This window comes from Nocardia sp. NPDC004573 (genome assembly GCF_053602135.1).
This window is the reverse complement of record NZ_JBSGDA010000001.1, coordinates 622084-679754: the sequence shown is the minus strand read 5'-3', so window position 1 is coordinate 679754 and position 57671 is coordinate 622084. Positions and strand designations below refer to the sequence as shown.

At 69.3% G+C, this 57671-nt stretch carries 49 protein-coding genes and 1 pseudogene (2 of these 50 only partly in view); 14 read left to right on the top strand and 36 right to left on the bottom strand.

The annotated features are described in order from the left end of the window. The 3 genes and pseudogenes from aroC to aroB form a co-directional block, all read left to right on the top strand. Window positions 1-167, top strand: the 3' end of a protein-coding gene (aroC, locus tag ACWEKR_RS03345) for a chorismate synthase (protein WP_159838239.1). Its footprint begins 1042 nt before the window's first position; 167 of the gene's 1209 nt are visible here — the last part of the coding sequence; the start codon falls outside the window, past its left edge; its stop codon occupies window positions 165-167. Next, a pseudogene (locus ACWEKR_RS03340) lies at window positions 164-682 on the top strand (shikimate kinase); the annotation flags it as partial. The gene aroC and the pseudogene ACWEKR_RS03340, both read left to right, overlap by 4 nt. 359 nt (window positions 683-1041) lie before the next feature. Beyond that, window positions 1042-2163, top strand: a complete 1122-nt coding sequence (aroB, locus tag ACWEKR_RS03335; protein ID WP_452353040.1) for a 3-dehydroquinate synthase — start codon at window positions 1042-1044, stop codon at window positions 2161-2163. 64 nt (window positions 2164-2227) lie between these two features. Here aroB and ACWEKR_RS03330 read toward each other — a convergent pair whose 3' ends face one another. The 6 genes from ACWEKR_RS03330 to ACWEKR_RS03305 form a co-directional block, all read right to left on the bottom strand. After that, window positions 2228-2707, bottom strand: coding sequence for a B-4DMT family transporter (locus ACWEKR_RS03330; protein ID WP_452353039.1), 480 nt, complete (start codon window positions 2705-2707; stop codon window positions 2228-2230). 584 nt (window positions 2708-3291) lie between these two features. Further along, window positions 3292-4116 carry a shikimate dehydrogenase gene (locus ACWEKR_RS03325; protein WP_452353038.1) on the bottom strand — a complete coding sequence of 275 codons (825 nt, stop codon included), beginning with the start codon at window positions 4114-4116 and terminating at the stop codon, window positions 3292-3294. After that, window positions 4106-5614: an endolytic transglycosylase MltG gene (locus ACWEKR_RS03320; protein ID WP_452353037.1), complete on the bottom strand. Its 1509-nt coding sequence runs from the start codon at window positions 5612-5614 to the stop codon at window positions 4106-4108. The genes ACWEKR_RS03325 and ACWEKR_RS03320 overlap by 11 nt, the downstream gene beginning before the upstream one ends. Continuing rightward, entirely contained in the window at window positions 5611-6174 is a 564-nt protein-coding gene (gene ruvX, locus ACWEKR_RS03315; RefSeq protein WP_452353036.1) for a Holliday junction resolvase RuvX, read from the bottom strand. Before ruvX ends, ACWEKR_RS03320 begins: the two co-directional genes overlap by 4 nt. After that, window positions 6174-8843: an alanine--tRNA ligase gene (gene alaS / locus ACWEKR_RS03310; RefSeq protein ID WP_452353035.1), complete on the bottom strand. Its 2670-nt coding sequence runs from the start codon at window positions 8841-8843 to the stop codon at window positions 6174-6176. The genes ruvX and alaS overlap by 1 nt, the downstream gene beginning before the upstream one ends. Window positions 8844-8928: 85 nt before the next feature. Further along, window positions 8929-10272 (bottom strand): replication-associated recombination protein A, encoded by a 1344-nt coding sequence (locus ACWEKR_RS03305; protein WP_452353034.1) that lies wholly within the window; start codon window positions 10270-10272, stop codon window positions 8929-8931. Between the two features lie 139 nt (window positions 10273-10411). On the opposite strand from ACWEKR_RS03305, the gene ACWEKR_RS03300 reads away from it, so the two are divergent. Beyond that, on the top strand, window positions 10412-12067 hold the full coding sequence (locus ACWEKR_RS03300) for an alkaline phosphatase D family protein (RefSeq protein WP_452353033.1): 1656 nt from the start codon (window positions 10412-10414) through the stop codon (window positions 12065-12067). 12 nt (window positions 12068-12079) lie between these two features. Here ACWEKR_RS03300 and ACWEKR_RS03295 read toward each other — a convergent pair whose 3' ends face one another. After that, the gene (locus ACWEKR_RS03295; RefSeq protein ID WP_452353032.1) at window positions 12080-12331 is read right to left on the bottom strand and encodes a hypothetical protein; all 252 of its coding nucleotides are present in this window, start codon (window positions 12329-12331) and stop codon (window positions 12080-12082) included. Between the two features lie 567 nt (window positions 12332-12898). Further along, on the bottom strand, window positions 12899-14068 hold the full coding sequence (locus tag ACWEKR_RS03290) for a phosphotransferase family protein (RefSeq protein ID WP_195083594.1): 1170 nt from the start codon (window positions 14066-14068) through the stop codon (window positions 12899-12901). Between the two features lie 190 nt (window positions 14069-14258). On the opposite strand from ACWEKR_RS03290, the gene ACWEKR_RS03285 reads away from it, so the two are divergent. Then, window positions 14259-15230 (top strand): hypothetical protein, encoded by a 972-nt coding sequence (locus ACWEKR_RS03285; RefSeq protein ID WP_452353031.1) that lies wholly within the window; start codon window positions 14259-14261, stop codon window positions 15228-15230. A gap of 9 nt (window positions 15231-15239) precedes the next feature. On the opposite strand, the gene ACWEKR_RS03280 is transcribed toward ACWEKR_RS03285, so the two are convergent. Continuing rightward, entirely contained in the window at window positions 15240-16208 is a 969-nt protein-coding gene (locus ACWEKR_RS03280; protein WP_452353030.1) for a DUF389 domain-containing protein, read from the bottom strand. 70 nt (window positions 16209-16278) lie between these two features. Further along, window positions 16279-18072, bottom strand: coding sequence for an aspartate--tRNA ligase (gene aspS, locus ACWEKR_RS03275; RefSeq protein ID WP_195083596.1), 1794 nt, complete (start codon window positions 18070-18072; stop codon window positions 16279-16281). Window positions 18073-19208: 1136 nt separating this feature from the next. Between aspS and ypfJ the strand changes: the two genes are divergently transcribed. Next, window positions 19209-20123, top strand: a complete 915-nt coding sequence (gene ypfJ, locus ACWEKR_RS03270; RefSeq protein ID WP_452353029.1) for a KPN_02809 family neutral zinc metallopeptidase — start codon at window positions 19209-19211, stop codon at window positions 20121-20123. 117 nt (window positions 20124-20240) lie between these two features. Continuing rightward, a complete protein-coding gene (locus ACWEKR_RS03265) occupies window positions 20241-20774 on the top strand; it encodes a hypothetical protein (protein WP_452353028.1) in 534 nt (177 codons plus the stop codon). A gap of 69 nt (window positions 20775-20843) precedes the next feature. Here ACWEKR_RS03265 and ACWEKR_RS03260 read toward each other — a convergent pair whose 3' ends face one another. Both ACWEKR_RS03260 and ACWEKR_RS03255 read right to left on the bottom strand, forming a co-directional pair. Further along, window positions 20844-22454, bottom strand: a complete 1611-nt coding sequence (locus ACWEKR_RS03260; RefSeq protein WP_452353027.1) for a hypothetical protein — start codon at window positions 22452-22454, stop codon at window positions 20844-20846. Then, window positions 22451-22780 (bottom strand): type VII secretion target, encoded by a 330-nt coding sequence (locus tag ACWEKR_RS03255; protein WP_452353026.1) that lies wholly within the window; start codon window positions 22778-22780, stop codon window positions 22451-22453. The genes ACWEKR_RS03260 and ACWEKR_RS03255 overlap by 4 nt, the downstream gene beginning before the upstream one ends. A 208-nt stretch (window positions 22781-22988) precedes the next feature. Here ACWEKR_RS03255 and ACWEKR_RS03250 point away from each other — a divergent pair, with 208 nt between their 5' ends. From ACWEKR_RS03250 to ACWEKR_RS03235, 4 genes are all read left to right on the top strand, one after another. Next, on the top strand, window positions 22989-23993 hold the full coding sequence (locus ACWEKR_RS03250; protein WP_452353025.1) for an NAD-dependent epimerase/dehydratase family protein: 1005 nt from the start codon (window positions 22989-22991) through the stop codon (window positions 23991-23993). Between the two features lie 31 nt (window positions 23994-24024). Further along, entirely contained in the window at window positions 24025-25041 is a 1017-nt protein-coding gene (locus ACWEKR_RS03245; RefSeq protein ID WP_452353024.1) for an Rv2578c family radical SAM protein, read from the top strand. Window positions 25042-25151: 110 nt separating this feature from the next. Continuing rightward, window positions 25152-27122, top strand: coding sequence for a 2-oxoacid:acceptor oxidoreductase subunit alpha (locus tag ACWEKR_RS03240; RefSeq protein ID WP_452353023.1), 1971 nt, complete (start codon window positions 25152-25154; stop codon window positions 27120-27122). Continuing rightward, the gene (locus tag ACWEKR_RS03235; protein ID WP_452353022.1) at window positions 27119-28198 is read left to right on the top strand and encodes a 2-oxoacid:ferredoxin oxidoreductase subunit beta; all 1080 of its coding nucleotides are present in this window, start codon (window positions 27119-27121) and stop codon (window positions 28196-28198) included. Before ACWEKR_RS03240 ends, ACWEKR_RS03235 begins: the two co-directional genes overlap by 4 nt. Window positions 28199-28244: 46 nt before the next feature. Here the strand turns inward: ACWEKR_RS03235 and ACWEKR_RS03230 are convergent, their stop codons facing one another. The 3 genes from ACWEKR_RS03230 to hisS all read right to left on the bottom strand — a co-directional run bounded on the left by ACWEKR_RS03230 (window position 28245) and on the right by hisS (window position 31454). After that, a complete protein-coding gene (locus tag ACWEKR_RS03230; RefSeq protein ID WP_452353021.1) occupies window positions 28245-29252 on the bottom strand; it encodes a malate dehydrogenase in 1008 nt (335 codons plus the stop codon). Window positions 29253-29381: 129 nt separating this feature from the next. Beyond that, the gene (locus ACWEKR_RS03225; RefSeq protein ID WP_452353020.1) at window positions 29382-30029 is read right to left on the bottom strand and encodes a hypothetical protein; all 648 of its coding nucleotides are present in this window, start codon (window positions 30027-30029) and stop codon (window positions 29382-29384) included. 153 nt (window positions 30030-30182) lie between these two features. Beyond that, window positions 30183-31454 carry a histidine--tRNA ligase gene (gene hisS / locus ACWEKR_RS03220; protein ID WP_452353019.1) on the bottom strand — a complete coding sequence of 424 codons (1272 nt, stop codon included), beginning with the start codon at window positions 31452-31454 and terminating at the stop codon, window positions 30183-30185. Between the two features lie 139 nt (window positions 31455-31593). Between hisS and ACWEKR_RS03215 the strand changes: the two genes are divergently transcribed. Beyond that, window positions 31594-32472, top strand: a complete 879-nt coding sequence (locus tag ACWEKR_RS03215) for a peptidylprolyl isomerase (protein ID WP_452353018.1) — start codon at window positions 31594-31596, stop codon at window positions 32470-32472. A gap of 410 nt (window positions 32473-32882) precedes the next feature. Further along, window positions 32883-33425, top strand: a complete 543-nt coding sequence (locus tag ACWEKR_RS03210; protein WP_063017590.1) for a hypothetical protein — start codon at window positions 32883-32885, stop codon at window positions 33423-33425. Window positions 33426-33503: 78 nt separating this feature from the next. Here the strand turns inward: ACWEKR_RS03210 and ACWEKR_RS03205 are convergent, their stop codons facing one another. The 19 genes from ACWEKR_RS03205 to ACWEKR_RS03115 form a co-directional block, all read right to left on the bottom strand. Continuing rightward, a complete protein-coding gene (locus tag ACWEKR_RS03205) occupies window positions 33504-33890 on the bottom strand; it encodes a DUF4913 domain-containing protein (RefSeq protein WP_236565231.1) in 387 nt (128 codons plus the stop codon). Next, complete coding sequence (locus tag ACWEKR_RS03200) at window positions 33887-35722, bottom strand: type IV secretory system conjugative DNA transfer family protein (RefSeq protein WP_195083605.1); 1836 nt, start codon at window positions 35720-35722, stop codon at window positions 33887-33889. The genes ACWEKR_RS03205 and ACWEKR_RS03200 overlap by 4 nt, the downstream gene beginning before the upstream one ends. 42 nt (window positions 35723-35764) lie before the next feature. After that, entirely contained in the window at window positions 35765-36319 is a 555-nt protein-coding gene (locus tag ACWEKR_RS03195) for a hypothetical protein (RefSeq protein ID WP_195083606.1), read from the bottom strand. Window positions 36320-36384: 65 nt separating this feature from the next. After that, window positions 36385-38049: a peptidoglycan DD-metalloendopeptidase family protein gene (locus ACWEKR_RS03190; protein ID WP_452353017.1), complete on the bottom strand. Its 1665-nt coding sequence runs from the start codon at window positions 38047-38049 to the stop codon at window positions 36385-36387. A gap of 37 nt (window positions 38050-38086) precedes the next feature. Then, window positions 38087-38395, bottom strand: a complete 309-nt coding sequence (locus tag ACWEKR_RS03185; protein WP_040867646.1) for a transposase — start codon at window positions 38393-38395, stop codon at window positions 38087-38089. Then, window positions 38392-40536: a hypothetical protein gene (locus ACWEKR_RS03180; RefSeq protein WP_195083608.1), complete on the bottom strand. Its 2145-nt coding sequence runs from the start codon at window positions 40534-40536 to the stop codon at window positions 38392-38394. Before ACWEKR_RS03180 ends, ACWEKR_RS03185 begins: the two co-directional genes overlap by 4 nt. A 7-nt stretch (window positions 40537-40543) precedes the next feature. Then, window positions 40544-42034, bottom strand: coding sequence for an SCO6880 family protein (locus tag ACWEKR_RS03175; RefSeq protein WP_452353016.1), 1491 nt, complete (start codon window positions 42032-42034; stop codon window positions 40544-40546). Continuing rightward, window positions 42031-43458, bottom strand: coding sequence for a conjugal transfer protein TraG N-terminal domain-containing protein (locus ACWEKR_RS03170; protein ID WP_228829051.1), 1428 nt, complete (start codon window positions 43456-43458; stop codon window positions 42031-42033). The genes ACWEKR_RS03175 and ACWEKR_RS03170 overlap by 4 nt, the downstream gene beginning before the upstream one ends. A gap of 38 nt (window positions 43459-43496) precedes the next feature. Then, window positions 43497-44342, bottom strand: a complete 846-nt coding sequence (locus ACWEKR_RS03165) for a hypothetical protein (RefSeq protein ID WP_452353015.1) — start codon at window positions 44340-44342, stop codon at window positions 43497-43499. Then, window positions 44327-45139, bottom strand: coding sequence for a hypothetical protein (locus ACWEKR_RS03160; RefSeq protein ID WP_452353014.1), 813 nt, complete (start codon window positions 45137-45139; stop codon window positions 44327-44329). Before ACWEKR_RS03160 ends, ACWEKR_RS03165 begins: the two co-directional genes overlap by 16 nt. Next, window positions 45136-45792: a hypothetical protein gene (locus ACWEKR_RS03155; RefSeq protein ID WP_452353013.1), complete on the bottom strand. Its 657-nt coding sequence runs from the start codon at window positions 45790-45792 to the stop codon at window positions 45136-45138. Before ACWEKR_RS03155 ends, ACWEKR_RS03160 begins: the two co-directional genes overlap by 4 nt. A gap of 31 nt (window positions 45793-45823) precedes the next feature. Beyond that, window positions 45824-46084: a hypothetical protein gene (locus tag ACWEKR_RS03150; protein ID WP_228829053.1), complete on the bottom strand. Its 261-nt coding sequence runs from the start codon at window positions 46082-46084 to the stop codon at window positions 45824-45826. 23 nt (window positions 46085-46107) lie between these two features. Continuing rightward, window positions 46108-46404, bottom strand: a complete 297-nt coding sequence (locus ACWEKR_RS03145) for a hypothetical protein (protein ID WP_195083613.1) — start codon at window positions 46402-46404, stop codon at window positions 46108-46110. 51 nt (window positions 46405-46455) lie between these two features. Beyond that, a complete protein-coding gene (locus ACWEKR_RS03140; protein ID WP_452353012.1) occupies window positions 46456-47118 on the bottom strand; it encodes a DUF6668 family protein in 663 nt (220 codons plus the stop codon). Continuing rightward, on the bottom strand, window positions 47115-47993 hold the full coding sequence (locus tag ACWEKR_RS03135; protein WP_159837907.1) for a MinD/ParA family ATP-binding protein: 879 nt from the start codon (window positions 47991-47993) through the stop codon (window positions 47115-47117). Before ACWEKR_RS03135 ends, ACWEKR_RS03140 begins: the two co-directional genes overlap by 4 nt. A gap of 15 nt (window positions 47994-48008) precedes the next feature. Next, on the bottom strand, window positions 48009-48971 hold the full coding sequence (locus ACWEKR_RS03130; RefSeq protein ID WP_452353011.1) for a hypothetical protein: 963 nt from the start codon (window positions 48969-48971) through the stop codon (window positions 48009-48011). A 57-nt stretch (window positions 48972-49028) separates the two neighbouring features. Next, window positions 49029-50624, bottom strand: a complete 1596-nt coding sequence (locus tag ACWEKR_RS03125) for a cutinase family protein (RefSeq protein ID WP_452353010.1) — start codon at window positions 50622-50624, stop codon at window positions 49029-49031. A 293-nt stretch (window positions 50625-50917) separates the two neighbouring features. Beyond that, the gene (locus tag ACWEKR_RS03120; RefSeq protein WP_281878947.1) at window positions 50918-53326 is read right to left on the bottom strand and encodes a RelA/SpoT family protein; all 2409 of its coding nucleotides are present in this window, start codon (window positions 53324-53326) and stop codon (window positions 50918-50920) included. Window positions 53327-53686: 360 nt separating this feature from the next. Further along, entirely contained in the window at window positions 53687-54664 is a 978-nt protein-coding gene (locus ACWEKR_RS03115; RefSeq protein WP_452353009.1) for an alkaline phosphatase family protein, read from the bottom strand. A 249-nt stretch (window positions 54665-54913) separates the two neighbouring features. Between ACWEKR_RS03115 and ACWEKR_RS03110 the strand changes: the two genes are divergently transcribed. Beyond that, a complete protein-coding gene (locus tag ACWEKR_RS03110; RefSeq protein WP_452353008.1) occupies window positions 54914-55699 on the top strand; it encodes a metallophosphoesterase family protein in 786 nt (261 codons plus the stop codon). A 125-nt stretch (window positions 55700-55824) separates the two neighbouring features. Here ACWEKR_RS03110 and ACWEKR_RS03105 read toward each other — a convergent pair whose 3' ends face one another. After that, on the bottom strand, window positions 55825-56451 hold the full coding sequence (locus tag ACWEKR_RS03105; RefSeq protein ID WP_452353007.1) for an NUDIX hydrolase: 627 nt from the start codon (window positions 56449-56451) through the stop codon (window positions 55825-55827). Window positions 56452-56525: 74 nt separating this feature from the next. Further along, window positions 56526-57671: the 3' portion of an adenylosuccinate synthetase gene (locus ACWEKR_RS03100; protein WP_452353006.1), read on the bottom strand. Its footprint extends 108 nt past the window's final position; 1146 of the gene's 1254 nt are visible here — the last part of the coding sequence; the start codon falls outside the window, past its right edge; its stop codon occupies window positions 56526-56528.

The window sequence follows — 57671 nt, the reverse complement described above, 5'->3', positions numbered from 1 at the left end:
CCGCCGCAGGCGTGGTCGCCGAATCCATGGTGGCGCTGGTCGTCGCGCAAGCCGCGCTCGAGAAGTTCGGCGGCGACTCGCTCACCGAGACGGCCGAGAACATCACCAGCTACATCAAGCGCATCAGCACTCGCCCCCACGTGTCCGCGGACAGTCGGTCGCAATGATTGTGCAGACCGATCCGCGCGCCCCGCGCGTGGTGCTGGTCGGACCGCCGGGAGCGGGGAAGTCGACGATCGGCCGCAAGCTCGCCAGGGAACTCGGCGTCGAGCTGTACGACACCGATGCCGGCATCGAGCGCGAGACCGGCCGCACGATCCCGGAGATCTTCGCCGAAGACGGTGAGCCCGAATTCCGCCGGATCGAAGAGCGAGTGGTGCGCCGCGCCGTCCTCGCCGAGCGCGGCGTGGTCTCGCTCGGCGGCGGCGCCGTGCTGTCCGCGAACACCAGGGCCCTCCTGCACGGCCGCACCGTGGTCTACCTGGAGATCAGCGTCGCCGAGGGCCTCCGTCGCACCGGCGCGAGCAGCCAGCGGCCCCTGCTCAACGGCGCCGACCCCGGCGCGAAGTACCGGGAGTTGATGCGCACGCGCAGGCCGCTGTACCGGGAAGTGGCGACCGTCCGGGTGCGCACCGACGGCCGCAGCCCGGGCCGGGTGGTGCGGATGATCATGACCAAACTCGGGATGGAGCCGGTCGAGCCCCCGGAGCCGGATCTGCGGCCACCGCCGAGCGGAATCCCGCAGGGCAGCAGCCGATCCCGGGCCCGGCGCCGCGCCAGGGCCAGAGCCGCGGCCCGGCGCAAGGCCGCGGATGAAGGCGAGACCACCGACACCGGCACCGGTGCCGAATCGGCGGTGACCGCCACCGTCCGGTCCCGTCGCACCCGCAGAAGCATCACGAGCGAACCCGACGCCGCGAGCGGGGCGAACGGCGGTGAGGCGGCGACGAGCAGCCGTTCCCGGCGCGCCCGCGCACGTCGTGCCCGCTCGCGGACACGGCAGCAGTCGACCACAGCATCAACAGAATCGGAGCAAGCCACGTGACAGAGCCGAGTCGTCTCGAAGTCCGGACCGCCGACCCGTACCCGGTGATCATCGGCCGCGGGTTGCTCGGCGAACTCGTCGAGTCGGTCAACGGCGCGGCCAAGGGCGTGCGCACGGTGGCCATCTTCCATCAGCCGCCGCTGGCCGAGACCGCCGAGGTGGTGCGGAAAGCGCTGGCCGACACCGGCGTCGACGCCCACCGCGTGGAGATTCCGGACGCCGAGGCGGGCAAAGACCTCGCCGTCGCCGGGTTCTGCTGGGAGGTGCTCGGGCGCATCGGCCTGACCCGCAACGACGTCGTGGTCAGCCTGGGCGGCGGCGCGGCCACCGACCTCGCCGGCTTCGTCGCCGCCACCTGGATGCGCGGCGTGCGCATCGTGCACGTGCCCACCACGCTGCTGGCGATGGTCGACGCGGCGGTCGGCGGCAAGACCGGCATCAATACCGAGGCAGGCAAGAACCTGGTCGGCTGCTTCCACGAACCCGCCGCCGTGCTGGTCGACCTGGCCACGCTCGAAACCGTGCCACGCAACGAGATCGTCGCGGGCATGGCCGAGATCATCAAGGCCGGTTTCATCGCCGACCCGGTGATCCTCGATTTGGTGGAGCGCGACCCGGAGGCCGCCCTCGACCCGGCCGGCGAAGTGCTGCCGGAGCTGATCCGCCGCGCGATCCAGGTGAAAGCCGACGTCGTGGCCGCCGATCTGAAGGAGTCCAGCCTCCGCGAGATCCTGAATTACGGTCACACCCTCGGGCACGCGATCGAGCGGCGGGAGCGCTACCGGTGGCGCCACGGCGCGGCGGTCTCCGTCGGCCTGGTGTTCGCCGCCGAACTCGGTCGGCTCGCAGGCCGTCTGGACGATGCCACCGCCGACCGTCACCGCGCGATCCTGTCCGCCGTCGGATTGCCGACCAGCTACGACGCCGACGCGCTGCCCCAGCTGCTGGACGCCATGCAGACGGACAAGAAGACCCGCTCCGGCGTGCTGCGCTTCGTCGTGCTCGACGGCCTGGCCAAGCCCGGACGCCTGGAGGGACCCGATCCGACGTTGCTGGCCGCCGCCTACTCGGCGATCGCCAGGGAGGAAAGCCCGAGCGGCGGTGCAGTTCTGCTGTAACCCGCACGGCCACCGGATAGGACAACGGCGCTCCCCGTATCGGGCGCGCCGTTCGTACGTCGAATCAGATCGCGCTTCCCGCGGCGGAAAACGTCGACGGCGGGGTGGAGCGCCCCTTGCCGTTCTGCCGCTCGGCCGACATCCGGCCGACGCCGACGCCGATCAGCGCGGGCACGAAGATCAGCAGGATGATGAACGCCGCGCCCGCCGTCACTTCGAAGAGCAGGCCGTTGTCACCGAGGTCGAACCCGGGCACGAAGTCCAGGACCCAGGCCACCAGACCGCTGCCCACGCCGCCCACGACGGCGGCCTTCAACCACATCATGGTCAGATCGGCGCCTCGCTCCGCGTCTCCGCTGGCGATACGGTCGCGGCGACCGTCGAGCACACCCCAGGACACGATGGCCGCGACCAGCACGACCAGGCACAGGATGCGCATCAGCGCCCCGTGTGTCGGCCAGTACACCATCGCGAACCCGAGCCCGGCGCGCAACGCCACCACCAGCGCACCGAGGACGACAGCCCGCAACAACCAAGCATTCATGCGAAACACCATAGCTGTGTTTTCGGACAGCGCCTACGGCTCCGCGTGTTCGCGGCCCATGCTCGGTCTCGCTTCGCGCGAAGGCGGGGTGCGGTCCGACCGAGCCCTATCGGTGGCCTGTGCCGCACTCGTACGGTTGCCATCCCGCACGTTCGCGGGCACGCAGAGCTGGTCGCTGCATGACCGCCGTGAATGGGCGTGCGCTGCCGGTCGAGTGACGTCGAGACGTGCCGCCCACCGGCAGGTGCCATAGGGCCGGCATGGACGTCTCCGTTGTGCGGAACCCAGAGGTCGTATCTACCGCTACCGTCGGTTCGCTGGGCGCACTGCGTCCGATCGCTCCACACAGCGGCGCGTCATTCTTACAGCTTCCGTACGAGACGTTCGACGCCGAAACCAGACATTCGAACTCCCAGGTCGGCTGCTTCGATGCGCATCCGTCCGCCTCGGGCACCGGCTGTCCGCCGAGTACGAACGCTGACGCGACGATGGCCGGCGCGGCGGTGATCCCGATTACCCTGCACCGCAACGTGGTCCGGCGCCTGCGGCAGGAAAGAGCTCGGCTACCGCGGGCGGGACCGGTATCAGTCTCCCGTTCGCGGGTCCGCCAGCGCAGCCGCCATCTCCGCACGCGGCGCCTGCTGCCCGGTGAACAGCTCGACCTGCCCGTATGCCTGGTTCAACAGCATCTGCAGACCGCTGACCACCGTGTGCCCGGCCCGCGCCACCGCCTCGGCCAGCGGAGTCGGCCATGGGTTGTAGATCGCGTCGAGCACCACGGGGGCCTCGGCAACCGCGGGCGCGACGACGGCGGCCGCCGTAGCGGGGATCGTGCTCACCACGGCGCCTGCCGCGGCACAGACCGCACGCAGCGTCCCGGCGTCGAATCCGGCCAGGGACGCGACCATCCCCAGCCGCTCGGCCAGTTCCAGTGCGCCGCGCGCCCGTCCGGCGTCGCGCGCGACCACGGTCACCGACTTCGCGCCCAGCTCCGACAACGCCAGCAGCGCAGGCCGCGCGGTGCCGCCCGCACCCAGCACCACGCCCTGGGTCACGTCGGTGACACCGCCGCCGCGCAGTGCGCCGAACACACCGTCCACGTCGGTGCAGTCGGCCAGCCAGCCCGCGTCGGTGCGAACCAGGGTGTTGGCCGATCCGACCAGCACGGCCCGGTCGGTGCGCTCGTCCGCGTAGGCCAGTGCCGCTTCCTTGCCCGGCATGGTCACCGAGAGTCCGACCCACTCGGGTCCGAGGCCGTCGACCAATCCGGGCAATTGCTCGGCCGAGCATTCGATCCGCTCGTAGCTCCAGTTCAGCCCGAGCGCGCGATACGCGGCCAGGTGCAGCTGCGGCGATCGCGAATGCGCGATCGGCTTGCCGAGCACCGCCGCCTTGCGACTATCGGCCACCACTGTCCTTGGAACTGTCGAGGATGCCGCTGCGCTGCGCCCGCGCGATCAGGCGCAGATGCTCCTGGTAGTCGTCGGTGAACAGAGTGGTGCCCTGCTTGTCGACGGTGACGAAGTACAACCACGGCCCCGCCTCCGGATTCTCCATGGCACGCAACGCGTTCAACGACGGCGCGGCGATCGGGGTCTTGGGCAGGCCGCGCATCGCGTAGGTGTTCCAGGCGGTCTCCTGGGCGCGGTCGGCGTCGGTGGTCGCCACCTCGGTGCGATCCAGCGTGTAGTTCACCGTCGAGTCGAACTGCAGCATCTGGTCGGCCCGCAGCCGGTTCACGATCACCCGCGCCACCTTGCCCATGTCCTGAGGCTTCGCCTCGCGCTCCACCAGCGAGGCGGCCACCAGCGTCTGATACGGCGTCAGCTTCGTGTCGGCGCCGGACTGCAGCAGTCCGGTGGACTCGTAGCTCTGCGCGCTCGCGCTCACCAACTGCCGCAGAATCTGCTCGGGCGTGCCGCTCGGATCGAAATCCCACGTTCCCGCCGCGATCAGGCCTTCCAGCTGCCTCGTCCGGTCGGGGCAGTCCTTGACACCCTGCACCGCCCACGCGGGCACCCCGAGCGCCGCGAGGTCCAGGCTCGCGCCCGCGGCATCGAGCTGTTCGTAGGTCACGCACCTCTGGTTGGCGCCGGTGCCGATGCAACTGGCCTCCGCGATCTTGCGGTAGATGCCGTCATAGCGCCCGCCGGTGCTCATGTCGTGCTGGTCGTGCAGCAGCCGTCCCTCGGAGACGACCAGGTTGCCGACCCGCGAAGATTTGCTCACCAGCGCCGACACCGCCTCGGCGGCAGGGCTCTGGCTGGGAATCGCGTAGAAGCCCGGCTGCACCGTGCTCATGTTCGAGTTGCGCACGGCCGCTTGGAAGAACGCGCCGGTGCTCGCGACCACACCGCGGTCGACCATCGTCGAGGCGATCTGCTGCGAGGTGTCGCCCGGATGCACCTGGACCACCACGAGCGGCCCGCCCGGCCCCGCGTAGTCCTTCGGCGGAGCAAGACCGCCGATCAGCTTCATCCCCGCGAAGACCACAGCGCCGGTGAAGAGCAGAACGAAGACCCCGGCGACGAACCACAAGTTCCGGCGGCGCTTCTTGCGCTCTGCGGCTTTGCGCGAGGCGACCCGGGATCGCTTGCCGCGCTGCGATCGGCCGGAACGCTCGGGCCGGGCGCGCTTGGACCGCTCACCCTTCGAGCGACGCGGCGCCTCCGCCTGCGTGGTCCTCGCGCGCTGTCCACCGCGCCGAGGGGCCGGTGGCGGCGGCGCGGGCTCCTCCTCGTCGTCGTCGACGTAGCGGGGGATGACGGTCGTGTCGTCGTCGTAGTCGTCGTACCGGTCGTACTCGTCGCCCTCGTACTCGCCCCAGGCCCGGTCGTCTCTCCGATAACGCCGATCAGCTTCGCGCTGTCGGAACAGTTCCTCGGCCCGCGCCCACCGATCCGTCATGCATCGTCCCCGGACGACGCAGGACGTCCCGCTTCCACCGACCTCAACACCGCACTCCGTTCGTCCAACCATCCTTGCAGGATCGACACGGCCGCCGCCTGATCGATCACCTGCCGCTGGCCACGCGCGCGAACTCCACTGTCCCGCAATGCACGTGCAGCTGACACCGTAGTCAAACGTTCGTCGGAAAGCCGGACCGGTACCGGCGCGACGGCAGCCCGCAATCGCTCAGCGAATGCGCTGGCCAGCGTAGCCGCAGTGCCCTTCTCCCCGCGTAATGTTCGCGGTAATCCGACGATTACCTCGACTGCCTCGTACTCCCGCACAATTTCGGCAATTCTTTCGATATCGGGTGCGGGAGCCGAGCGTCGCGACTGTTTCGCGCGCGGCACCGTCTCCACCGGGGTGGCGAGAACACCGTCGGGGTCGCTCGCGGCGACCCCGATCCGGACACTGCCGACGTCTACTCCGATCCGCCTACCCCGACCGGGATCGGTGGCGGGGTGCGGCCGGTCGGCGCCGCACTGCGCCGACCTCTCGGATTCCGCGGGGTCGCCCATCACCCGGCCAGTTCGGCCACCCGCGCGCGGACCGCGGCCAGGCCCGCCGGAATGCCGGACGGGTCCGAACCCGCGCCCTGGGCCATCTCCGGTTTACCGCCACCACGGCCCGCGATGCTCGGGCCGAAGCTGCCGACCAGATCGCCCGCCTTCACGCCGAGCTCCTGGGCGGGCTTGTTCACCGCCACCACGAACGGCACCTTGCCGTCGGCATTGCCGAGCAGCACGACGACGGCGGGCTCACTGCCGAACCGGCCGCGGATGTCGGTGGCGAGGGTCCGCAGATCACCCGCTTGGACGCCTTCCGGCGCGGCCACCGCGACCAGCAGCAGGCGGCCGATCCGCTCGGCCTCCTCGACGAATCTGCCCGCCGAGGACAGCACGGCGGCCATCTTGGTCCGTTCGAGCTCTTTCTCGGCCACCTTGAGCCGCTCCACCAGCTGCTCGACGCGACCCGGCACCTCTTCGGAGGGAACCTTCAGCGCGGAGGCGACACCGGCCAGCAGCGCGCGCTCCTTGGCCAGGTACTTGTAGGAGTCCAGGCCGACGAACGCCTCCACGCGCCGCACGCCGGAGCCGACGGACGACTCGCCGAGCACCGTGATCGGGCCGATCTGCGAGGAATGCTGCACGTGCGTGCCACCGCACAGCTCCATCGAGAACGGGCCGCCGATCTCCACCACGCGGACCTCGTTGCCGTAGTTCTCGCCGAACAGGGCCAGAGCGCCCATCTGCTTGGCTTTCGGCAGATCCGTGACGAAGGTGTTCACCGGGAAGTCGGCGCCGACCGCGTCGTTGGACACGGCTTCGATGTCGGTCTTCTGCTGCTCGGACAACTGACCCTGCCAGTTGAAGTCGAAGCGCAGGTAGCCAGGCTTGTTCAGCGAACCGGCCTGCACGGCGTTCGGACCGAGCACCTGCCGCAGGGCGGCGTGCACCATGTGCGTGCCGGAATGGCCCTGCGTGGCGCCACGCCGCCACGCCGGGTCGGCCTGGGCGAGCACGATGTCGCCTTCGGTGACCTGGCCGTGTTCCACCGTGGTCTTGTGCACCCAGAGCTTCTTGGCGATCTTCTGCACGTCGTTCACGCGCAGCTTCAGCCCCGAGGAGGCGGTGATGGAACCGCGGTCGGCGATCTGGCCGCCGGACTCCGCGTAGAGCGGACTGCGATCCAGGATGACTTCGACGTCCTGGCCCACCGTCGCGGTCGGCACCCGCACGCCGTCGGCGATCAGGGCGAGCACGGTGGCCTCGGACGTGAGCTCGTCGAAGCCGGTGAACTCGGTGGCGCCGCGGTCGACCAGTTCCTTGTAGATGGTCAGGTCGGCATGCGCATGCTTGCGCGCCTGCGCGTCCTCCTTGGCGCGCTTGCGCTGCTCGGCCATGAGCGAACGGAAGCCGTCCTCGTCGACCGACAGCCCCGCCTCGGCGGCCATCTCCAGGGTCAGATCGATCGGGAAGCCGTAGGTGTCGTGCAGGGTGAACGCGTCCGACCCGGCGATCGTGGTGCCGCCCTCGGCCTTGACCGCGGCGGCGGTGTTGTCGAACAGGGTGGAGCCGGTGTTCAGCGTCTTCAGGAACGCGGTCTCCTCACCGACCGCCACGGTCTCGATGCGGCGGAAATCGCTCGCCAGCTCGGGGTAGGACGGGGCCATCAGGTCGCTGACGACTTTGACGAACTCGCTCATCACCGGCTTCTCGGCGCCGAGCAAGCGAGCCGAGCGCACGATGCGGCGCAGCAGGCGCCGCAACACATACCCGCGGCCGTCGTTGCCCGGGTTCACGCCGTCGGCGATCAGCATGGCGGCGGTGCGGGCGTGGTCGGCGATGACGCGGAAGCGTACGTCGTCCTCGTGCTGGACGCCGTAGGAACGCCCGGTCAGCTCCTCGGCCTTGTCGATGATCGGGCGCAGCAGGTCGGTCTCGTAGACGTTGTCCACGCCCTGGAGCAGCAACGCGATCCGCTCGACGCCCATACCGGTGTCGATGTTCTTCTTCGGCAGCGACCCGACCGGCGGATGCCCCTGCTTCGGGCTCAGCTCACCGCGGACGTCCTGCATGAAGACGAGATTCCAGATCTCGAGGTAACGGTCCTCGTCGGCGACCGGACCGCCGTCACGGCCGTATTCGGGGCCGCGGTCGTAATAGATCTCCGAGCAAGGTCCACCGGGACCGGGCACACCCATGTCCCAGTAGTTGTCCTTGCCGTCGCGGAACTGGATGCGCTCCTCCGGGATGCCCGCGACCCGTTTCCAGATCTCGGCGGCCTCGGGGTCGTCCTGATACACGGTCACCCAGATCCGCTCGGGGTCGAACCCGTAACCGCCCTCGTCCTGCGGCTTGGAGATCAGCTCCCAGGCGAGGCCGATCGCCCCTTCCTTGAAGTAGTCGCCGAAGGAGAAATTCCCGGCCATCTGGAAGAACGTGTTGTGCCGCGTGGTGACGCCGACCTCTTCGATGTCGCCGGTCCGCACGCATTTCTGCACGCTGGTCGCCCGCGGGTACGGCGGCGCCTCCTGACCCAGGAAGTACGGCTTGAACTGGACCATGCCTGCGTTGACGAACAGCAGGTTCGGGTCGGCCAGGATCAGCGAGGCACTCGGCACCTCGGTATGGCCGGCACGGAGGAAATGGTCCAGGAAACGCCGTCGAATCTCGTGGGTCTGCACGAATACCCAGCCTACCGGTGCCGCGCACGCGAATATTCATCGACCAGGGGCCCCGGCGCCTCCCGGCGACCCGGTCGTGGGTGGGTCAGCCTCGGACGATGCGGCGCAGCTTGTCGACCCGAGGGCCGATCTCGCGTTCGTGTCCGTGATCGGTGGGCTGGTAGTAGTCGACGCCGACCAATTCGTCGGGCGGATACTGCTGCGGGAGGACGCCGTCTTTGTCGTCGTGCGGGTACCGGTAGCCCTGAGCGTGGCCGAGCGCCGCCGCGCCCGGGTAGTGGCCGTCGCGCAGATGCGGCGGAACCGGGCCCGCCTTGCCCGCGGCGACGTCGGCCATGGCGGCTCCGATCGCGGCGACGACCGCGCCGGACTTCGGGGCGGTCGCCAGATGGATCGTGGCCTGGGCGAGCGCGAGGCGGCCTTCGGGCAGGCCGACCAGCTGCACCACCTGCGCGGCGGCGGTCGCGGTCTGCAACGCCATCGGGTCGGCCATCCCGATGTCCTCGCTCGCGTGGATCATCAGCCTGCGGGCGATGAAGCGAGGGTCTTCGCCCGCGCTGAGCATGCGCGCGAGGTAGTGCAGCGCGGCGTCGACATCCGAACCGCGGATGGACTTGATGAACGCGCTGATCACGTCGTAGTGCTGGTCGCCCGCGCGGTCGTAGCGCACCGCGGCCTTGTCCACACTGGCCTCGACCAGGTTCACGTCGACGGTGCCGTCGAGCGAGGATTCCGCCGACGCTTCCAGCGCCGTCAGCGCGCGGCGGGCGTCGCCGCCCGCGATCCGGATGATGTGCTCGAGCGCGGCGTCGGTGACGGTGTACTCGCCACCGAGACCACGCGGGTCGTCGATCGCGCGCTCGAGCACTCGGCGGATGTCGGCCTCGGTCAACGACCGCAGTTGCAGCACCAGCGAGCGCGACAACAACGGCGACACCACGGAGAACGACGGGTTCTCCGTGGTCGCGCCGACGAGCAGGACGATACGGTTCTCCACCGCGGCCAGCAGGGCATCCTGCTGGGTTTTGGAGAAGCGGTGCACCTCGTCGATGAACAGCACGGTCTGCTCGCCCGCCGACAACCTGCGCCGCGCCATGTCGATGACCGCGCGGACCTCCTTGACACCCGCCGACAGCGCCGACAGCGCTTCGAACCGGCGGCCGGTGGCCTGCGAGATGAGCGAGGCGAGGGTGGTCTTGCCCGTACCGGGTGGCCCGTACAGCAGCACCGAGGCGGCGCCCGAACCCTCGATCAGCCTGCGCAGCGGCGAGCCGGGCCCGAGCAGGTGCTGCTGGCCGACCACTTCCTCCAGGCCGGCCGGACGCATGCGCACCGCCAGCGGCGCCCCCGCGTCCCGGCGCACCACGGCGTCGATCGAATGCTCCGCGGGCACCGCGGCACCGGGCACGTCGAACAAGCCATCGCTCACGACACGAACGTTACCGATCCGCACCGACAGCACGACATGCCGTTCCCCCGCCCGCTTTCCGCCGCGACGGCGCGGTCCTGACCTGCGCGGAACCGAGCCGAGTTGCGTGTCGCACATCCTTCGGATGTGATCGGTACCCGTGCCTGAAAACGAGTTCGTTTCAGATCCCTCGATCGCTGCGCGCCTCGCTCGGCGCACCCTCCTGAAGGGCACCGCGGCCGCCGCCACCGCCACCGCGGTGCTCGCCCCCGGCCGCGCGGCCGCCGCGACACCGGTTTTCCGGCACGGCGTAGCCTCGGGCGACCCGCTCCCCGACGGCGTGATCCTCTGGACGCGCGTCACCGTCTCCGACGAGGCGGCGCCCGGGTCAGGCCTGGGCGACCCCGTGACCGTGCGATGGGAGATCGCCGCGGACGAGAGGTTCGTCTCGATCGCCGCGTCCGGCGCGGTGACGGCCACGGCGGACTCCGATCACACCGTCAAGGTCGACGTCTCCGGCCTCGCGCCCGGTGTGCAGTACTTCTATCGCTTCAACGCCCTCGGCCAAACCTCTCCCATCGGGCGCACCAGGACCGCCCCCGCTGCGCAGGACGCACCCGACCGCCTCCGATTCGGCGTGGTCTCGTGCTCGAACTGGGAGGCGGGCTACTTCGGCGCCTACCGTCACCTGGCCGCCCGCACCGACCTGGACGCCATCGTGCACCTGGGTGATTACCTCTACGAATACGGCCGCGGCAAGTACGGCGGCCGCAACGGCACCGTGCGTCCGCACGAACCGGCCAACGAGATCGTCGATCTGGCCGACTACCGCATCCGGCACGCGCAGTACAAGACCGACCCGGATCTGCTCGGGCTGCACGCCGAGTTGCCGTTCATCTGCACCTGGGACGACCACGAATCCGCGGACAACTCCTGGTCCGGCGGCGCGCACAACCACGATCCGGCGACGGAGGGCGACTGGGCGGACCGGCGCGCCGCCTCCGCACGCGCCTACCTGGAATGGATGCCGGTCCGCGCGTCCGGTTCCGGGGCCGACGTGCGGATCTACCGCAGGCTGCGCTTCGGCACCCTGGCCGAACTCGCCATGCTGGATCTGCGCAGTTACCGCGACCGAGAGGCGAAGCCGGGAGCGGACTGGCGGGCGGCGGACGACCCGGCACGCACCATCACCGGTAAGGCGCAGATGGAATGGCTGACCGCCGGCTTGGCGTCCGCGCCGGTGCGGTGGAAACTGGTCGGCAACTCGGTCATGATCGCCCCGCTGGTCTTCCCTCCGCTGGAACCGGCCACCACCGCGGCGATCACCAGCATCGTCGGCGTCCCGCAGTCCGGCCTATCGCTGAACGGCGACCAGTGGGACGGCTACACCGCCGACCGCACCCGCCTGTTCCGCGCCATCGTCGACCAGCAGGTTTCCGACGTGCTGTTCCTGACGGGGGATATCCACTCCTCATGGGCCGCCGATCTGCCTCTGGACGCGGCGAACTACCCGGGCGGCACGACGGCGGGCGCCGAGTTCGTCGTGCCGTCGGTGACCTCGACCAGCATCGGCGACATGCTGCAGGCGAACTCCGCGCCCGTCGCGGAATCGATCAAGACGGTCAACCGGCATCTGCGCTATGTGGAGTTGGACGCGCACGGTTATGGCGTTCTGGAGATCACCGCCGACCAAGCGCAGATGGACTGGTACTACGTGCTCGACGTCGCGGACCCCGATTCGGGTGTACGGCACGGCGCGTCGTTCGCCGTCCGCTCCGGGGGCCGGATCGAGCCGCGCCAGACCCCGCTCGGCTGAGCGCCGCGGCGATCACTCCCCGCCCGCGCACCCGCCGCCCGCGCACCCCGCGCCGCCGCCGCTGTCGTTGTTCGACTTGCCGTACGGCCGGTAGCGCCACCGGTAGGCGCGCGCGTCTTTGCTGAGCTGCGCCCCCGCCGCGCGGGCACGCGTCGTCGCATCGCCGCCGGTCCGGCCAGGGCTTCTGGTCCTTCGGAGGATCCCGACGCCGAGCGGCGCGGCGACGAGAACCAGCGCTAGCAATACGAGCAGTAGGTGACCCACCCGGCACCCCCTCTTCCCCGTGCTCGTGCCCCTGAGGCGGAGCACTCCGAATCTCCCATTGTGCCGGGGCTGCAAGCCGATTCGCATCCGTATGCGTCCGGCACGGCGGCCGTCGGAGACGAGCAACGCCCTGGCTGTCCAGTGGGGATCCGTTCCGGCGGCGTCGACCGGCTACCGACACCGAATCGCCTCGGCGCGGTCGTGTTGCCGAACGGAACTGCTCGTCGACCCGCCCCGCCGCCTTGCGGCAGACGGATGGCAGCAGGCGCCCCGGCACCGCGTCCATCAGATCCGCATGACGTGGCCACCACCCAGCCGTACCCAGCTGGAGGGCGGCGATGGCATCGGCGAAGGCAGCTCTTCGGCTGCCTGCCCGCGACGTGGGCTGGCGGAGCCCACCGACATGTGCAACCGCCGCACTGCCCGGCACAGAGCCATCGACGACAACGGGGCCGACGCCGACATTCACGCCGGTTCGGTCCGCGAGGGCCTCGGCCAACCCCCGCCTGGGCAACGGCGCGCCGACGGTCCGGCACGGCCTACGCCCGGTTCCGCCGACGCGGAGACCTACTCCGACCAGCGCTCTTCCAGCCGCGCCGATACGTCCTCGGCGAAATCACCCACGATGTCGTCCCCGGTGCACCGCGCGTCCTCGGCGAGGGCGGCCCAGCGGTTGATCAGCGCCGCCGAGCGCGGCACCGACAGTCCGTGTTCCCGGGCGGCCGCGATGCGCGTGTGGTCGGCGGGCAGGAACCAGTAAGTGGACAGCCAGACCCAGATCAGCCGGGCTTCCAGGATGCGTTCGGCCAGCTGGTCGTCGTCGGCCAGCGCAGGCCACACACCCACGACCTCGGCGCGCCACGCCTCCACCATCTGCCTGGCGCGCTCTCGCGAGAGCTCGAGGTCGCACAGGCAGCCGGGGAAGGACACCAACGCGTAGGCGATGTCCAGGGTGGCGTCGCGGAATCCGCCCCACTCGTAGTCGAGGAAGCGGGCGCCCTCCTCGTTCAAGATTACATTGTCCGGGCACAGGTCCGACGGGCTGAACGCCCGGAAGCGCCCCGCGGAGTACAGCCGGTTTCCGCGCACGATCCGCTCGGCGATCTCCCCGGGCACCTCGATGCCCAGTTCTCGCTGGAGCAGTCCGGGCACTTCGGCGATCGCCGTCTCGGCCTGCTGGGCGATGCCGTCCACCCGGTGCACCACGTCGACTCGGCGCAGCAACGCGACGAAGTCCGCCTCGCGCCCGACGGTGGCGGCGTGCATCCGGCCCAGCGCTTGAGCGAACGCCATCAGGGCGTTACGGGTGGCGGGTTCGGCGCCGGACTGGAGAACGGCGGTGAGCAGCGAGTTCTCCCCTAGGTCACTGAGAATCAGCAGCCGGTCGGGGAGGCTGTGCGCGATCAGGTACGCGCCCGGGCGCTGTTCCCGGCTCAGCGCGGTGGTGAACTGATAGGAGACCGTCTCGCGGAGGAATGCGGAATCTATGCTGGCCACCCCGGGGGCCAGACCACCGGTCCGGCGATCCTGGGCGGCGCCACGGACCTGCTTGACGATCAGGGTTCGCGGTAACGAGAAAGCGTTCTCCGCAACCCGCACACGTAGGACCGTCGTCCTACCACTACCACTGAGTTCGATCGGATCGCTCAGCTTTACCGGAGCACCCATTCGCTTTGTGAGCAACTGTTGCGCTGCGGACACGACTTCGGCGGCGCGTTCGGCCAATAGTGCGGTCATCGCCTCTCAAAGTACTCGCATGGGGTCACTTCTAGCGAGCGGTTACACAACCTTTCCGCGTCGCTCGGCGTGTCTCCGGCACGGCCGCACGGCCGCCGCCGGTCGCTTGACACCGGTGCGGCCGTCGAGTTGTCTCATCGTCAACTGCCGTGCGTCACACCGCAAACCAGTTGAGTGGAAAGGTCCACGCATGACCGAAACTCCGCCTCCCGCACCCAGACAATCAGCCGGCGGCGCGTCCTCCCCGCACGACGACGAACGTCACGCGGAGCGGCCGGGGCAGTACGAGAACCCGAATCCGCAAGCTGCGGCCCCCGGGAGCGGTCAGGTCCGCCACGAGATGGCCGGTTCGTCAGCATACCCGCAGTTCGAAGGTCCCGGCGCGGCCCGCCACGGCAGCGAACCGCTGCAGCCGCCCCCGCCCGTGGGCATGGCGCACCCGAGCTACGGCCCGCCGGGCACCGGGCCGGGCTGGGCGCCGTCCGGCTCCGCGCCCGGGCAGGAGCCGGTCTACGGCTACCAGCAGGTCCCAACGGGTCCGACCACATTGGATGTGGGACAGGCGCTCAGCTACGGCTGGGCGAAGTTCCGGGCCAATCCCGGTCCGTGGGTCGGGGTGACCGCACTGGGACTGGTCATATACCTGGCTTCCCTGCTCGTGGTCCGGCTCATCGACCCCACGACGATGCTTCCGCTGCTGCTGGTCTTTCTGGCGGTCATGGCCGGGATATGGCTGCTGCAAGCGGCGATGGTGCGCGGAGCACTATTCGAAACCGACGGCACCCCACCGCCTTTCGGCGCCTACTTCCGGTTCCTGAACGCGGGCAATGTGCTGCTCACCGCACTGCTGGCGTTCACGCTGACCTTCCTCGGCTCGGCGATCTGCTTGCTTCCCGGACTGATCGCCGGATGGCTGTGCATGTTCTCGCTGCATTTCGTCGTCGACCAGGACCAAGGTCCGTTCGAAGCGCTGAAGTCCAGCTTCATGCTGGTGGTCGCCAATGCCTGGCAGGTTCTGCTGCTCGCGCTGGCCGTGCTGGTGGTCACCTTCCTGGGCCTGCTGCTGTGCGGTCTCGGTCTGCTGATTGCGGGCCCGGTCGCGGTCATCGCGGTGACCTACGCCTACCGCGCGCTCACCGGCGGCCCGGTCGCCGCACTGTGAGCTGCGCTTTCATTTCCCGATCGATGAACGCTTGCCGATCCAGCGCTTGAACCGTCCCACCGGACCGGCCGCGCTGCCCGCGCGAGGCCGCAGCGCGAGCACGATGACCCCGGCCGTCACGATGCCCGCCATGTTCACCGCCAGTTGCCCCGCGGACAGGAACGCCACCCGCCACTCCCCCAGAGTCGCCGCGACGACGGCGAATCCGGCGGCCGGCACGGTCATGACCGAGATGAACACCCCGACCAGCGCGGCCGATTTCGCGGTCACCAAGGCCAACATGCCCGCCGCGCCGGCCAGCAACGCGACGACCAGGGAGAACGGGCCGACTTGATAGATGAAGTCGACCTCCGAGATTCCGCCCACCCCATCGATGCTGATCCAGCCGACCTGCTCCCAGACCAGCGTCGCCAGCAGCGTGACCACCATCGCCACCGGAAAACCGACCGCGAGCGCGACCATCGAACGGCCGGCGAGCCGGAAGTTCCTGCGCGACAGGGCCACCGCGAAGGCGGCCAGCGGGCCGAACTCCGGGCCGACGACCATCGCGCCGACGATCGTCACCGGCGAATCGGTCGCGACGCCCACGGCGGCGAGCAGGCAGGCGATGGTGAGGAACGCGAGAAACGTCGCGTTGAGGCTCGACTCCTCGTGCGTCTGCGCGAGCAATTCCTCCCAGACGATCGCGTCGCTGGGGTCGCCGGGCGCCTCGTGCACCGCCCGCTCGCCCGCGGCGGACAGAACCGTCTCGACCGGGGTGAGCGTCATCCCGCCGGACCGGCAGATGCCCAGCGCGGTCAGGTCGTCGAGCACGTCGTTGGCGGCCTCGCGAGCCACATCCGCCTGCACGAGATCGCCCTCGGGCTCCAGTGCGGCGCCGCGCGCCAGGGTCACGTGCGTGACCCCGGGATCGGCGGCGAGCACCGCGAGCACCGCGTCGGTGCTCTCCGGTGGGCTGATGACGCGCAGGTGCAGCAACGGAGTTCCTCGTGGTCGGCTGGCAGGGAGGCGGCTGACCGAAAAGGTACCGTTCGCCCGGGCAGGCCCGCTAAGACGCGACCTCGGGATGCGCACCCTTCTTCTGCTCCGGCTTGACGTCCAGCCCCGCCTCTTTGCGCTGCTGCTCGGTGATCGGCGCGGGCGCGTCGGTCAGCGGGTCGACGCCGCCACCGGTCTTGGGGAACGCGATGACCTCGCGGATCGAGTCCTCTCCCGCCAGCAGCGCGGTGACCCGGTCCCAGCCGAACGCGATGCCGCCGTGCGGCGGCGCGCCGAAGGCGAAGGCGTCCAGCAGGAAGCCGAACTTCTCCTGCGCCTCCTCGTGCGTGATGCCCATCACTTCGAAGACGCGTTCCTGCACGTCACGGCGATGGATACGAATCGACCCGCCGCCGATCTCGTTGCCGTTGCAGACGATGTCGTAGGCGTAGGCCAGCGCCGAGCCCGGGTCGGTGTCGAAAGTGTCCAGCGACTCCGGCTTCGGCGAGGTGAACGCGTGATGCACCGCGGTCCAGGCGGAATGGCCCACCGCCACATCGCCGCTCGCGGTCGCCTCGACGGTGGGCTCGAACAGCGGCGCGTCCACGATCCACACGAACGACCAGGCGTCCTCGTCGATGAGGCCGACTTTGCGCGCGATTTCGACGCGCGCCGCACCCAGCAGCGCACGCTGCGCCTTCGCCGCGCCCGCGGCGAAGAACACGCAGTCACCCGGCACCGCCCCGACGTGCTTGGCCAGGCCCTCGCGCTCGGCGTCGCTGAGGTTCTTGGCGACCGGGCCGCCCAGCGTGCCGTCCTCGTTCACCAGCACGTACGCCAGCCCCTTGGCGCCGCGCTGCTTGGCCCATTCCTGCCACGCGTCGAGCTGACGCCGAGGCTGGCTCGCGCCGCCCGGCATGACCACCGCGCCGACGTAGGGCGCCTGGAACACCCGGAACGGGGTCTCCTTGAAGTACTCGGTGCACTCGGTGATCTCCACACCGAAACGCAGGTCCGGCTTGTCGCTACCGAAGCGGCGCATGGCCTCGGCATACGTCATGTGCGGGATCGGGGTCTGGATCTCGTGGCCCACCAGCTTCCACAGCGCGACCAGGATCTCCTCCGCCAGCAGGATCACGTCCTCCTGGCGCACGAAGCTCATCTCGATGTCGAGCTGGGTGAACTCCGGCTGGCGGTCGGCGCGGAAGTCCTCGTCCCGATAGCACCGCGCGATCTGGAAGTAGCGTTCGATGCCGCCGACCATCAGCAGCTGCTTGAACAGCTGCGGGCTCTGCGGCAGCGCGTAGAAGCTGCCCGGCTGCAGGCGCGCGGGCACCAGGAAGTCGCGGGCGCCCTCCGGTGTGGACCGCGTCAGTGTCGGGGTCTCGACCTCGATGAACTCGTGGCGGGCGAGCACCTCGCGCGCGGCCGCGTTGACCTTGGACCGCAGCCGGATGGCGTGCGCCGGGCCTTCGCGACGGAGGTCCAGATAGCGATGCTTCAGGCGCGCTTCCTCACCGGGCTGCTCGTCCAGCTGGAACGGCAGCGGGGCGCTCTCGTTCAGCACCTCGAGCTCGGTGACGTTCACTTCGATGGCACCGGTCGGCAGCTCCGGGTTCTCGTTGCCGCTCGGCCGCGGCTCCACGGTGCCGGTCACCCGCACGCAGTACTCCGCGCGCAGCCGGTGCGCTTGTTCGGCGGGCTCACCCTCGCGGAACACCGCCTGGGCGACACCGGACGCATCGCGCAGATCGATGAAGATCACCCCACCGTGGTCACGCCGCCGGGCCACCCAGCCGGTGAGGGTGACGGTCTGACCGGCATGCTCGCTTCGCAGCGAACCAGCCAAGTGGGTGCGCAGCACGGGGTTCCTTTCGACGACTCTGGCACCGGCGGACCACTCGGTGCGTTCGCCATCGTAGTGAGGGTACGTCCACCGGCGGAAACCGTATCCGTCTTCCATGCCATGCCGCGCAGAACGGAGTCCGGCCTCATCGCCGAACGAAACCCGTGTGCTGCCGCCAGCCGAGAGATTTCAGCGACCGCACTCAGGCGCGGGCCGACATAGCGAAAAGACGCAGTGCATACCGGCGAAACGGGCATCCATCCGATCGGCACTGCGGCTTCGACGACGGTGGCCGCGCCCAACCCGGTCGATCCGTGAGAGCCATCACGGTGACCGGCTCGAGCGCCGGGGTCTCCACATCACACCGATCTACGCATGCTTGTCAATTCCGATAGGCCGGTGGAATACCAGATCTTCCCGACCGAACGACGAACAAGAAATACCGTCAAGATCGCCACCAAGGCGAACGCGGAAATGTTATCGGAGTGAGCGGGGGCGAAACCAGCAGCGTTGGCAATTGGTTTCGGAATACTGCAACACGGCCTGCCATAGCATTCGCCCGTATCGTGGCGGCACCATGTCTCCCCCTTCCTCTCTCCATCGATCGACGTCGGAGTGCAGGTCCAGCCGGCAACCTGAACTCGACAAGGCTCGGCATAGACACTGTCATTGAAAGTCATCTGTACTCGATTCCCCCAGGAATAGAAGTGCTCCACAATTCACAGAATTTGAAAGACAATCTTCTATAAGAACCCCCTTGATACTCGCGGAACTTTATCAGATCACGCGGAGCACGCACAAGAGTTCACGTCGTCGACCCGGCCCGCGCCGATGAGTTTTCCCGACCCGCGGTCCGACGACGACATCCGCGACGCGCTACCCCCGCCGCCGTCGGCCACACCCGGATTCCGCACGCGGAGGCTTGGCCCGGCAGATCGCCGGGGCGCGATGGTAGTGGTGGTTCCCCGAGAATGTGACACGTACGCCGGGCGCAAATCCATATCCAGCTGCCCGTGCCAAGCTAGGAAAGACAGACCGTCAGCTCGGCTGGTCAGGACCCGACCCCGTCCGGAGCAGCACACGATGCCTTCCCGGGCACGCGTCTCAGGGAGTGCCCGTTCCAGCCGCGCGACCGAGGACAGAGAGCGACGACGATGACCTTCAACGAGGGCATGCAGATCGACCCGGATCGAGTTTCGTGGGGGGGCACGGGAGGCAAGATCGCGCTGGGTGGCGGCGCGGGTGGTCTCATCCTGCTGGTATTGGCGCTGTTGCTCGGCGGTGATCCGGGCTCCGTGCTCGGCGACCTCACCGGCACCGAGACCGGTCAGGTGCAGCCGGGGACCGGGAGCCTGCCGGAGCACTGCAAGGAGAGCGGATCCGCCAACAAGTACGTCGACTGCCGCGTCGCGCTCACCGTGCAGAGCCTGGACGCGGTGTGGAACACCGAACTGCCGAAGCAGGCCGGCAAGCGGTATGCGCAGCCGGCCGTACGGCCGTTCTCGGGCGCGGTCGCGACCGGCTGCGGCAATGCGACCAGCGCGGTCGGCCCGTTCTACTGCCCGGCCGACAAGACCGCGTACTTCGACGTCAGCTTCTTCCAGGACCTGGTCAATCGTTTCGGCGCCAGTGGTGGTCCACTCGCGCAGGAATACGTGGTGGCGCACGAATTCGGCCATCACATCCAGAACCAGCTCGGCGACCTGGGCCGGGCACAACGCGATCCCCGCGGCCCTGAGTCCGGCGCGGTCCGCACCGAATTGCAGGCCGACTGCTACGCAGGCATCTGGGCCCATTTCGCGGACGAGCAACCGGCGCCGGGCAGCGACCAGCCGTTCCTGAAACCGCTGTCGGACAAGGACGTCGACGACGCGCTTTCGGCAGCCGCCGCGGTCGGTGACGACCGCATCCAGCGCGCCGCCCAGGGCCGGGTGAATCCCGAGGCGTGGACACACGGTTCGTCCGCGCAGCGACAGAAGTGGTTCCTCACCGGCTACAAGACCGGCCAGGTCAGGGCTTGCGACACCTACTCGGCGCCGGACTTGGACAACCCGTCCGGTCTGCGGTAGCACCGAATCCGATCGATACAGCGCGCCGAGTCCCGCCAGGGCCCGGCGCGCTGTCATGATCTACGGCAGTTCGCCTGCGCCGCAGGCGGACACGGACAGCACCGGAAGATGGGATCGATGCGAGTAACGAAAGCCGTTCTGCTGGTTGTGATGCTGATCGTCGCGGCGGGCTCGGGCGCCGCCACGGCGGACCCGGCCCTGGACCGCCCCAGTGCGCTACCGCCGATCGCCGCGCCGCTGGCGCTGTTCACCCTGACCACCATTCCGGACGGCTGGCAGGCCCGCACGGATCTGCGCCCACAGCTGGAGATCTTCGCGGACGGCCGTGCGATCAGCAGTCCCGATGCCGTGGCCGCCGATCGGGCTCCCGAGACTCCTCCGAAGCGTTTCGACGGCCATATCCCATCCGACGTACTGAGCGCGGCGCTGGCGGAGACCAAAGCGCTCGCCACGGCGGACCTCGGCGTGCCCAAGGCCTCCGACCAGAGCAGCCGGATCATCGACTACATGCCGCAGTCGCCCGTGGACGACGTACATCTGGTGGTGTATTCGCCGGAGACCACCGACGGGCTCGGGGCCGAGCAGCAGGCCGCCCGCAAACGCTTCGCCGACCTTTACCGGAAACTGCTCGACTCGTTCGTGCGGGACTGACAACCGCTGGTCACGGCCCGAACCGCCACTCCTTCGGGCCGGGTGCGGCCGCTTGCCTTCCCCGTCGCGTCAGAACTGATCCTGTTCGTAATCCGAACTGATGATCTCGTCCGAGTGCGTCGCACCGATCACGTCCGGCGTGGACTCGCCCAGCGGGCCGGTGAGGTCGTCGTTGCCCATCGGGCTCGAGTACGGCTGCACCGTGCGCGAGTGTTCGTCGTCGTTGCTGCGCTGCCCTGCCGCGGCGGGGCCACCCATGAAGCTGCTCGATCCGGCGGGCGTGGTGCCGGCGGGGGTGCCGGTTCCGAGCGAAGCGCCAGGGACGCCCGCCACCGGACGGATCGGCATCGTCGTGCCGGGCAGGCCGGTGGTTTTGGGGACCGAGGGTGTGCTCGGACTTCCGGGCCGGCCGTGACTCGTACCGAGCAGACTGCTCGGCGTGCCGTGGCTGGTGCTGGGGCTGTGCGTGTTGTGCACCGACGACGGCGTGGTCGTCGGGCTCGATGTCCCGGGAGTGGCGGAGTCCAGGCCGGCCGCCTGCGTCGCGGTGTCGGACGCGGTCGACTGCGCCTGTTCCAGGATCGGTTGGCCGATGTTCTCCGCCAGCGCCTGGGCGACCTCCTGCGGTGCCGGACCGCCGCCCGGCGCCACCAGCTGCTGCACCATGCCGCTGAGTTCGGCGGTCTTGCCCGCCAGATCGCCGCGAGTGGCGTTGGCCACGCTGACGGCGTGGCCGAGATGTTCGGTGGCCGAGGCGATCAGCGTCGCCTGCGCGGGCGGGGTCAGGATCACCGGGGCCAGCGCGGTCGCCTGGGTGGCGAACGACGACGCGATCCCCAGCAGCTGCGCGTTGCCCTGCTGCACCACCGCGGCGGCGCGCTGGGTGAGTTCGGAGATGTCGATGCCTCGCTGGCTGGTCTGCTGCCCCTCCACGTTCGCCTGCTGGCCTGCGGCCTGGGCGTTGCGCGCGGCCTGGCTCTGCCACAACTGCTCGACCGTGCCGATGCTGCCCTTGCCGACCTGCATGGCCATCTCGATGACCTTGGAGGATTGACTCAGGATGGCGGTCGGGTCGAACGCGCCGATGACACCGGTGCCGAAGCTGCTCAGCAGATCCAGGATCGGTTTCATCAGGACGTCGACGCCGGGCAGCGCGGGCACCGCGACGCCCTGCATCAGCGCTGCCACCGGGTCGGCAGGCAAGGGGGGCAGCGTTCCGGCCGCGGACGCCGTCTGGTTCACCGTGCCGGCGACCGCGGGCGCCGCGTCGGCGAGTGCTCCGTTCAGTACGCCGTGCGCTTGATCGAGCGCCGCCTCGACCGCGGGCGCCGCGATCCGGTTCACCGCGGTACCCGTGTCGCCGAGCAGCGCGGACACCTCGTGCGGGATGCCGGGCACGTCCTCGGCGCCCGGCGTGCCGTTGAGCCCGGGGAGACCGCCGGGCAGCGCGCCAGCCGTCTGCTGGTCATCGGAGATCTTGCGCGACAGCACGAACGCGGGCGGCTCGATGGGCGGCAGATCTTCGGGCAACTGCGGCAACGAGAGATCCGGCATCCCATGGGCCGGCGCGTTCTGCAGAGCGTCCAGTACGGACTGCTGGCCGATGGCCACGTTCTGCTCGGCCGCGTGCGCTACGGCGTGGTCCTCCGGGGCGATGACCCCGCTGTCGAGCGGTCTCATATCGCGCCCCCGATCCGGCCCGCGATCGACCCGAGCGCGCCCGCGTTGGACCAGTCGACCGCGTCGTAGGCCGCGGCGGCGCTGAACGCCGAGTCCGATAGCTTGGCGTACTTGGCCGACAGATCGTTGATGTCCTTGGCCTGCAGGACCTGCGCCGCGGCGAACATCGCCAAGTAGTCCGCCCCGATCAGGCCGAATACCGGAACGAGCGCGGCGACGTTCTGCACCGCGTCGAAATTGCCCGCCCCCGCGAGATCACCGGCGATACCGGCGTTCGTGGCGGCGAACGCCCGGACCGCTTCGGTCTCTACCGAGAGATCACTCATCGAGTTGCCCCCCACATCGTCGTACGAATCCGCCTCGTGCAGTTGTGATCCGCTTGCTCCCTGCCGAATCGGCAAGGGCCGCTACGGTTGCGCTCAATATAGCCGACCCGACCGGCAAGTTTCGAGCCCGAACGCACGGTCCGACCGGGACGACGGGCCAGAACTGGAACGTGTTGCAAATTAGAACAAGTTCTATATTCTCTGTCCCATGAAGGTCGCAGTGACCGGCGCAGCCGGCTACCTTGGCACGAATCTGCTCCGCCTCCTCACCGAGCGCGGCCATCAGGTCACGGCCATCGATCGAGCGATTCCCGCCGAGCCGGCGGCGCCCGGTGTCACGTGGCTGCGGGGCGACGTGCTCGACCCGGCGTCGATGCGCGCCGCACTGAGCGGCGCCGAGGTGGTCTACCACCTGGTCGCCGTCATCACCCTGGCCGAGAAGAACGATCTGGCCTGGCGGGTGAACACCGAGGGCGTGCGCGTGGTCGCCGAAGCGGCGCTGACCGTCGGCGCCCGGCGAATGGTGCACGCCAGCTCGATCCATGCGTTCAACCAGTACAACTGTGGCGGACGGATCGATGAGAACGCGCCGCGCTCGACCGATCCCGCGCTTCCGGTGTACGACCGGTCGAAGTGGGCGGGCGAGGTCGCGCTGCGCAAGGTGATCGACCAAGGCCTGGACGCCGTGCTGTGCAATCCCACGGGCGTGTTCGGCCCCCTGGACTTCAGCAAGCCGCTGTCGCGCATCAACCGGACGCTGAAGGACGCGGCGCTCGGGCGGGTACCGGCCATGATCGGCGGGGGATTCGATCTCGTGGACGTGCGCGACGTGGCCGAGGGCCTGATCCTGGCCGGCGAGCACGGCCGGACCGGCGAGAACTACTTGCTCGGCGGATCGATGATCGCCATGCTCGAGCTGTGCCGCGTCGCGGCGACCCATGGCGGCAAGCGGGGCCCGAAGTTCGCCATCTCCCCCAAGCTGGTGTCCGGCATCATCCCGGTGCTCGCGCCGATCGGCAAGCTGTTCAACTCCGACATCGTCTCCAAGGCGGCGCTGGGCGCGCTGATCTCCGCGCCCGTCGTCGACCACGGCAAGGCGGCGAGCGAACTCGGCTACCAGCCGCGCCCGCTCGACGACACGGTGCGCGACCTGGTCGCCTTCTTCGCCGACCCGACCCGGCTCGCCCCGCCGGACACCAGGCGGATTGCTTGACAGCACATAGAACACATGTTCGACTGAGGGGGTGCGGTGGCAAAGCCAGACCCTGGACGCCGAGGACGGCGCCTTGCCCGGGCTGTCCCGGGCCGGTCTGGTGCGCACTGTGCAGACACCGGAGTTCGAAGGCATCACGTTCCACGAGGTGCTGTGCAAGAGCGCGCTGAACCGGGTGCCCGACGGCGCGAACGTACCGTTCCACTGGACGGTCAATCCCATGCGGGGGTGTTCGCACGCGTGCCGCTACTGTTTCGCGCGCGGCACGCACGAGTACCTGGACCTGGACGCGGGCCGGGACTTCGACTCGCAGATCGTGGTGAAGACGAATGTCGCCGCGGTGCTGCGCAAAGAGCTCGGGAGGCGGTCCTGGCGCCGCGAACCGGTAGCGCTCGGCACCAACACCGATCCCTATCAGCGCGCCGAGGGGCGGTATCGGTTGATGCCGGGCATCATTCGCGCGCTGGCCGAGTCCGGCACGCCCTTCTCCGTCCTCACCAAGGGCACCCTGCTGCGTCGCGACCTGCCGCTGCTCACCGCGGCCGCCCGCGAGGTGCGCGTGAGTCTCGCGGTGTCCATCGCGATCCTCGACCAGGATCTGCACCGGAGCCTGGAGCCCGGCACGCCGTCACCCCGGGCCCGGCTGGAGTTGGTGCGCGCGCTCACCGACGCGGGATTCGCGGTTAACGTCCTGGTCGCGCCGGTGATTCCCTGCCTCACCGACGGCCGTGCCCACCTGGACGCGATCTTCGGCGCGATCGCCGAGGCCGGGGCGGACTCGGCCGTCGCGTTCCCCATGCATCTGCGCGGCAGCACCAGGGGCTGGTTCCTGTCCTGGCTGGCCGAGCACCATCCGGCCTTGCTGCGCCGGTACCGCCAGCTGTACCGCCGCGGGGCCTACGTCACGCCGGAGTACTCCGCCTGGCTGCGCGCGCGGGTCGCTCCGCTGCTGGCGGAGCACGGTTTGACGGGTCGCGGGCAAGCCGAACCGGAGACACGACCCGAAACCGCGCACACGACCGGCGCGCAGCTGGCATTGTTCGCCTGACGCCATCCTCGCCGGATCTCGCCGGTCCGCGCGCTTCGGGGGCGCGCACCGCGTTCGACGGAGTAGTTTGGCGATGGCACCTCTCAGCGACGAGGAAGTGAAGCAGGCATATGGTTTCACACCAAAACGATGTCGGCACAGCGAAGTTGGAAAAGGTCGTCATTCGGTTCGCCGGGGACTCCGGCGACGGAATGCAGCTGACCGGCGATCGCTTCACCCATGAGGCCGCCGCCTTCGGCAACGACCTGGCCACCCAGCCCAGCTTCCCCGCCGAGATCCGGGCGCCCCAGGGGACGCTGCCCGGCGTCTCGTCCTTCCAGATCCAGATCGCCGACTACGACATCCTCACCGCTGGTGACCAGCCCGACGTGCTGGTCGCGATGAACCCCGCCGCGCTCAAGGCGAACCTGGAGGATCTGCCGCGCGGCGCCACGGTCATCGTCAACACCGACGAGTTCACCAAGCGCGCTCTCGCCAAGGTCGGCTATCCCGCCGACCCGCTTGCCGACGACACACTGTCGGACTTCGTGGTGCACCGAGTCCCGATGACCTCGCTGACCCTCGGCGCCACCGAATCGACCGGCGTCGGCAAGAAGGATGCGCAGCGCGCGAAGAACATGTTCGCCCTCGGCCTGCTGTCCTGGATGTACGGGCGCCCGATCGGTGGCACCGAGCAGTTCATGCGGGAGAAGTTCGCCACCAAGCCGGACATCGCGGAGGCCAACATCCTGGCGTTCCGTGCGGGCTGGAACTACGGCGAGACCACCGAGAGCTTCGCCACCACCTACGAGATCGCGCCCGCCAAGCTGCCGCCGGGCACCTATCGCCAGATCACCGGCAACACCGCGCTCGCCTACGGTCTGATCACCGCGGGCCGGCTCGCGCGCCTGCCGGTCTTCCTCGGCACCTACCCCATCACCCCGGCCTCGGACATCCTGCACGAGCTGAGCAAGCACAAGAACTTCGGTGTCACCACGTTCCAGGCCGAGGACGAGATCGCCGGGATCGGCGCGGCGCTGGGCGCTTCGCTCGGCGGCGCGCTGGGCGTCACCAGCACGTCCGGTCCCGGACTCGCGCTCAAGAGCGAGACCATCGGGCTGGCGGTGATGACGGAACTGCCCCTGGTCGTGATCGATGTGCAGCGCGGCGGACCGTCGACCGGCCTGCCGACCAAGACCGAGCAGGCCGACCTGTTGCAGGCGCTCTACGGCCGCAACGGCGAATCACCGGTGGCGGTGCTGGCCCCGCGCTCGCCTGCCGACTGCTTCGCCGCCGCGGTGGAGGCCGCGCGGATCGCCCTCACCTACCGCACTCCGGTGCTGCTGCTGTCCGACGGTGCGATCGCGAACGGCTCGGAGCCGTGGGCCATTCCGCGAGTAAGCGAGCTGGAGCCGATCGACCCGGCCTTCGAACCGGAAGGCGACGACGCCGACCCGTTCCAGCCGTACGCACGCGATCCCGACACCCTCGCCCGCCCGCTCGCCGTCCCGGGCACGAAGGGCCGCGCGCACCGCATCGGCGGTCTGGAGAAGGCCGACGGCAGCGGCAACATCTCCTACGACCCGGCCAACCACGAACTCATGGTTCGCCTGCGCCAAGCCAAGATCGACGGCATCGGCGTCCCGGATCTCGCGGTCGACGACCCGGACGGCGCCGCCGAGCTGCTGCTGATCGGCTGGGGCAGCTCCTACGGCCCGATCGGCGAGGCATGCCGGCGCGCGCGGCGGCGCGGCGTCCCGGTCGCCCAGGCACATCTTCGGCACCTCAATCCGTTGCCCGCCAACCTCGGCGACGTACTACGCCGCTATCGCGTGGTGGTCGCGCCGGAGATGAACGGCGGCCAGCTGGCCACGCTGTTGCGGGCGAAGTACCTGGTCGACGTGCGGCCGTGGACGAAGATCGCGGGCACCGCGTTCTCCGCGCAGGAGCTGGTCGGGGTCATCGACGCGGCGCTGGACGGGTCGATCGAGGAGATGGAACAGAACAAGGTCTTCGCCGCACGGGCGCAGGCCACGTATCGAACACTGCCGGACGACGCAGGCAAGGCAGCCGCGTACCGCATGGCTGGGGGTAACGCATGACCATCGTGGAAACGTCACTGGTCGGCACCGATCTCGGACTGACCGGAGTATCCGGGGTGCCGTCCGCGGACGGACCGCAGAAGGTGAAGGACTTCACCTCCGATCAGGAGGTGCGCTGGTGCCCCGGCTGCGGTGACTACGTGATCCTGGCGACCGTGCGCGGCTTCCTCGCCGAACTCGGATTGCGCCGGGAGAATCTGATGTTCGTGTCCGGGATCGGCTGCTCCAGCCGCTTCCCGTACTACCTGGAGGCCTATGGCATCCACTCGATCCACGGTCGTGCGCCCGCCATCGCGACCGGCTTGGCGGTCAGCAGGCCGGATCTGTCGGTCTGGGTGGTGACCGGTGACGGCGACGCGCTCTCCATCGGCGGCAACCACCTCATCCACGCGTTGCGCCGTAACGTGAACATGACGATCCTGCTGTTCAACAACCGGATCTACGGTCTGACCAAGGGCCAGTACTCACCCACCTCGGAGCAAGGCAAGATCACCAAGTCGACGCCGATGGGCTCCGTGGACCACCCTTTCAACACCCTGTCGGTGGCACTCGGCGCGGAAGCGACCTTCGCCGCCCGCGCGCTCGACTCCGATCGCGCGGGACTCACCGAGGTGCTGCGCGCCGCCGCCGAGCATCGCGGCACGTCGTTCGTGGAGATCCTGCAGGACTGCCCCATCTTCAACGACGGCTCGTTCGACGTGCTGCGCCGGGAGAACGCCGCGGACCATCTCATCCCGCTGCGTCACGCCGAGCCGATCCGTTTCGGCACCGAGGGCGAATTCGCCGTGGTACGACGCGGTTTCGGGCTCGCGGTGGCCCGCGCCGACAGCGTCGCGGAGTCCGACATCGTGGTGCACGACGCCTACGCCGACGACCCGGAGTACGCCTACGCGCTGTCGCGGCTGAGCGACCAGGGACTCGAGCATGTCGTCACCGGCATCTTCCGCAGCGTCGCTCGACCGACCTACGACGACGCGGTGCGCTACCAGACCGAGAGCGCGCGCGAGCAGAAGCCGGTCGGCCCGGACTCGCTGCAGGCCCTGCTCACCGGGCCGGAGACCTGGACGGTCGGATAGCCCGCCGTACCCGGCTGCGCAGGGCGGCGAAGGTCCGCGCAGCCGGTCACGCGCCGCGCTTGACGAAACCGAGGTCGACGACGGCGTCGCGCTCCTGCTCCAGCTCGGCGACCGAAGCGTCGATCCGCGGACGGGCGAGTCCGTCGATCGCCAGATCGGGCACGATCGTGTACTCGCCGTTCGCACAGGTGACGGGGAACGAGCTGATCAGCCCCGCGGGCACACCGTAGGAGCCGTCCGAAGGCACCGCCATGGACACCCAGTCGCCGTCCCGGGTGCCGTGCACCCAGTCGTGGATGTGGTCTATCGCCGCGCTGGCCGCACTCGCCGCCGACGATGCGCCGCGCGCCTGGATGATGGCGGTGCCGCGCTGCTGCACGGTCGGCACGAACTCTTCGGTCAGCCACGCCGGATCGCCGATCAGGTCGAGGGCGGGGCGTCCCGCGACGGTGGCGTGCGCGATATCGGGGTACTGCGTCGCCGAATGATTGCCCCAGATCGCCACCCGCGCGATGTCGGCAGCGGGCGCGCCGGTCTTCGCGGCGAGTTGCGCGATGGCGCGGTTGTGGTCGAGCCGGGTCATGGCGGTGAAACGCTCCGCGGGCACGTCCGGTGCGTTGCTCATGGCGATGAAGGCGTTGGTGTTGGCGGGGTTGCCGATGACGAGCACTTTCACGTCGTCCGCGGCGCTGGCGTTGATCGCGGCCCCCTGCTCGGTGAAGATCGCGCCGTTGGCGGCGAGCAGATCCGAGCGTTCCATCCCGGCCGTACGCGGCCGCGCGCCGACGAGCAGCGCGATGTCGGCGCCGGCGAAGCCGACCCACGGGTCGTCGCTGATGTCGACGGACTCCAGCAGCCCGAACGCGCCGTCCTCCAGTTCCATCGCGACGCCCTCCAGCGACGCCGCAGCGGCGGGGACTTCCAGCAGCCGCAGGCGCACGCGCGTGTCCGGGCCCAGCATCGCGCCGGAGGCGATCCGGAACAGCATCCCGTAGGCGATCTGGCCCGCGGCTCCGGTCACGGTGACGGTCACGGTCCCAGCGGCGGTGCTCACGACGAACTCCTTGCGGTCGGCGGATTGCTGCTGCCCACCCTAACCACTCTCACCGCCGCCGAACGCCCACGGTGAGCGACGCGACAGTCACCGGTTCGCTGCCGCACACCCGTTTTCCAGAACGCCGGGTCAGGCGAGTGCGGCGACCTCGGTGTCGGTCAGCACGATCGGCGACACCACGTCCTTCGCCCGCGCGAGCCGCACGGCGCGATACAGCGGCCGTTCCTCGAGCCCGGCGTCGCGCGCCTCGGCCCGCAACTGGCGCACCAGCACCTCCGAAACCGCTACGGCCGCGGCCAATCGACTGGCGGCGAGCGCGTCGGCGAGCCTGCGCAGGCCGAGCAGGTGCAATTCGCGACCGCTGCCCGCGTCGGTGTACATCGCCAGCGGAACGACCTGGGACACCTCTCCCGCGGTGACCCGCAGTGCGATCCTGCTCAATCGGGCCGGGAACACCAGCATCTCGACCCCGGTCACCCCCGACAGCTGCACCTGCCGTTCCCCGAACAGCCTGCGGGCATGAAGAGTATTGCCGGTCAGCCACATTCGCCGCCGACGCAGTGCGACGGCGTACAGGACGGTCGGCGCGCCGACGACGACACCGATGGCCGCGGCGATCGGCCAGCTCACCACGGTCGCGGCCAGCAGCGCCGCGCCGAGACCGATGCCCGACGCGGCCAGCGCGAGGCGGCGCAACATCGGCGCGTACAGCTCGGGCGCGACCAGATCGAGCCCGACCGGCGCGATCGACTGCTGGTCATCAGAATTCGTGGACACTACTCCGCCCTCTCGCGACTCCGGCGGCGGTACTTTGCGCGCCGGTCACGTAACCGCACCCGCCGCCCGGCCGGCGGCGGGTTCGACGCACAGTACCGCGCGCCCGGCGGTCGCGTCGCGAAACCCGACACCGCCGGGCACCCGCCACCCTCGCTACCCGGCCAGCGACTCCCGGATCACACCGACCACCTCGGGCAGGGGAATCTCCCGCTGGTCGCCGGTCGCCATGTTCTTGAGCCCGATGGTGTTCTCCGCCAGGTCCCGGTCGCCGAGTACGAGGGTGAACTTCGCCCCGGAGCGATCGGCCGCCTTCATCGCGCCCTTCACACCGCGCCCGCCGTAAGCCAGATCGACCCGGATGCCCGCCGCGCGCAGCTGCGCGGCCACCACCACCATCCGCTGCTTGGCGGCGTCGCCCAGCGGCACGCCGAAGACCTCGCAGCGCGCCGGGTCGCCCGCCGACTTGCCCTCGGCCGCCAGCGCCAGCATGGTGCGGTCGACGCCGAGGCCGAACCCGATCCCCGACAGCGGCTGACCGCCCAGCTCGGCCATGAGACCGTCGTAGCGGCCGCCGCCGCCGATGCCGGACTGCGCGCCGAGACCGCCGTGCACGAATTCGAACGTGGTCTTGGTGTAGTAGTCCAGGCCGCGCACCATGCGCGGGTTCACCACATACGGCACGCCCAGCGCCTCCAGGTGGCCGAGCACCTGCTCGAAGTGCGCTTTGGCCGACTCCGAGAGGTGGTCGATCATCAAAGGCGCATCCGCGGTCATCTCGCGCACCTGGGGCCGCTTGTCGTCCAGCACGCGCAGCGGGTTCAGCTGGGCACGCCGCCGAGTCTCCTCGTCCAGCGGCAGCCCGAGCAGGAAATCCTGCAGCAGCTCCCGGTATTGCGGACGGCACGTCTCGTCACCCAGCGAAGTGACCTCGAGCCGGAAACCGTCCAGGCCCAGCCCGCGGAATCCGGCATCGGCGATGGCGATGACCTCGGCGTCCAACGCCGGATCGTCGACGCCGATCGCCTCGATGCCCACCTGCTGCAATTGCCGGTACCGTCCGGCCTGCGGCCGCTCGTACCGGAAGAAGGGACCGTTGTAGCAGACCTTCACCGGAAGCTGGCCGCGGTCGAGGCCGTGCTCGATGACCGCGCGCATCACCCCCGCGGTGCCCTCGGGGCGCAGCGTGACGCTGCGATCGCCCCGGTCGGGGAAGGTGTACATCTCCTTGGTGACGACGTCGGTGGACTCACCGACACCACGGGCGAACAGGCCCGTGTCCTCGAAGACCGGCAGCTCGATATGCCCGTACCCGGCCAGTCGGGCGGCGCGGAGCAGGCCGTCGCGCACCGCGACGAACTCGGCCGAGCCGGGTGGCACGTAGTCCGGTACCCCCTTCGGGGCGGAGAAGCTGCTGGTCTTGGTCACGATGCTCCAGTTTCCACCACTACGGCCCCGCAAGTCCAACCGGTTCGCCGAACCGCCTCTCAGGAAGGTTGCGGAGCAGTCTCAGGTAGAAATGGCACACTCTTATCCCGATGTAACCGGATACGGGAGGAACGTGGTAGTGCCGAGCAACGAACAGCGACGAGCAGCGGCGAAACGCAAGCTGGAACGTCAGCTCGCCAACCGGGCGGAGCGGGCGCGCAAGCGCAAGCAACTCACCATCGCCGGATCGGTACTCGGTGTCGTCGTGGTGGTCGCCGCCGTGACCGGGGTGTACTTCTTGACCCGCGGCGACGACAACAGCAGCTCCGACGCCGCGGACGCCTCGCTGTCCAGCACGCCCGCCGCGGCCGCGCCGCCGTCGGCGAAGGCCAAGCCCGCGACGGTCGACTGCACCTACCGCGACAGCGCCAAGCCCGCGGACAAGCAGGCGAGCAAGCCGAAGCCCGACGGCATCCCGACCACCGGCGTGGATGCCGAGGTCAGCGTCAGCATGGAGACCAGTCAGGGCCCGATCGGGCTCACCCTGAACAACGCCGAGTCGCCGTGCACGGTGAACAGCTTCGTCAACCTGGCGGCACAGAACTACTTCGACGGCACCAGCTGCCACCGCATGACCGCGGGCGAGGGCCTGAAGGTTCTGCAGTGCGGCGACCCCACCGGCACCGGAATGGGCGGGCCGGGTTACGAGTTCGACAACGAATACCCGACCGATCAGTACGCTCCGAACGACCCCGCGGCCTCCTCCGAGCCGGTCGCGTACAAGCGCGGTGTGCTGGCCATGGCCAACGCGGGCCCCGGAACCAACGGCAGCCAATTCTTCATCGTGTACTCGGATTCGCAGCTCCCGCCGCAGTACACGATCTTCGGCACCGTGGACGACAACAGCCTCGGCACGCTCGACAAGATCGCCGCACTTGGCCAGGACGACTCCAACGGCCCCGGCGACGGCAAGCCCAAGCAGCCGGTCACCATCCAGTCGGTCCGGATCGACCGCTGAGGCGCATTCGGGCCCGCCGCCGACCCCTCGGCAGCGGGCCCGAGCCATGTCTACGGTCATCCGGCCGGAGTGCGAGACAGTCGAGCCTTTCTTCGGTTAGGGTGTCCTCAGTCCGAAGATCATCCGGCGCGTCCGGAGACACGCCGGAAATGTGCGATATATGCTGATAAAGCAGCAAGCTCGTTCGATTGTGCCGACCTTTGTCAGGTAACCTCGAAACAAGGAGTTCTTGCAGCGTAGCGCGGCCTCGGCCGGGCAATCCGCCGGACAGGAAGTGCCACGCCACAAGTTCTCCGGGTGTCCACGTTTGCAGGCGGGACCCGCTGCACGGGACTACAGTTCGCGTGGCGGCGTCCGTAACGAAGCACCACCATCATCCATAGTGATCACTGCAGCATCGGGGAGCAGCCATGTCCGAGGAACTGGACGACATCGGCCGGGAAACCGCGGCCATGATGAGGACAATGTTGCAGCTTGCGACGCTCGTCGCCTTGCGGACCCGCGAGCGTGGTCAGAAGGAAGCCGAAGCGCGCGTCAAGCTCACCGAGGCCCGGATCAAAGAAGCCAAGGAATTGCAGCTGCGCGAGGCGCGCGATGCGAAGGCCAAGGATCCGCGCAACACCGAGCTGGCCCGGCTGATCGAGAAGCCGATCCCGGAAAAGGGTGTGTCGCTGGAGAAGGACCGCTTCTCCGCACAGGCCGAGGCATCCCGGATGGCGGCCAATGCCGCCGCCAAGCCTGCTCTGCAGTACGACTCCCAGGAACGCCGCATGGCGATCGCGGCCCATCTCGCGAAAATGGGTGTCGCGCCAGAACTTGCCGCCGTGCGGATGCTGATCGAGGTAGGGCAGGCGCAACCGCCGGGCGAAGCCGTACGCTCCCGCCCCGACCAGGCGCCGTCGGTCACCAGGGCCAGGGAACAAGAATCCCGCGGTCTGGAGCGCACCAGGTAGCCGGACGAACAAACGCCCGCCGGAATCCGGCGGGCGTTCGTCGTCTCGGGCCACCGCGACAACCGCAGGCGCAGTCGGTTACGTGCGGAAGTCGCCCACCGTGGGATCGCCGAACATGCCGTGCTGCGGCGATTTCAAGGGCAACGGGCTGAGCATGTCCTTGTGGCCGTTGCGGACACTGCAGTACTTGAACGGCCCCTTGGGGTCGAACAGCTTCGACATGTGCGGATCCGCGTGATCGAGGAACCAGACGCTCAATCCGGTCCTCCCGTCCAGCCGGTAGTGCTCCCAGGCCCGCCACAGCGCGTCCAGCCGGGCGACCGCCTCGGCGTGCTGCCACCACTCCGGGCACCACACGGTGTCGCTGAGATCGGTGACCTGTCGCCGGTAGACCAGGCTGAGGTAGTTCTCGACGAACTCCACCACGCTCGCGTAGATCATCGGTTGCTGCTGCTGTTCGGTCACAGCGGCCGAACCTCCTCGACTTGTCCGTATTCCGGCGGCGGCGTCGACTTGCTGAGCGAGGGCGCGCCGATCAGGTCGGTGATCTCGGTCTTTCGTTGCGGGTCGTGACGCGAGATGGACTTCTTCACGTCGGCAGCGTACTCACCCTCCCACCAGGGCACGGTACGGATGAGCACCGGCGGCGCACCGGAGGGGAACAGGATCGCCCGGCCACGCGGCAGCGTCGCGAGGGCGTTGACGGAGAACGTCTTGGACGAGCCCAGTGAGCGGGAATAGCTCTTGCCGCCCTTGGATTCCGAGACCGACTGCGAGATCGCATCGTATTCGCCGAGCACGTCGGAACGTTCCTGCAGGAACTTGGTGTCGTCCACACCGCTACCGAGCACTTTGATGTTCGCCGCCGACCACAAGGCGTTCATACCGCTCTCACCCCAGCAGCGGGCGCCCTGGGCCCAGGACTGCAGCACCGTCATCACGACGATGCCCCGCGAGCCGAAGTGGCTGTACTGCTTGGGCAGGTCCTTCCAGCGCACCACGTTGGCGGCTTCGTCGAGCACCGCGAGCATCGGGATCGCCAGGCGCCCGCCGGCCGACTGCGACGCCTTGCGCATCGCCACGTCCACCACCGCCTCGGTGAGCGCGCTCACCAGCGGCGCGGCCGAGCCGCGGCCTTCCAGCGACAGGCTGTAGAGCGTTCCGTTGTTCTCCAGGAATTCCAGCTCGTCGAACTCCCTGCGATCGCCGCCACGGGTGATCCACGGGTGCACGTTCGACAACTTCAGGCACCGGATCATCTTCTTGGCGGTGCCGAAGATGCCACTGCGGGTACGTGGATCGGCGTTGTACTGCGAGGACAGGCCCGAGGCCGTGTAGTGATGGCGGGCGGCGCGCAGCAACTCGATGGGCTCGGTGTCCTGCGGATTGGTCACCCACTCCCACACCTGCACGATCGGCCTGCTGCCGTTGCGATCGCCGACCGCGGCGGCGAGGAACAGTCCGGCCAGCAGGTCCTCGGCCTCGGGATCGAAGAACGCGTCGGTCTTGCTGTCACTACCGTCGTCGCCGTCGGCGAAGTGCCCCGCCAACCGCGCCGCGCGCATCTCGCAACCCTCCCGCTTGGCGTCCACCCAGGACAGCGGATCCCAGAACCAGGTCGGCTCTTCTCCGGCGACGCCCTGCGGATCGAAGACGAAGGTGGGACTTCCTTTGGACTCCCGCACGTCTCGGGTCGCGTCCACCACGTCACGCTTGTTCGAGGTGGCCAGCACCGGACCGATCGCGGTGAGGATCGCCGGGATCACCCGGGACGTCGACTTGCCCTGGCGCGGACCCCAGATGTCCAAGTGCAGATCCTCGTACGAGCCGTACAGCATCACCCCGTCTGCCACACCGACGCCGATCGGCACGCCGGGAGCGTCGTCGTAACCGAGTTTGACGCCCAACTGCTCGGCCTTCTCCCGGACACCCGCCTCGGTCAGCATCGAGATCGCGCCACCGTTGCCCATCACGTCGGCCTTGTCGTCGACCGGCAACCTCCCCTTGCTCCGGCGCTTCTGCAGCTCCTTGCGGATCACCAGATACGCGACCACGCTCAGGATGACCAGCAATACGATCGCCGTGGCCGCGCCCGGCCAGTGCAGCTTGCCCCGCGCCAGATCCGCCGCGATGGCGATCGGGTTGAACGGGACCTTCTGCGGGCTGCCCTCGAGCATGTTGCCCAGATGCAGCGCGAGCCAGAGAGTTCCGAAGATCGCGAAGCCGGCGTAGGTCAGTAACAGGCTGACGTCGGGTCCGGGTATGGCCGGATCCGTCACCTTTTTCTTCTTCGCCATGTGTGCCTCCTGGGTCGGCCGTCCGGTACGGAAAGCGGGTGGTCAGCGGAATGCGTCGAGCCGCCAGCCGTCGGGCGTGCGCACGACGGTGGCGATCACCGTCGCGGGCGACAGCGGCTCCTTGCGTCCGTTCGGATAGACGACGGTCTGTTCGATCCCGATCTTGAACTGCTGGACATTCGGGTCGCTGAGGGTCGGCGGCTTCTCCCCGGACGCGAACGTGAATGCCTCCACGTGTGCCCCCTCCCGTGCCCAATCCGCCCACTGCAGCGTCGACTTCGGCGTCTCCACCGCGGTCGGCGCCGCATCCAGCATACGAATCAAGCTGGGACCGAGAAACTTTCGCGCCCTGCTCAACGAAGCACCCTGCGTCTCGGTGGCGGGTTGCCAGCTGTAGATCTCCCGCAACGCCGCGACCGCGACACCGTCCGGCGTGACCGGATCGGGGGCGGGCACGCCCTCCAGCAAACGGGTCGTGGATGTAGCCGAGTGCGCCGCATCGGATCCCGTATCCGCGCGGCCGCAGGCCGCACCAAGCACCGCGACGCTCGCCACCAGCATCACCACCAGTTTCGCCCGTGCATTCCCTCTATCCATCCAGGCTAGCCGCCCACGGGGGCGTCGCGGCAGTCCTGCCGCCGTGTGTTCGGGCCCGTCACCGCTCACAGCACCCTCCTCGCACGTCCGTCCCCCGGAACCGCGACTTCCGAAACACCCCCGGCGGATCGGGCATCCGCCCCCGGCACGGACTGGATCATCCGTCCGTTGCCCACGTAGACGCCGACCTGCGCCGGTCCACGCCGACCGAACGAGCTGAACACCAGGTCTCCCGGCCGGGCCTTGCTCATCGGCACTTCCGCGCCCGCCTCCCACTGTTGTTCGGCCGTGCGCGGCAACGTCACCGTGCCGGAGGACGCCGCGAACACCGCCGCCGCGGTCAGACCCGGTCCGTCCAGTCCGCCGCCGCTCGGGCCTTGGGGTCCGCCGCCACCCCAGACGTACGGGGTGCCGAGCCATTCGTGCGCGGCTTCGACGATCTGGTCGCCTGCCGTCCCCGGCCCTGGCGTGAACCGGCCGACCGACCCCGGTGCGCGGTACTGCGCTTCCATCGTGAGGATGTTGCGCACGTACGGCTGGGTCTCGGCATAGTGTGCGGCGACCTGGTTCGGCATGCCGCCGGAGGCCAGCACCGCACCTTCGCCCGCGTTGTAGGCCGCCAGTGTCAGCGCGACGATGTCGCCCTGCACCCGGCCCTCGGCCTGCCACCGCTGGATCTTGTGCGCGATCGCGCACATGTAGCGCCCTTGACCGATGATCGCGTCGCCGTCGTCCCACACACTGGCCACGCCGTTGCCGTCGGCGTCGATCACATACGGCTGACCGTCATCGGGATTGATGCTCACCGCGGTGGTCGGCAGGAATTGCGCCAGGCCCTGCGCGCCCGCGGGAGAGGTGGCGCCGCGGCGGAAACCGGACTCCTGCCTGCCCTGCGCGGCCAGCAGCGAAGGCGTTATCTGCGGGCAGATGGAACCCGCCCGGCGGTACCAGATCTCCAGTTCCTGCGGCACCTTGCCCGCGGCCAGCGCGCCACCGGCGGTGCCGAAACCGAGGCTGCAGCGCGGATCGCTGGAGTAGGCGCGCGCACCGCCGACATCCGGGGTCGGGGCGCCGTCCAGCCACGGCAACGGGTCGATCTGGCGCCCACCGGTGAACCGGCCGCCCGGCACGATCTCGAAATGCAGATGGGGCCCGCTGGACTCCCCCGCCGAACCGACCGCGCCGATGTGCTGCCCCGCCCTCACCGTGTCGCCCGCGCGGACGAGCACGCCGGAGTCCCACATGTGCCCGTAGACCGCCGAGTACGAACGGCCGTTGATGTCCACGGAATCGATGACGATCCAGTTGCCGAAGCCGGACGCCGGACCGGCAGCGACCACACGGCCGTCGGAGACCGAGAAGATCGGCGTGCCGTCGGGCGCGGCCAGGTCGACGCCACGGTGCGCGCCGCCCCGCGAGCCGAAGGTATCCGACACGGTGAAGGTTCCGGTCGCCATCGGGAGACTGCGGCGCAACGGGCCCGCTCCCGCGGCGAGCGAGGGGGTGGCGGTCACGGCCGGATTGGTCTGGGTCGCGCCCGCACCGGCGGTCGCGGCGGCACGCCGATCATCCGGCGGGTAGCCGCCCAGTGGCGGGAGCGCCGACTGCGAACCGAGTACGGACCCGCCCTCGCAGGCGTCGTCCACGGCGGGCATGACGATGACCAGCACGATGGTCATCAGGCCGAGCACCGCGCCCAGCGCCGTCCACAGCACCGATTTGCCGCTCATCGCCGCACTCCGGCATCGTGCCGCGCGCAGCCGCGGCTCACGTCCGGCGCCGGGCTTCGTTGAGGGTGTCGGCCAACGTGCGGTTCATCTCGGCGGCGGCCGCCAATTGCTGCTGCAACAGCGCGACTTTGCGCCGCAGCGCGGTCGCGTCCATCCGTTCCAGGCCGGGGCCTTCGGCCGCGCGCACCCAGTTCCGCACCGAGTTCGTGTGCACACCGATCTGCTCGGCGACCACACGGCAGGCCTCCGATTCACTGCGCAGCTTGCCGGTCAGCGCGATGACCTGTTCGACCGCCGCTTGGCGCACCTCCGGAGAGACGCGACGGTAGGACCGGTGCGGCATCATGCGGCACTCCCCGGTGAATCCGTTCCGCGCGAGGTCGATTCGGTGAACTCGCTGAACCGCTGGTTGGTGTCGTGGATCCCGCTTTCCTTCTCCGACAGCGTGAATTCCATATGGAACGGAATGCCGGGGCGACGATCCTCACCGATCTTCAGCAGGAACTTGCCGGTGCCCGGCGGCGAGGGCCGCTGCTGTCCCGGTTTGAGCGCCTCGCCGGTCAGCGCTTGCGGTGCGGACCATCCGGTCACCATCTCCTCCTCGGCCGATGTGAACGGAACCGTGCTGTCCAGCCGTTTGATCTCCTCGGCCGGGAGCGCGCCGAAGATCTTGGCGCGCGCCCGCTCGAGGAAACCGAGCGCCTTCGCGATGGCGGCTTCCGAACCGAGCGCCTGCAGGTCCTTGATGGTGTGGCTGATCATGATGAGCGCGGTCGCGATGCCGCGCTGCAACCGGGTGAGTTCGTCGACGCGGTCGACCATGAAGTCACCGAGGCCGAGTACCTGCCACAGCTCGTCCATCACCACCTGGAAATAGCGCTGCGGACCGAGCTTCGCGTCGGCGAGCACGTGCGCGGCCTCGACCGAGGCGAACCCGTCGGCCCAGCAGGCCAGCATGACCGCCGCCTTGAGTTTCTTGTCGCCGGTCGGAATGTGCGAGACGTCCATGCACACCGCGACCGCGCTGGTGTCGATCGGCACGGTGGTCTGCCCGTTGAAGACCGCGCCGAACGGACCTTGGGTCAGCGCGCGTAGGGAGCGGCGCAGCCCCTTGATCGCCTCCTGGTACTCCGCGACGTCGTCGGCGCCCGCGTCCAGCATCAATTCCTCACCGCCGCCGACGATCACCTCGAGCAGGTTTTCCATGATCGGCGGTTTGTCCGGCGTGTAGCCGCTGCCCGGCCGGTACAGGATGCGCAGAGCCGTGGAGATCAGTGTCTCCTCGTAGTCGCGCACTCGGTCACCGCGTACCAGTTCGACCAGGCCCGCGATCAGGGTCACCTGCCGGGCCCGCAAGTCCTGCAGCACCTGCAGTTGCAAGGCCGGGAACTCCTCCAGCCGTGGGACCACCGCGCCGAGCACGCCCGCCGCGAGCGGGTTCAGTTTGCCGTGCCCGTACCCGAGGTCGATCACCTGGCCGCCGACCAGTTCGACCATCTTCCGGTAGTCGGGCTTGACGTCGGCGAGGATCAACGGCGTGATCCCCTGCGCGATGCCGCCCAGCACGATCCGGCGGACGAGCGAGGACTTGCCGAAACCGTTGAGGCCGAGCACGAAAAGGCTGGGCGCGGTGATGAAACTGCCGCGCATGAACCAGTTCATCGGGTCGAAGCAGACCGGCGCACCGGTGTGCAGATGCGAGCCGAGGGGCGTGCCGATCAGCGGCGCGCCCGCGCCGACCGACCAGGGCCACAAGCCGGCGACCTGGGCGGTGGTGGCGCGGTACTCGACCGGGCGGCCGACCACGTTCATCCGGCCGCCTCCCGGTCCCGCGTAGCCGCGGTCGGTGAGTTGCGCTGTGCTGCGGTCGAAGCCGTCCTCGATCGTCTGCTCCGCGCGCGCCGCGTAGTTGCGGCGGCGGATGTCGTCGGTGCGGACCCGGAACTGCGCGAACGCCGCCCGCAGACCACTGCCCTCGCGGGCGATCATCTCCAGCTTGGCGCGGGTGGCGTCGTCGAGCAGCGGCGGCCCGGACTGCTTACGCCGATCGGCCTTCGCCTTCGCGCGGCGGGCCGCCTTGTCCGTGTACGGGGTGCCCATGGCGCGGTCGGCGGTGTAGTCCACCTTCGCGGGCCGTGCCACGCGGCCGTTCCTGCCCCCGTTGCGATCCGGCCGGGCGGCGATGCGCTCGGTGACCGCGTCCCGGGACATGCGCGGATTCCGCTCGCCGCGGGGACGTTCGGTGTGCCCGCGGTCGGTGTGGACGCCCTCGGACCGGCCTGCGCCCGGCCGCCCACGCCGCTCGGCCCCGCGCCGGTCGGACGTGTCGACGCCGCGCCGGTCCTCGCCGTTCACCCGCGCCGAATCTCGTGCGGGGCGCCTGCGCTCCGGCCGCTGTCCCCACTCGTCCCGGCCGGACTGCTCGAGCCGCCTGCGGCGTGCGTCCTCGTCCCGGTCCCGTACGGGTGGCTCGTAGTCCCGTGCCATGAATCGCTCACCCCGCCAGTGCCTTCGGAATAGTCGCGTGTTCCGGCAGGATCACCCCGCAACCGAGGGAGGCCGCGAAGGCCGCCGCCTGGTAGCGGTAGCACCGCCGAATCTTCAAGCGCGCCTGGGTCGACAGGTCGCGCGTGATGGCTTCGATACGCGGCAGGTCACCGCGCAGGGGCTCGGTGATGGTCACCAGCGCCCCGAAGCGGGTCACACCGTGACCCCGGGCCTGCTCTTCGCGGGCCTGCTGAGTCGCGCCCACCCGCAGCGTCGCCGCCGCGGACACGACCCCTCGTTCGCTCTGCTGGGCCACCAACGCGTTCTTGAAATCGTCGTCGACGATTTCGGCGGCGTCGGCGGCTGAGTGCGGACGGTACACGATCGCGATACGTTTGCGCGGTACTTCGGGATTCGGCGCGAGCAGCCGCTGCAGCACCCGTTCGTCGACCGCGCCCTCCGGCGCGGCGTCCATCTCCCAGGTGACCGACCGGCCTCCGTCGTGCACCAGATGATCCCACTTCTCGTCGTGGGACACCGGGCCCGCGTCCGCCCAGTCCAGGCCGTGCCCCTCTGGTTCGCCCGCGGCCACTTCCAGGTCGGCCTGCGAGGCGGGATCGTAACTGCGGCGGATGAAAGCGATCACCTCGTCGGCCGACATCGGCTGGGCGCGCACACCGGCTTCGGCCAGCGCGGCGCAGATGCCTGGCAGGCGGCGGCCGATCTCGACGGCCTCTTCCGCCGGGTTCTTGCGGCGCTCGGCGGTGGTGGCCTTGAACGTGATCGCCACGCGCGGCAGCAACTGCACCCGCTCCTGCGGCAACTCCGTGGCCAGCTCGTACATCACCTGCTGGGCCAGTTCCGGCGCCTCCGGCCTGGTGATCGTGGAAACCTCGGTGAGCAAGCGGTTTCCGGTCTCCGGCACGGTGTCGATGACCGGCACCACGGCCACGATATCGCTGGTCTGGCCGACCGAGGCGAGGAAGGTGCCCCACGCCGAGACCCACCGATCGATCACCGGCTGGTCCACCGCCTCGTGGCCTTGCGGCCAGGCCCGAAGTACCACCGTGTACTGGGCGAACTGCGGCAGGTGGATCATGCCGAAGCTGTAACCGCCCGCGTCGATGCCCTCGTACAGCTTGGAGGGCGCCAGCAGCCCGGGCAGGCGGGTCACGCCGCCGGGAATCCGGGAGAAGCGGCCACCGCGGTACACGTGCTCGCCACGACTGCGCGAGCGCATCCAGTTGAACATCATCAATCCCGTCTCGTAGCCCGAACGACCTCCGGTCCGCCATACCAGCGGGGCCATCACGACGACACCGACGCCGCCGACGATCGCACCCCACTGGAAGCCGCCGACCATCGCGGTGATCAGCGCCGTGATCACGACCGCGAAGCCGAGCACGGTCTCCTCCCAGCGCAGGCCGAAAAGACCTGCGCTGCGCGGCTTCTGCCAAAGCCCGTACGAGCGCCGCTCGTAGGTGTCGGTGAGTGTCATCGCGGAATGGTGCTCCTCCCGAGGTCGGGTGAACGGTTCGTCCAGCGATCGCCCGCGACGTCACCCATGGCTTGCTCGGCCCGGTTCAACCCGCCGCTCGCGGCGCGCGCCGCGCCGATCCGGCCTGCCGTCCTGGCCGCTCCGGACGCTACCCCGGCCGCGCCCGCGGGTCCGGAGGCGCGCGGAGCCGCACCGCCCTGCGGGCCACCGCCGCCACGCGGCGGGGTCGGGCGGGGTGCGCCGCCGCCACGCGGTCCGCCCGCGCCGCCGGGGCGGGGGCCGGTGCCGCTGCCGCTCACATAGCCGGCCCGGCCCGGGGCAGCGGTGCCCTTGACGCCGACCGCCTTGGTGCCCATGGCGCCCAAGGCCGCCACGCCGACCAGGGTGCCACCGGCCGCGGTGAAACCGGAACCGCCGCTGCCGACGATCGCGACGGCCGGAGTGACCAGTCGCATGAGCGCGGGCAGCACGAATGCCACGCTGCACAGCAGCACGATCGCGACCAGCATGCGCTGGGCCTGCTCACCGTCGGGCAGGCCGCCGGCCGGGGTGAGCGAATCGACGTGACCCGCTGTGGTGAAAGCGATCATGTACACGATCGCCGCCACCGGTTTCCACAGCATGAAGGCGATGATCCAGCCGATGAGCTTCTGATAGGACTGTTTGCCGATGTTCATGCCGGAGGCCGCCGCCGCCAGCGGCAGCACACCGGCCGCGATCACCAGCAGGCCTTGCCGGACGATGGCGAGCACGATCTGCGCGAGCGCGCCGAGCAGGCCGACGATCGCGATGATCAGCACCAGGCCGGGCGAGAACGCCTGCAGCTTGCTGGTCTTCACCATCAGCTCGGCCAAGTCCTTGGCGTTGCCGTTGGTCGAGTCGTCGATGATCCACTCGGCGAAGCGATCCGACGCCTGCGTGCCCGCCACGATCACCGCGCCGAGCATCCAGGAGCTGAAGACGACGCGGGTGAACATCCGGAACGATTCGGCCGCTTCGTTCATCGCGGCCCCGCGTCTGGCTTCGGCCAATCGCGCCCCGGACAGGATCACCGACGCTATCAGCAACAGGATCTGCGCTTGATAGGTGTAGTCGTTGATCTTGGTGAACAGCGAACCGGAATCGCTGGCCGCCTCGTTGGGTACCTTCATCCAGAAGGTCAACGCCAGGATGATGGCCTCGCCCAGACCGTTCATCAGCGAATCGACCACCTTGCCGAAGGTGGAATCCCAGGCCTTGTCCTTGACCGCCGTCGCCGCCTGGTCGGGATGCGTGGCGGCGTTGCCCGCCTTGCACGCGGCGGACGCGGCGTCGCCGAGGCTGAAGCCGGGCAGTCCGACACCGTCGAGAGTGTCGTGGATTTCGTTGCACGTGTTGTCGAAGCCGTACGTCTGGCCGTAGGCCACGGTCGGAGTCGCGATCATCACTGTGAAGATGACCGCGAAGATTGTGACTAGCCGCCTCACCATTGTGTCCACCCATCGATCGAACCGATCGTCTCGAGCGGCTGTGCGTCGCCCGCGGACGACTTCAATCTCCAGCCACCGTCACGCCATACCACGTTGAGTCTCATGGCCACCCAACTTCGCCCGCCGTGCAGGAACTCACGGGTCTTGCGGGCGACACGAACAACAGCGAAATCGTCTCCATAGCTTTCGATTCGAAAAGCATCGGACGCGTACAGCAGTGGTTTGGCACTCTCCGGCAAGACGTCGGGCACTCTGCCCTCGGCGATCTTGCGCTCCCTATCGGCGAGTTCCTCGGGAGTGAGGATCACCAACCGCTGCCACAGCGTGTGGTCAGTGGGTCGTGCCACGGTCCGCCAGTAGATCTGCTCGGCGGCCAACGCGGCACCTTGCGGGGTCTTGGCGAATCCCGAGGGCACGCCGTTCTCGATGCGCGCCGGCCCATCGGTCGTCGAGAAGGGAATGATGGGGCCGCCGTACACCTGTTGCCAGCCGCCCGGCTGGTTCGTCCCGCCCGGCGCGCCGGTCCGCCACTCCGGATCCGTCGGCGTACGCTGCCCACCTGACTGCGAAAGCGCCTGCCCTGCGGGATCTTTCGAGACATCGAAACGATGACCGAAGGAGTCCTTGCCGGAACTTACGAATGACGACTCGGCAGCCGGGCTGTCAGCCCGATTCTCCGAGGCCGTCGTCGTCTGCGAAACCCGGTCCTGCGGCGCGTCGTCCTGAACAGCGACCACAGTGACGACTGCGGCCACCGCCACCGCGAGTACCGCACCCGCGCCGAGCACAGCCAGTGGCATGTGCTCGGAAGACCTTCTACGGTTCACCACCTCGTCCACCCCTGCAAGGACTCGATGTACTCGGTCTGCGCGTTGTTGGTGGTCGCTGGCTTCAGTCGCCAGTCGCCCGCGTCCCACACCATGACCAGGCGCGTCGCTACCCACAACTGTTTGCCGTCCACCACCGGTCCCCTGGTGGCCAGCCGGATGATGGCCAGATCGTCGGCGTAGTCGTCCACTTTGAACGCGTCGGAGGCCACGAAATAGCGCGTCACCTTCTCCGGCTGCTGCTGTGGCAGGCGGTCGTCGGCCAGCGCCTTGTCGTAGGCGGCGATCTGCTGGGCGGACACCCGGACCTGTCGCACGTATAGGTCGCGATCAGCGGGCCGGGCGTTGAGCCGGTAGGTGATCTGCGCCGCGGCCAGCACCGCGCCCTGCGGGGTGTGCGAGTAGCCGACGGCCAGGTCGTCCTCGATCCGCGTCGGCCCGTCCGAGGTGGAGAACGGGACGGAGGCGCCGTACACCCGCTGCCAGCCGTGCGGTTCGGTGGTGCCTTCCGGTGCCGCGGTCAGCCAGTCCGGGTCGGTGGGCTTGCGCTGGCGCGAGGGATCCTGCGAAAGCGGCTGCCCGGCAGCGTTGTTCGGAATGTCGACGCGCCTGCCCAGGATATCCGTCTCGGGGCTCGCGAAACCGGTGCCGCCGGAGCCTCCGGTGACGGCGGGCGCGCCCCCGACCGGCTCCTCGTCGCGGCTGACGAAGACGAAGATGCCGGCGACCACGATGAGCGCCAGCACGGCGGCGGAGGCCACGATTCCGAATGAGACACGGTCGCGCGCGTACGACTCCCTGTCGCTCACGTCGGTGCCTCCAGTTTCACGATGTCGGTAGGTAATGCGTCGATCGAATCGAGGGGTCGCGCGGTCGAATCCGGGTCGGGCAGCCGTAATCTCCAGTCTTCGCCGAACCACTCGACGGCCGTGTGGTGCACCGCTTTCGACCGGTCGGAGTACTCGGTGTACACGTCAACGGTGGAACGCGACTCGGAGTACCCGGTGATCCGATAGCCCAGCAAACGCGGCGCGAACTCCGGGGTCGCCGGGCCGGTGATCGACAACTGCACCCGGTTGATCGCCCACTCGTCCTTGGCGGCACCCGGAACGAGTTCTCCCGCAGCCACTTTCGCCCACTGCGTATCGGCGGCCACCGCCAGCCGCACCGAGTGGGTCAGCGCGGCGACGGCCGCACCGCGCGGCGAGTGTTCGAAACCGGTCGCCGCGCCGTCGGCCGTGGATCGTGGCCCCTGGTCGGTCTGCGGCAGCTGCACACCTTGGAACGGCTGCCACCGCACGTTGGTGGGCGCGGCCGACAGATCCGGCCCCGCCGCGTCCGCACCACCGCCGCAGCCGACCGCCGCGACCAGCAGCGCGGCGCCGACCACTCCGGCCGCGGGGCGGCGGATGTCGCGCCGCGACACCGTGGCGCCCGCCGGTCGCAGTACTGTCGAAGTCATTCCCGCGTCGTCCCCGTCCCGCTCCGGCGGCTCACGCGGGCAGGAACGCCAGGGCGATCCCCGACGCCGTGCTCGCCACCACAGCACCCAGCAGGCTCATCAGCACGCCGTGCGAGGCATCGTTCATGGCCAGATCGCTGCGGAAGACCAGCCACAGCTTTCCCGCGGACACGATCATCCAGGCCAGGCACACCAGCAGGACGAACCACAGCAGCCAGTTCAGCAGCTGCATCAGCGGTGCCAGGACGTCGGCGGGCATCTGCTTGTAGGCGAGCAGCTCCACTGCGGACATGCGTACGGTACCCATCGTCGGCCTCAGGTGCCGATGACGGCGTTCATGATGGTGCCCGCGCTGGTGGCGACCACGCCGCCGATCATCGCGCCCGCCACCATCTTCGGCGACTCCAGGCCACCCCCGGTCCACCTCTCCCAGGCGAACTTGCCGCCCGCGTAGACGATGCCGCAGATGCCCGACAACAGGACGAACCAGGTGAGATAGCGCACCAGCTGCAGGATCTTCTCCGAGCCCGGCGGCGCCTCCGGCGTCGGATTACCGACTTGTGCGAGGACGGTGCCGTACGTGTCCTGCACGGCGAGGAGGAGCGTGCTCATCGGGTGCCTTTCTCGAATGGTGGGTGGTTGTCGCCGATTCGATGCGGACGTTCACTCATCGGACGGCTTACGGAGATCCGGTGACCGGCGGTCGTAGCTGGCCTCCTCCAGTGCCGTCCGCGCGGCCGCCACGATGTCGGCGCCGAGCTCCCGGACATCGAGCGGAACTTCCTCCAGCAGATCGAGCTTGCGTTTCCTGGACGGCAGCGGGTCACCGGGCGACCACACCGGCAGCTGCTCGGGTTCCACCAGCGTCCATTCCTCGTACCACGGCACCTGCCACACCTGTCCGGCCAAGGAGCCGACCACGTCGCGATAGCGCCGGATCTCGGGAGCCATCCGGCCGGGCCGCGCGGCGACCGTGATCAGGCCGAGCACGTCGGAGGGACCGGCGAAACCCGAAAGATGTTGACGCAGTAGGTCATGCGCGCGGGACAGACCGGCGATGGTCTCTCGTGCGACGAGCACGACGAACGGACTTTCGCGGTCGAAGACGCCGGGCCAGCGGCGGCCCGAATCCGCCGCGGGCGCAAGCACATGCGCGAGGGTACTGGCTCCGGCTCCGCCGTGCACACCCAGCAGCCAGACCAGCGGCGCCCGTCCGACACCCGGCACGGGACGATCCCAGACGGCGGCACGGCGGGACTCCGGCGGGGCGATCACACCGGCGGGCGCTGGGTCGGGCTGACGCGGAAAAATCATGGCGGCGGTCATGATGCCACCCCGGCGAGCAGGCGCCCATATGCCCGGCGCGTCTCGGCGGCCAACGAGGTGTGCCGCACGAGTTCACCACGGGCCAGGTGCGGATCGTAGGGAATCTCCCTGATGTCGCGGACCCAGCCGGACAGATGCTCACGCAAATGATCCGCTACCCGGGAGTCGTCGCCCGGGTACTGGTGCGAGACCACGATGGTGGTGTCGCCGACGATGCCGCCTCCGTGCCCCTCTCCGGCGTCGCCGAACTGGTCGTCCAGCCATTCCAGGGCGACCCGGAGTCGGTTGGCCGCGTCGGTGCGGGCCGGAATGGCAAGCACCAGCGCGACATCGGCGTCATCGAGCAGGGGCAGCAGTTGCCGGGCGGCAATCGGGTGTCCCCCGTCGTAGACGCCGGTGTATCCGGCCTCGCGCACCGCGCGGGCGACCGTGAGATAGGTCGCACGCCTGCGCAGCGGCGCGGCGTCGCGCCAGAGCAAGCCGATGCCCGAAGTCGCCCGCGACAGGCACTCCTTCAGGGGCGCGGGTTCGTCGTCACCGCGGCCGTACAGCCACGACTGCAAGCTGATCGGGTGCAAGTGCTCGTCCGCGCCGCGCAGCGCGAGATCGCTGCCTGCCGAGGTGGCGTCCACCGCGACCGTCGGCGTGCCGCCCGAACCGAGTTCACCCGCCAAACCCAACGCCGTCGTGGTGGTGCCCGCACCACCGCACCCGCCGACCACCAGGATCGGCCGCTGCACCGGATGATCGGCTTCCGAGCCATCGCCCTTGCCGCGCCGCAACCGCACCACCGGAGCCTTGGAACGCACCGGCCGGCTCGACGCCGCGCCCTCCCCGGGCGCCTCGTCGAGCCAGCGGCTCCAGTCCTCTCCCATCGCCTCTGCTCTCCTTTATCCGGCCGTGATACCCGTGATCAGGGTGCGGCCGTCGATCACCGCGGTGGTGACCGTCTGCCTGCTGTAGGTGGCGGGCGCGCCGCCGGGCCGGTATTCGGTCACCTCCACCGAATACCGGTTGTCGCCGACCGTCACGATCCGCACGCAATGCGTCGTGCCCGCCGGGACGGAGTCGATGCCCCGCTGGATGACCGGCGCGGGCTGGACGTCGGCATCCGGTGCGACGGCCGCGCGGGCTCGTTCCCCGGAGCGCTCGACGTAATACGCGTACTGGAACGACAGCACCGCGTCCGGTCCGGAGCCGGTGCCGCCCGCCTCCGCGCTGCGCACGATCGCGTCGCTGCGCTCCGTCGGGCAGGCGCCGGCCGCGCGGGGGTTGCCGACCGCCTGGGCTCCGCCGACGGTGAGCTGTACCGACGCGGAGGTCTGCGAGTGCATCGGCTGCGCGGCGCGGTCGGCGGCCGAACGCAGCAGGAGCAGCACACCCACGGCGGCGACGACGATGACCAGCACCGCCACGATCACGAGGATCAGCAGCCGGGCCCGGCGAACAGCCGGGTGGGCGCGAGCGGCCTGCCGCAGCGCGCGCGACTCCGCCGGGCGTGGGGGCTCGACCGGGTCCTGCTCGTCGCCGCCGGCCCAAGGAAAAGGCACGGGGTCGGCATGCGACGGCGCGACATAGTCGTCGTCGGGGCCGGGCGCGTGACCGGTCACCACCCAATCCGACCACCCGCCGGTGAACTCGCTGCGCTGCGCGGGCAGATCCGACGGAACCTCTTCAGGCCTGCGCTGCCACGGCTCGTCGTCGTCGCGGAGGTGGTCCGGGTAGCGCGAAGGCCGGTCGTCGTCCGCGGGGATGATGGTGTTCGCCGCATCCGGCTCGTTTTTCTCCGGCGCGCCGTTGTCCGGCTCCAGAGCGCCGTACCAGCGGGAAAGCTGTTTGTACGACTTCAACATTCCCCCATTCCCGCAGAGCAGGGCACGCAGTATCGCATCGTCGGACCCTCTCGGCGATCAGTTCGTGGAGAACGGGTAGGCGTTGGGTGTGCCGGTTCGGTCGGTGGGCGGAATCGATGTCACGCCGCTGGATGAGGCGCCATCGGCTCCTGTCCCGAACGGAAATTGTCCCGTACCGGACGAACTCGGCGTGGGAGACGCGCCGGAGCCGTCCCCGAAGAATCCGGTCGACTGTTTCTCCAGCACCGGCCGGGGCTCGGCCTTGCCGCCGAGAGCATCGGCGATGTCGCGAGCGATCGCCGCGAGCCAGTCGGCGACGAATCGGGTGGGGGCGGCACCGTTCGCCGCGACGGCGGTGCTGTTGTAGCCGGTGTGGCGCTGCACGGTGTCCCAGTAGCGCACCCAGGTGGCCGTGTTCAGCAGTTCGCTGTTGTCGGTGATGTTCTGCACCACCGCGTCGAAGGCCTGGGTGACCAGCCGGACGCCGGTGGTCGGCGGAATCAGCTGGGTGACCGCGCCGACCAGCCTGGCGCCGAGCGACAGCAACGCGGCGGGCGGATTCGCCAGGCCCGCGGTGGCCAGCTCGGCGATGTTCGCCGGATTGATCACCGCTCGGACCACCGCGATCACGGAATTCAAGCCGATCATGCCGACCTTCAGCAGCGCCTGCAGCGCGCCGGGCAGATTCAGCGGCGTGCGCGGATCCGAGGCGTCGGCGAGGCGCTGCGAGATCGACTTCTCCGGCGAGATCGACAGGGTGGCCAGCGAATTGCCTTCGACGTCCCGGTTGACCACTTGGGTCGCGGTCTTGATCGAGGTGAACGCCAGCGCTTGCGCGATCGACACCAGCGAGGCGATCGGATCGCCGCCGCTGAGCTTGGACTGGCCGACCACGTTGGCGACCGCCTTCAGGATCGGCGCGCCGTCGGGGGCATCGCAGGCGAGATCACCCGCCGCGCAGAAACTCGCCACCCGGCCGGTGAGCGCGCCGAAGTTCGCGGCCTTGTCCCGCTCCGGGCCGATGCCGCCGCCGATCGCCGGTGTCTGCGGCAGGGCGGCAAGAGATTCCAGCCGGTCACCCGCGGTACCCGGCGCGGGGTCCGGCGTCGCTTTCCCGGGGGCGCCCGGAAACAGCGGCGCGCCGGGATTGCGGGTCGGATCGCCGAACAACGCGACGGCGGCGACCTTCTCGGCGGGCAGCACGCCGCGGCCATGGCCGATCTCCTGGGCGAACATCGAGGCGACGTGCGCACCCTGCGAATAACCGACCACCGCGATCCGGCTGTTCGGGCAGGCGTCGGCGACGGTTTCGGCCATGCCGCGCAAACGGGCCAGGCCGCCGGCCACCGATTCCGAGTAGGGCGCCGCACCACCGGCGGTCGCACCGCCGAAACCGGATTCGTATGGCACGTAGGCCCGATTGACCAGCCCGGCGTCGGGCGCTTTCGCCATCATCGGCCGGAAGACCGTGGAAAGCATGCCGGTGTCGGTGGTGGGCGCCGCGTCCGGCGAGGATTCACCGGTCCCCTGAATCCCCAAGGCGTACAACGCGGGACAGGTCGTGAGGCGAATGTTCGTGGACGGACCGGGATCCGACGGCTCCGCCGCGGCGACACCGGCGGTCGCCACAACCACGGCGAGTGCTACCAGCATCCCCGAGAGTCTTGCCGTGTATCCAGTCATAGCGATCCGCAATCAAGTCGTCAGCCGCAGGTACTCAACGCCATGAAACGCAATAGACCGTAACAGATTCCGGCTATTACTGCCGCATCGACGGAAAACTTCCACGACACACCGACATGAACGCGACACACCGCGGCGCGTTCCTGGAAGTGGTCCGACAAGTTTCCGGCAGGCCGCCTGAATTGACAACCCCGAAGCGGAAGTCGGGGCACGCCAAACTCCCTGCGGCAATAGCTAATTGACAGCTACTACAGGAGGGTCGCTCACGCCGCGGAGGTGACGCGGTAGACGTCGTAGACGCCTTCCACGTTGCGTACCACGTTCAGCAAGTGCCCCAAGTGTTTTGGATCGCCCATCTCGAAGGTGAACTTGCTGATCGCCACCCGGTCGCCGTGCGTGGCCACCGAGGCGGACAGGATGTTGACCTTCTCGTCGGCCAGCACCTTGGTCACGTCGGACAGCAGCCGCGTGCGATCCAGCGCCTCGATCTGGATCGCGACCAGGAACACCGAGGACGGCGACGGCGCCCAGGACACTTCGATGATCCGCTCGGCCTGCTCACGCAACGAACCGGCGTTCGTGCAGTCGGTGCGGTGCACGCTCACCGCGCCGCCACGGGTCACGAAACCCATGATCTCGTCACCGGGCACCGGGGTGCAGCACTTCGCCAGCTTGGCGACCGTTCCCGGAGCGCCGGGGATCAGCACGCCCGCGTCGCCGGTGACCCGCTGCCTGCTCGGCGTCGTCGACGGGGTGGAGCGCTCGGCCAGCTCGTTCTCCACGTCGCCGATGCCACCGAGCTGCGCCATCAACCGCTGCACCACGTGGTGCGCGGAGACCTGGTGCTCGCCGACGGCGGTGTAGAGCGTGGAGATGTCGGTGTAGTGCAGTTCGTGGGCGACCGCGGTCATCGCGTCGACGCTCATCAACCGCTGCAGCGGCAGCCCGACGCGGCGGACTTCCTTGGAGATCTGCTCCTTGCCGCTCTCCAGCGCCTCCTCGCGCCGCTCCTTGGCGAACCATTGGCGAATCTTCGCCTTGGCGCGCGGGGACACCACGAAGTTCTGCCAGTCGCGGCTGGGACCCGCATTCTGCGCCTTGGAGGTGAACACCTCGACGACCTCGCCGTTCTCCAGCTGTCGTTCCAGCGCGACCAGGCGCCCGTTCACCCGGGCGCCGATGCAGCGGTGGCCCACCTCCGTGTGCACGGCGTAGGCGAAATCCACCGGGGTCGACTTCTGCGGGAGCGTGATCACGTCGCCCTTCGGCGTGAACACGAAGATCTCCGGCGATTTCAGGTCGAAACGCAGCGACTCCAGGAATTCGGCCGGGTCGGCGGCCTCCCGTTGCCAGTCCAGCAGCTGGCGCATCCACGCCATGTCGTCGACCTCGGCGGTGTCGTTGGAGTGTTTGCCGCGCGTCTCCTTGTAGCGCCAGTGCGCGGCGATACCGAACTCCGCGGTGCGGTGCATGTCCTGGGTGCGGATCTGCACCTCCAGGGGTTTGCCGTCCGGCCCGACCACGGTGGTGTGCAGCGACTGGTAGACGCCGTATCGCGGCTGGGCGATGTAGTCCTTGAACCGGCCCGCCATGGGTTGCCACAGCGAGTGCACCACGCCGACGGCCGCGTAGCAGTCGCGCACCTCGTCGCACAGGATGCGGATGCCGACCAGGTCGTGGATGTCGTCGAAGTCCTTCCCCTTGACGATCATCTTCTGGTAGATCGACCAGTAATGCTTCGGGCGGCCCTCGACGATCGCGTTGATCCGGGAGGCGGCCAGCGTGTTGACGATCTCGGCCCGCACCTTCGCCAGGTAGGTGTCGCGCGAGGGCGCGCGATCGGCGACCAGCCGGACGATCTCGTCGTATTTCTTCGGGTGCAGGATCGCGAAGGCGAGGTCCTCCAACTCCCACTTCACGGTGGCCATACCGAGGCGGTGGGCGAGCGGAGCGATGACCTCCAGCGTCTCCTTGGCCTTCTTGGCCTGCTTCTCCGGCGGCAGGAACCGCATGGTCCGCATGTTGTGCAACCGGTCGGCCACCTTGATCACCAGCACACGCGGGTCGCGGGCCATCGCGATGATCATCTTGCGGATGGTCTCCGCCTCGGCGGCGGCGCCCAGATTGACCTTGTCCAGCTTGGTGACGCCGTCGACGAGGTGGGCGACCTCGGAGCCGAAGTCCTGGGTGAGCTGCTCGAGGCTGTAGCCGGTGTCCTCCACCGTGTCATGTAGCAACGCGGCCACCAGCGTGGTGGTGTCCATGCCGAGCTCGGCGAGAATGTTGGCCACGGCGAGCGGGTGGGTGATGTAGGGGTCACCCGACTTGCGGAACTGATGCTTGTGCCGCTCGTCGGCCACGTCGAACGCGCGCTGCAGCAGCGTCAGGTTCGCTTTCGGGTACAGCTCGCGATGCACGGTGGCCAGCGGCTCGAGCACCGGCTTGACCGCCGCGATGCCGCGCTGCCCGGTCATGCGCCTGGCCAGGCGCGCACGCACCCGGCGGGAGGCCGAGGACGGCACAGCGGAGGAAGCGCCCGGCTGACGCGGAGGCGTCGCGTTCGCCGGCGCCTGCGGCTTCGCGGCCTGCGCGGCGTCGGTGGCGCCCGCACCGTTCGGCCGCGGGCCCGACGTCGATTGCTCGACCTTCGCCTCGCCCAGATGCTGAGTCATGCCACCACCTCTCCGCGCCTCGATCGGACCACCCTATCCGACCGGTGCAACCTCCCGGACCACCAACTTTAGTCCGGGCGGAGCACCCACGTCCGCTCCGCTGACGAAGGTTGCGCCCCGGGGGTGTCGGGACGCAGAAGGGAGACGGTCCGGCCGCCGGGTGCGACCGGCACGAGTCGGACGACCGCGATCTCCCCGGCTCGATGGCCGCACCGTGACCGGACGCCTTCCGATACTCCAGGAAACGCCCGATGAGCAGCGCTTTCACTTCATGGCGTGCGTCGTTACGACGGCTCCGGGAAGCAGAGCTGTCCCCGCCGGCGAGCGAGCGCGAACGCCGGATCGGCGAACGAACGCCGGTCACCGAATCGCGGCAGGCTGGGATCCGGACAACGGAGTACGGGCGGGTCCGGGCTCGGCGCGCAGGGAACGACCGTCGAGATCGGCGGCGGGAGCGACGTCGAGGAGGTCGAGCACCGTGGGGGTGATGTCGACCAGGGTCGCTCGCGTAGTGGTGGCGCCGGGCCGGAAGTCGGGGCCGCGAGCGATGACGAAGTTGGTCGTCTCGTCCAGGGACTGGCCGCCGTGCCCGCCCTTCGGTTTGTGGCCGTGGTCGGCGGTGACCAGCACGGTCCACCGTTCGGCCGGATGGGCGGCGGCACGAGTGTCCACGGCGGTGACGATGCGGCCGACCAGGACGTCGATCCGCGTCACGGCGTCGAGGTAGGCGCGCGATGCGCCACCGGCATCGTGACCGGCGCGGTCCACCTGGTCCAGATGGGTGAACAGCAGGTCGGGCGCGAACTTGCCGATCGCGGCGGCCACGGCGTCCGCGGTGGCGGCGTCGGTGCGGGACTCGTCCGGATCCTCCGGCACGGTCGCGGTGGAGACGACGACGTCGGCGCGCGGACTACCGCTGCCGGTCATGGTGGCGATCTGGTCCCAGGTGGCGATGGACTGCGTCTTCAGCACCGGCCGAGCTCGTTCGAGCTGGGTGAAGACCGTCGGGTGTCGCGTGAACGGCTCGGCGGAGAACTGGTTGTTCGTGATGCCGTGCTTGCGATCCCACACGCCGGTCAGCACCGTGGCCCAGGACGGACCCGAGATGGTGATGTGCGGGGCGATCGACGAACGGCTCAGCAACCCCTCGCCGCTCAACCGCAGCAGATTCGGCGCCTTCGCCTCCTCGATCTTGCCGTACATCAGCCCGTCCAAGCCGATCACGACTACTTTGGCCGTCGGCGCCTCCCCCCGCGCGACGCCGGCTGCGGCGGACAGCGGAAGTGACGCGGCCGCCACTGCGGCAACGACTTTCGACAGCAGTGGCGCTCGGCTCATACCGCGACCATGCGGGACCTTCCAGCACGCGCGATAGCCCGCCGCGGCAATGTTCATGGACGTTTCATCGGCGGCCACAGTGCCCGTAGCCTCACTGAACAGTCCTCGAACGCGGAATAGCGGCAAGCTATATCCCGGCTTCACGTCCGGTCGCGGTCAGATGAACACGAAGTTTCCGGCCCCCGACCGCGATGGGCGGCTCAGCGCCGTGTCTTGACACCCCTTCGCCGATATGGCCGACTGACGGTCGTGACCGCAGCGCGCACCGGCGGGTGCATTCGTGTCGCGGCCGTCGCCGACCTGCACATGCGCGCGGCGGTGGCCGGACGCTTCCGCCCCGATTTCCGTCGCCTGTCCGCGGACGCCGAGATCCTCCTGCTGGCAGGCGATCTCACCGATGGGGGCACGCGAGCGGAAACGGATCTGCTGTGCGCCGAACTCGACGGCCTTCCCGTACCGGTGGTCGCCGTGCTCGGCAATCACGATCACGATCAGCGATCGGGCTACCTGATCGCGGCACGGCTCACCGCGCTGGGCGTCCACGTGCTGGACGGCACCGCGATCACGTTCGGGATCGAAGGTATCCGGCTGGGCATCGCCGGCGTCATGGGCGGCAGCGGCGGCTTTCCCGGCCATCCCGGCACCCCGGAGGAGGGGTCCGCCGAACACCGCGCCCGCATGCGCCGCGGCCCGCTCGACGCCCTTCGCCTGCGCCAGGCGCTCGACTCGATCGACTGCGAAACCCGCATCGCCCTTATGCATTTCGCTCCCGTCATCGACACATTGGCCGGTGAACCGGCCAAGATCTATCCCGGACTCGGCTGTCATGATCTGGCCGAGTCGGTCGACGCGGGCGGGGCGGCGCTCGCCGTGCACGGACATGCCCATGGTGGAACAGAATTCGGGCGCACCCCGGGCGGTGTGCCGGTACGCAATGTCTCCTTTCCCGTACTCGGGCGCAGCTACGCCGTATACGAGATCGTCCCCGGCTCGGATCGTCCGGAGGACCGCGACCGCATACCGTCCCGGCCATGACTCGCCCGGCCTCGTCGCCTATGGCGTTGTCTTTGTCGCGGGGTCGCCGGCCCCGGGCGTGCGCGACACCCACCCGCGATGGGGGTTCGATGCCCGAACGCGACGGGGACCAGTCCTCGCGTCGTTCACTCCGGCGTGCCGAAAGCCCAGACCGCCGCAGGCCTGCCGGTCGCTTTGACGCGACGTCGTTCGGTGGTGCGCGTCAGGCCCGGGATGGCCGCCAGCGTGCGGTTCAAGTTCGCGGCGTCGGGCCGGGCTCCGGACAGCGCTGCGGCGGCCTCCACGGCCCTTGTCGCGGGAAATTCCGCGCCGAGCAGCGCTCTGGTGAACGGAAGGTCCTTCCACAGCAACCGCGTCAGGACATCGCGGGCCACCGCGACGATGCGATTGTGGTCGAACGCCAGCTCCGGCACCTCGTCGAAGCCGGTCCACCGCGCCGGTCCTTCGTGCGGCCCCACCACCGCCCACATCGCGATCGAGAGCGTCGGACCGCGCGGGTCACGGTTCGGTTCGTCGAAGGTCACCAACTGCCCCACCGAACCGATCGCGGCCTCCGGGACGCCCAGTTTGGTGTGCACCGCCCGCCGCGCCGCGACGGCCAACCGCTCCCCCCGGCCGAGCAGTATGCCGGGCAAGGCCAGCTGCCCCGCGAACGGTTCCATCGCCCGGGGCGCGATCCCGAGCCGGACCACGCCGTCCTCGTCCCAGAACCGCAACGCCACGACGTCCACCGACACAACGGACTGCTCCACGACCATCCATCCTGCCCGACCGGCCGCACGCCCGTCCGGCGGTGTGCCACCAGGAAGGCACTTGCGCGGAGCATTCACGCCGCAGCGGCATACGCCGCGCGAGCGCGGTGGCGGCGGCCGGGACCGTGGGCGGTGAGGACGACCGGCACGCCGAGTGTCCTCGTCAGCCACGGCACCGGATCGTCCGGTATTTCGGTGAGGACGGGCTCGGCGCGCGTCAGCAACCGGGTCAGCTCCCGCTGGTGATCCAGGTCCCGCCTGCGTCCAGGGGGCACCGTGTCTCGAACGACACCGTCCACGATGTACTTCGTTGCGGCATATCGCCTTCCGGGCAGGTCGAGGTGATTGACCGCGAGGCCGTCGACGCCGCCCGACACTTCGACGGCGTAACGCAGCAGCACGGTGTCCAAATGGCCGAGACGGAATTCGCCCTGATACCGCCCCGCCGCGTTGTGCGGCTCGGGAAAGTCCAAGCCGGAATCCTCGGTGGGAAACGGGCCCGCGCCGTGGCGGGTCTGATAGGTGCGGGTGACGCCGAGCACGTAACCCGACTCGCCGAGCTCGGCCAGCATCGCACGCGCATTGCGCGGTTCGACGGTCGACCAAGTGGTGTGCGGATGGAACCCGCGCCACTCGTCGAGCAGGACGCCTTGCGCCCCTTCGAACACCAGCGTGCCCCGCCGCGCGAACCGAGCCAGTTCCCCGTCACCGACGATCGGTACCGCCGCGGCGAACTCCCGGTACATCTCCACCAGGTCGTCGATCGGTTCGTACCGATGTCCACTCGGCGCGATGAGCGATCCGTAGTATTCCGCCAGCGCACGCAGCTTGCGCCGCAGCACCAGGGGACGCAGGCAATCCGCCACGGTGGGAGCCGGGTGGGCGAGCGCGTAGCCGGCGGTCTCGCCGATCCCCCTGCCGCACGAACCGTGCCGCGCGGAACCCCGCGCATCCTCGCGAGCACGGTTGGCGGCGATATGGATCGGCGTGGTGAGCAACGCTCGACCGTCGACCCGTATCGAGGACAGCGGATCGCGCACGCCCAGCGCGGCCAGCCCGCGCGCCTCGGCGGCCAGCGCGATCGGCTCGACCAGCATGTGCCGCGACAGCAGCGTCGGCACGCCTGCGAACGTTCCCGATCCGAACTGCGCGAAGGTGTGGTGCCGTCCGTCGGCGACCACGTTGTGCGCAGCCTGCGCTCCACCGTTGAACCTGACCAC

Coding starts and splice junctions, on each gene's coding strand:
- ACWEKR_RS03320 (WP_452353037.1), bottom strand. CDS start 5,614: ATGACGGATCGGTGGGCGCGGGCCGAGGAACTGTTCCGACAGCGCGAA.
- ACWEKR_RS03210 (WP_063017590.1), top strand. CDS start 32,883: ATGTCCGAGGAACTGGACGACATCGGCCGGGAAACCGCGGCCATGATG.
- ACWEKR_RS03255 (WP_452353026.1), bottom strand. CDS start 22,780: ATGAGTGATCTCTCGGTAGAGACCGAAGCGGTCCGGGCGTTCGCCGCC.
- ruvX (WP_452353036.1), bottom strand. CDS start 6,174: ATGGGCGACCCCGCGGAATCCGAGAGGTCGGCGCAGTGCGGCGCCGAC.
- ACWEKR_RS03130 (WP_452353011.1), bottom strand. CDS start 48,971: ATGTTGAAGTCGTACAAACAGCTTTCCCGCTGGTACGGCGCTCTGGAG.
- ACWEKR_RS03135 (WP_159837907.1), bottom strand. CDS start 47,993: ATGGGAGAGGACTGGAGCCGCTGGCTCGACGAGGCGCCCGGGGAGGGC.
- ACWEKR_RS03285 (WP_452353031.1), top strand. CDS start 14,259: ATGACCGAAACTCCGCCTCCCGCACCCAGACAATCAGCCGGCGGCGCG.
- ACWEKR_RS03140 (WP_452353012.1), bottom strand. CDS start 47,118: ATGACCGCCGCCATGATTTTTCCGCGTCAGCCCGACCCAGCGCCCGCC.
- ACWEKR_RS03180 (WP_195083608.1), bottom strand. CDS start 40,536: ATGGCACGGGACTACGAGCCACCCGTACGGGACCGGGACGAGGACGCA.
- ACWEKR_RS03190 (WP_452353017.1), bottom strand. CDS start 38,049: ATGAGCGGCAAATCGGTGCTGTGGACGGCGCTGGGCGCGGTGCTCGGC.
- ACWEKR_RS03250 (WP_452353025.1), top strand. CDS start 22,989: ATGAAGGTCGCAGTGACCGGCGCAGCCGGCTACCTTGGCACGAATCTG.
- ACWEKR_RS03195 (WP_195083606.1), bottom strand. CDS start 36,319: ATGGATAGAGGGAATGCACGGGCGAAACTGGTGGTGATGCTGGTGGCG.
- ACWEKR_RS03175 (WP_452353016.1), bottom strand. CDS start 42,034: ATGACACTCACCGACACCTACGAGCGGCGCTCGTACGGGCTTTGGCAG.
- ACWEKR_RS03330 (WP_452353039.1), bottom strand. CDS start 2,707: ATGAATGCTTGGTTGTTGCGGGCTGTCGTCCTCGGTGCGCTGGTGGTG.
- ACWEKR_RS03150 (WP_228829053.1), bottom strand. CDS start 46,084: ATGTCCGCAGTGGAGCTGCTCGCCTACAAGCAGATGCCCGCCGACGTC.
- ACWEKR_RS03200 (WP_195083605.1), bottom strand. CDS start 35,722: ATGGCGAAGAAGAAAAAGGTGACGGATCCGGCCATACCCGGACCCGAC.
- ypfJ (WP_452353029.1), top strand. CDS start 19,209: ATGACCTTCAACGAGGGCATGCAGATCGACCCGGATCGAGTTTCGTGG.
- ACWEKR_RS03185 (WP_040867646.1), bottom strand. CDS start 38,395: ATGATGCCGCACCGGTCCTACCGTCGCGTCTCTCCGGAGGTGCGCCAA.
- ACWEKR_RS03145 (WP_195083613.1), bottom strand. CDS start 46,404: ATGAGCACGCTCCTCCTCGCCGTGCAGGACACGTACGGCACCGTCCTC.
- ACWEKR_RS03235 (WP_452353022.1), top strand. CDS start 27,119: ATGACCATCGTGGAAACGTCACTGGTCGGCACCGATCTCGGACTGACC.
- ACWEKR_RS03120 (WP_281878947.1), bottom strand. CDS start 53,326: ATGACTCAGCATCTGGGCGAGGCGAAGGTCGAGCAATCGACGTCGGGC.
- ACWEKR_RS03290 (WP_195083594.1), bottom strand. CDS start 14,068: ATGACCGCACTATTGGCCGAACGCGCCGCCGAAGTCGTGTCCGCAGCG.
- ACWEKR_RS03155 (WP_452353013.1), bottom strand. CDS start 45,792: ATGACTTCGACAGTACTGCGACCGGCGGGCGCCACGGTGTCGCGGCGC.
- ACWEKR_RS03170 (WP_228829051.1), bottom strand. CDS start 43,458: ATGATCGCGACTCCGACCGTGGCCTACGGCCAGACGTACGGCTTCGAC.
- ACWEKR_RS03115 (WP_452353009.1), bottom strand. CDS start 54,664: ATGAGCCGAGCGCCACTGCTGTCGAAAGTCGTTGCCGCAGTGGCGGCC.
- ACWEKR_RS03125 (WP_452353010.1), bottom strand. CDS start 50,624: ATGCTGGTAGCACTCGCCGTGGTTGTGGCGACCGCCGGTGTCGCCGCG.
- ACWEKR_RS03260 (WP_452353027.1), bottom strand. CDS start 22,454: ATGAGACCGCTCGACAGCGGGGTCATCGCCCCGGAGGACCACGCCGTA.
- ACWEKR_RS03240 (WP_452353023.1), top strand. CDS start 25,152: ATGGTTTCACACCAAAACGATGTCGGCACAGCGAAGTTGGAAAAGGTC.
- ACWEKR_RS03265 (WP_452353028.1), top strand. CDS start 20,241: ATGCGAGTAACGAAAGCCGTTCTGCTGGTTGTGATGCTGATCGTCGCG.